At 66.9% G+C, this 41,008-nt stretch carries 38 protein-coding genes and 2 tRNA genes (1 of these 40 cut by a window edge); 30 read left to right on the plus strand and 10 right to left on the minus strand.

All coding sequences use genetic code 11. The features are described 5' to 3' along the window. A protein-coding gene (locus CVUC_RS18350; RefSeq protein WP_164468100.1) for a sensor histidine kinase crosses the window boundary here: on the plus strand, positions 1-1,045 show its 3' portion. The gene continues 314 nt to the left of window position 1, outside the view; 1,045 of the gene's 1,359 nt are visible here — the last part of the coding sequence; its start codon lies off the left edge, out of view; it ends in the stop codon at positions 1,043-1,045. A 230-nt stretch (positions 1,046-1,275) separates the two neighbouring features. Beyond that, positions 1,276-2,301, plus strand: coding sequence for a tRNA dihydrouridine(20/20a) synthase DusA (gene dusA / locus CVUC_RS18355; RefSeq protein WP_096032952.1), 1,026 nt, complete (start codon positions 1,276-1,278; stop codon positions 2,299-2,301). 4 nt (positions 2,302-2,305) lie between these two features. Here the strand turns inward: dusA and CVUC_RS18360 are convergent, their stop codons facing one another. Further along, a complete protein-coding gene (locus CVUC_RS18360) occupies positions 2,306-2,824 on the minus strand; it encodes a TIGR02281 family clan AA aspartic protease (RefSeq protein ID WP_010919184.1) in 519 nt (172 codons plus the stop codon). Positions 2,825-3,129: 305 nt separating this feature from the next. After that, entirely contained in the window at positions 3,130-3,354 is a 225-nt protein-coding gene (locus CVUC_RS18365) for a DUF1289 domain-containing protein (protein WP_010919185.1), read from the minus strand. Between the two features lie 86 nt (positions 3,355-3,440). Between CVUC_RS18365 and CVUC_RS18370 the strand changes: the two genes are divergently transcribed. The 4 genes from CVUC_RS18370 to CVUC_RS18385 all read left to right on the plus strand — a co-directional run bounded on the left by CVUC_RS18370 (position 3,441) and on the right by CVUC_RS18385 (position 7,455). Continuing rightward, positions 3,441-4,331 (plus strand): nicotinate-nucleotide--dimethylbenzimidazole phosphoribosyltransferase, encoded by an 891-nt coding sequence (locus CVUC_RS18370; RefSeq protein ID WP_096032953.1) that lies wholly within the window; start codon positions 3,441-3,443, stop codon positions 4,329-4,331. Positions 4,332-4,482: 151 nt separating this feature from the next. Continuing rightward, positions 4,483-5,697 carry an acyl-CoA dehydrogenase family protein gene (locus CVUC_RS18375; RefSeq protein WP_010919187.1) on the plus strand — a complete coding sequence of 405 codons (1,215 nt, stop codon included), beginning with the start codon at positions 4,483-4,485 and terminating at the stop codon, positions 5,695-5,697. 126 nt (positions 5,698-5,823) lie between these two features. Continuing rightward, on the plus strand, positions 5,824-6,963 hold the full coding sequence (locus tag CVUC_RS18380) for an acyl-CoA dehydrogenase family protein (protein WP_096032954.1): 1,140 nt from the start codon (positions 5,824-5,826) through the stop codon (positions 6,961-6,963). Positions 6,964-7,317: 354 nt separating this feature from the next. Beyond that, positions 7,318-7,455 carry a hypothetical protein gene (locus CVUC_RS18385; protein ID WP_024265696.1) on the plus strand — a complete coding sequence of 46 codons (138 nt, stop codon included), beginning with the start codon at positions 7,318-7,320 and terminating at the stop codon, positions 7,453-7,455. 75 nt (positions 7,456-7,530) lie between these two features. On the opposite strand, the gene CVUC_RS18390 is transcribed toward CVUC_RS18385, so the two are convergent. Both CVUC_RS18390 and CVUC_RS18395 read right to left on the minus strand, forming a co-directional pair. Beyond that, positions 7,531-7,839 carry a CC_3452 family protein gene (locus CVUC_RS18390; protein ID WP_096032955.1) on the minus strand — a complete coding sequence of 103 codons (309 nt, stop codon included), beginning with the start codon at positions 7,837-7,839 and terminating at the stop codon, positions 7,531-7,533. 101 nt (positions 7,840-7,940) lie between these two features. After that, the gene (locus CVUC_RS18395) at positions 7,941-8,549 is read right to left on the minus strand and encodes a TIGR00730 family Rossman fold protein (RefSeq protein WP_012640203.1); all 609 of its coding nucleotides are present in this window, start codon (positions 8,547-8,549) and stop codon (positions 7,941-7,943) included. A gap of 72 nt (positions 8,550-8,621) precedes the next feature. Between CVUC_RS18395 and CVUC_RS18400 the strand changes: the two genes are divergently transcribed. The 6 genes from CVUC_RS18400 to CVUC_RS18425 all read left to right on the plus strand — a co-directional run bounded on the left by CVUC_RS18400 (position 8,622) and on the right by CVUC_RS18425 (position 13,158). Continuing rightward, positions 8,622-9,428, plus strand: coding sequence for a hypothetical protein (locus CVUC_RS18400; protein ID WP_096032956.1), 807 nt, complete (start codon positions 8,622-8,624; stop codon positions 9,426-9,428). Continuing rightward, positions 9,356-11,287: an ABCB family ABC transporter ATP-binding protein/permease gene (locus CVUC_RS18405; RefSeq protein WP_096032957.1), complete on the plus strand. Its 1,932-nt coding sequence runs from the start codon at positions 9,356-9,358 to the stop codon at positions 11,285-11,287. The genes CVUC_RS18400 and CVUC_RS18405 overlap by 73 nt, the downstream gene beginning before the upstream one ends. 60 nt (positions 11,288-11,347) lie before the next feature. Next, positions 11,348-11,785, plus strand: coding sequence for a VOC family protein (locus CVUC_RS18410; protein ID WP_096032958.1), 438 nt, complete (start codon positions 11,348-11,350; stop codon positions 11,783-11,785). A 166-nt stretch (positions 11,786-11,951) separates the two neighbouring features. Further along, positions 11,952-12,656 (plus strand): glutathione S-transferase N-terminal domain-containing protein, encoded by a 705-nt coding sequence (locus CVUC_RS18415; protein WP_164468101.1) that lies wholly within the window; start codon positions 11,952-11,954, stop codon positions 12,654-12,656. Positions 12,657-12,873: 217 nt separating this feature from the next. After that, positions 12,874-12,948: transfer RNA gene (locus tag CVUC_RS18420), tRNA-Asn, on the plus strand. 135 nt (positions 12,949-13,083) lie between these two features. Then, positions 13,084-13,158, plus strand: a tRNA-Asn gene (locus CVUC_RS18425). 32 nt (positions 13,159-13,190) lie between these two features. On the opposite strand, the gene CVUC_RS18430 is transcribed toward CVUC_RS18425, so the two are convergent. Next, positions 13,191-13,337, minus strand: coding sequence for a hypothetical protein (locus CVUC_RS18430; RefSeq protein ID WP_101685860.1), 147 nt, complete (start codon positions 13,335-13,337; stop codon positions 13,191-13,193). Positions 13,338-13,633: 296 nt separating this feature from the next. Between CVUC_RS18430 and CVUC_RS18435 the strand changes: the two genes are divergently transcribed. From CVUC_RS18435 to CVUC_RS18460, 6 genes are all read left to right on the plus strand, one after another. Next, positions 13,634-14,206: a protein-L-isoaspartate O-methyltransferase family protein gene (locus CVUC_RS18435; protein ID WP_010919194.1), complete on the plus strand. Its 573-nt coding sequence runs from the start codon at positions 13,634-13,636 to the stop codon at positions 14,204-14,206. Positions 14,207-14,330: 124 nt separating this feature from the next. Beyond that, on the plus strand, positions 14,331-15,782 hold the full coding sequence (locus CVUC_RS18440; RefSeq protein ID WP_096032961.1) for a TolC family outer membrane protein: 1,452 nt from the start codon (positions 14,331-14,333) through the stop codon (positions 15,780-15,782). A 128-nt stretch (positions 15,783-15,910) separates the two neighbouring features. Next, positions 15,911-16,444, plus strand: a complete 534-nt coding sequence (gene popZ / locus CVUC_RS18445) for a pole-organizing protein PopZ (RefSeq protein ID WP_010919196.1) — start codon at positions 15,911-15,913, stop codon at positions 16,442-16,444. Between the two features lie 126 nt (positions 16,445-16,570). Then, positions 16,571-19,291: a valine--tRNA ligase gene (locus tag CVUC_RS18450; protein WP_096032962.1), complete on the plus strand. Its 2,721-nt coding sequence runs from the start codon at positions 16,571-16,573 to the stop codon at positions 19,289-19,291. Positions 19,292-19,510: 219 nt separating this feature from the next. Then, complete coding sequence (locus tag CVUC_RS18455; protein WP_096032963.1) at positions 19,511-21,262, plus strand: class I adenylate-forming enzyme family protein; 1,752 nt, start codon at positions 19,511-19,513, stop codon at positions 21,260-21,262. A 4-nt stretch (positions 21,263-21,266) separates the two neighbouring features. Then, positions 21,267-21,629 (plus strand): iron chaperone, encoded by a 363-nt coding sequence (locus tag CVUC_RS18460; RefSeq protein WP_012640208.1) that lies wholly within the window; start codon positions 21,267-21,269, stop codon positions 21,627-21,629. A gap of 92 nt (positions 21,630-21,721) precedes the next feature. On the opposite strand, the gene CVUC_RS18465 is transcribed toward CVUC_RS18460, so the two are convergent. Continuing rightward, positions 21,722-23,209 (minus strand): amidase, encoded by a 1,488-nt coding sequence (locus tag CVUC_RS18465; RefSeq protein ID WP_096032964.1) that lies wholly within the window; start codon positions 23,207-23,209, stop codon positions 21,722-21,724. Between the two features lie 120 nt (positions 23,210-23,329). On the opposite strand from CVUC_RS18465, the gene CVUC_RS18470 reads away from it, so the two are divergent. Next, complete coding sequence (locus tag CVUC_RS18470) at positions 23,330-24,061, plus strand: TlyA family RNA methyltransferase (protein WP_096032965.1); 732 nt, start codon at positions 23,330-23,332, stop codon at positions 24,059-24,061. Between the two features lie 68 nt (positions 24,062-24,129). Here CVUC_RS18470 and CVUC_RS18475 read toward each other — a convergent pair whose 3' ends face one another. Beyond that, a complete protein-coding gene (locus CVUC_RS18475; RefSeq protein WP_096032966.1) occupies positions 24,130-24,771 on the minus strand; it encodes a hypothetical protein in 642 nt (213 codons plus the stop codon). A 180-nt stretch (positions 24,772-24,951) separates the two neighbouring features. On the opposite strand from CVUC_RS18475, the gene CVUC_RS18480 reads away from it, so the two are divergent. From CVUC_RS18480 to CVUC_RS18510, 7 genes are all read left to right on the plus strand, one after another. Beyond that, complete coding sequence (locus tag CVUC_RS18480; RefSeq protein ID WP_096032967.1) at positions 24,952-26,199, plus strand: class I SAM-dependent RNA methyltransferase; 1,248 nt, start codon at positions 24,952-24,954, stop codon at positions 26,197-26,199. A gap of 6 nt (positions 26,200-26,205) precedes the next feature. Further along, the gene (locus tag CVUC_RS18485; protein WP_096032968.1) at positions 26,206-27,273 is read left to right on the plus strand and encodes a class I SAM-dependent methyltransferase; all 1,068 of its coding nucleotides are present in this window, start codon (positions 26,206-26,208) and stop codon (positions 27,271-27,273) included. Between the two features lie 48 nt (positions 27,274-27,321). Beyond that, on the plus strand, positions 27,322-28,335 hold the full coding sequence (locus tag CVUC_RS18490) for an acyltransferase family protein (RefSeq protein ID WP_096032969.1): 1,014 nt from the start codon (positions 27,322-27,324) through the stop codon (positions 28,333-28,335). Positions 28,336-28,410: 75 nt separating this feature from the next. Beyond that, positions 28,411-28,782 carry a YciI family protein gene (locus CVUC_RS18495; protein ID WP_096032970.1) on the plus strand — a complete coding sequence of 124 codons (372 nt, stop codon included), beginning with the start codon at positions 28,411-28,413 and terminating at the stop codon, positions 28,780-28,782. After that, positions 28,779-30,023: an RNA polymerase sigma factor gene (locus tag CVUC_RS18500; RefSeq protein ID WP_096032971.1), complete on the plus strand. Its 1,245-nt coding sequence runs from the start codon at positions 28,779-28,781 to the stop codon at positions 30,021-30,023. The genes CVUC_RS18495 and CVUC_RS18500 overlap by 4 nt, the downstream gene beginning before the upstream one ends. 64 nt (positions 30,024-30,087) lie before the next feature. Further along, a complete protein-coding gene (locus tag CVUC_RS18505; RefSeq protein ID WP_096032972.1) occupies positions 30,088-31,170 on the plus strand; it encodes a PA0069 family radical SAM protein in 1,083 nt (360 codons plus the stop codon). Positions 31,171-31,325: 155 nt separating this feature from the next. Next, positions 31,326-31,793, plus strand: a complete 468-nt coding sequence (locus CVUC_RS18510; RefSeq protein WP_096032973.1) for a cell wall biosynthesis glycosyltransferase — start codon at positions 31,326-31,328, stop codon at positions 31,791-31,793. 30 nt (positions 31,794-31,823) lie between these two features. Here the strand turns inward: CVUC_RS18510 and CVUC_RS18515 are convergent, their stop codons facing one another. Continuing rightward, a complete protein-coding gene (locus CVUC_RS18515; RefSeq protein ID WP_024265701.1) occupies positions 31,824-33,434 on the minus strand; it encodes a lytic transglycosylase domain-containing protein in 1,611 nt (536 codons plus the stop codon). A 51-nt stretch (positions 33,435-33,485) separates the two neighbouring features. After that, the gene (locus tag CVUC_RS18520) at positions 33,486-34,307 is read right to left on the minus strand and encodes a uracil-DNA glycosylase (RefSeq protein WP_096032974.1); all 822 of its coding nucleotides are present in this window, start codon (positions 34,305-34,307) and stop codon (positions 33,486-33,488) included. Between the two features lie 150 nt (positions 34,308-34,457). Between CVUC_RS18520 and CVUC_RS18525 the strand changes: the two genes are divergently transcribed. The 4 genes from CVUC_RS18525 to CVUC_RS18540 all read left to right on the plus strand — a co-directional run bounded on the left by CVUC_RS18525 (position 34,458) and on the right by CVUC_RS18540 (position 39,499). Beyond that, positions 34,458-36,134 carry an electron transfer flavoprotein-ubiquinone oxidoreductase gene (locus CVUC_RS18525; RefSeq protein ID WP_096032975.1) on the plus strand — a complete coding sequence of 559 codons (1,677 nt, stop codon included), beginning with the start codon at positions 34,458-34,460 and terminating at the stop codon, positions 36,132-36,134. A gap of 74 nt (positions 36,135-36,208) precedes the next feature. Continuing rightward, positions 36,209-37,939: a tetratricopeptide repeat protein gene (locus CVUC_RS18530; protein ID WP_096032976.1), complete on the plus strand. Its 1,731-nt coding sequence runs from the start codon at positions 36,209-36,211 to the stop codon at positions 37,937-37,939. A 41-nt stretch (positions 37,940-37,980) separates the two neighbouring features. Beyond that, positions 37,981-38,853 carry a 4-(cytidine 5'-diphospho)-2-C-methyl-D-erythritol kinase gene (locus CVUC_RS18535; protein WP_012640212.1) on the plus strand — a complete coding sequence of 291 codons (873 nt, stop codon included), beginning with the start codon at positions 37,981-37,983 and terminating at the stop codon, positions 38,851-38,853. A gap of 7 nt (positions 38,854-38,860) precedes the next feature. Continuing rightward, a complete protein-coding gene (locus CVUC_RS18540) occupies positions 38,861-39,499 on the plus strand; it encodes a peptidylprolyl isomerase (RefSeq protein ID WP_010919214.1) in 639 nt (212 codons plus the stop codon). Positions 39,500-39,576: 77 nt separating this feature from the next. On the opposite strand, the gene CVUC_RS18545 is transcribed toward CVUC_RS18540, so the two are convergent. Continuing rightward, positions 39,577-41,008: ammonium transporter (locus CVUC_RS18545; protein WP_101685859.1), on the minus strand; the 1,432-nt coding region annotated here is incomplete at its 5' end.

The following is a 41,008-nucleotide window of genomic DNA, read 5'->3' on the forward strand; positions in this document are numbered from 1 at the left end:
GCCGCAAATCGCGCCGGCTGAGGGCTGGTCCTCGCGCATCGCCGCCGGGCCGTTTGATGATCGCGTCCTCCTGGTCGAGCGCAGCGTGCGACCGGACCGCGACGGTCCGGCCGTGCTGATCCAGGTCGCCAGTGACGAAAAGGTGTTGCGCGCCGCCCGGCGCGAGTTCGGTCGCGAACTCGCCATTTTTCTGGGGGGGCTCTGGGCGGTCCTCTCGGGCGCCGCAGCCTTGCAGGTGGTGCTGGGCCTGTCGCCCCTGACCCGCGTGCGCGCGGATCTTACTCGCCTACGCAAAAGCCCTTCTGCCCGGATGTCGCTCGATCATCCGCGCGAGATCGCGCCGCTGGCCGAGGCGATCAACGCCTTGGCCGAAGCGCGGGAGGCTGATCTGGCCCGTGCACGCCGACGAGCCGGCGACCTGGCCCACAGTCTCAAAACGCCGCTCGCCGCTCTGTCGGCCCAGAGCCGCCGCGCGCGCGAAGACGGCGCGGCCGCAGCCGCTGATGGTCTGGACGCCGCCATCGCCGCGGTCGCCGCGGCGCTGGAGGCCGAGCTGGCCAGAGCTCGCGCCGCCGCCGCCCGAGAGGCCATCTTCGCCGCCGAGACCGCGCCTCTGGCCGTCGCAGAACGCCTCGTGGCCGTTCTGGAACGCACCGCCGATGGCGAGCGCTTGATCTTCGATATTGATGTTCCGGCCGATCTGAAGGCGCCGGCCTCTGAAGACGTGGTCACCGAAATGCTGGGGGCGCTCATCGAGAACGCCGCCCGTCATGCTCGCCGCCAAGTCAGGATTTCAGGCGCTGTGGTGGGGCAGGGCGCAGTCCTGACCGTCGAGGATGATGGACCAGGGCTGGACAAGGGCCGCGCGGAGGCGGCCCTCGCGCGCGGCGCCCGGTTGGACGAGGCCGGGCCAGGCCACGGTCTGGGGCTGGCCATCGTTCGCGATCTTGCAGAGGCTTCGGGCGCGGTGTTGAGCATGGACCGCGGGGATCTGGGCGGCCTTCGCGCGATGGTGTCGTGGACGGCGCCCGGAGCAGGGCCATGAGCGTCTGAGCTCAGAACCCGCCCATTGGTCGCATCGGCCCTTTGCGTCCTTGCGAAGGCCGAACGTCCCCCTTCTGCGACACAGCGGCTCGCGGCAATTTCCGGACTTTTGCTCTACAAGGGCGGCTGTGATCCGTGCAAAACCGGCGCGCGGAAGGGGGGCGGGTTGAAGCGCCGCCAGTCTGGCGCGCTTCCTCATGCTCCTAGTATCGCATAAAGCCTTGTCTCTCCGTGGGTAAAGTCCTGAAATATCAAGCTCATAGATTTTCCGTCGCCCCGATGATGGACTGGACCGACCGACACTGTCGGTCGCTGCACCGCGGGCTGTCGTCGCGGGCGCTGCTCTACACCGAGATGGTGACGAGCGGTGCGGTGGTGCATGGCGATCGAAACAAGCTGCTCGGCTATGACCCTGGCCAGCATCCGGTGGCGGTGCAATTGGGCGGGTCGGATCCTGCCGAACTGGCTCAGGCCGCGCGGATCGCCGAGGACTACGGCTATGACGAGGTGAACCTCAATGTCGGCTGCCCCTCGGATCGGGTGCAAAGCGGCCGCTTTGGCGCTTGCCTGATGCGCGAACCGGATCTGGTCGCTGAGTGTATGGCGGCGATCAAGAACGCCGTACGGGTTCCCGCCACGGTGAAGTGCCGGATCGGCGTGGATGACCAGGATCCCGAAGAGAGCCTCTTCACGCTGGTCGATCGCTCTGCGGCGGCGGGGATCGACACGTTTGTTGTTCATGCGCGCAAGGCCTGGCTGCAGGGCCTGTCGCCTAAGGAAAACCGAGACATTCCGCCCCTCGACTACGCGCTGGTTTACCGTCTGAAGCGCGAACGTCCCGCCTTGACCATTGCCATCAATGGCGGTGTGCCCAGCGTCGATGCGGCGCTGGAGCATCTGGCCAATGGCGTGGACGGCGTGATGCTGGGGCGGGCCGCCTATCATGAGGCGGGCTTGCTGGGAGAGGTCGACCGGCGCGTGTTCGGGCTGGATGTCGCGGACGTCGACAGCTTCGAGGCCGTCGAGCGCTATCGGCCCTATCTGGCGCGGGAACTGGCGGCCGGAACGCATCTGGCGGCAATGAGCCGGCACATGCTGGGCCTTTTCCACGGCCTGCCCGGCGCCCGGGCCTGGCGCCGTATCCTGACGGTCGAGGGCGTTAAGTCCGGCGCAGGGCTGGACGTAGTGGATCGGGCGCTCGACGCCGTTCGCGCCGCGCTGGCGTCTCGAGAAGAGCGGTCAGCCCCAGCGGCCTAGCAGGCTAAGGGTGCAGGATCAGCGAGGTCTGGGTGGCCTCGAAGCGCGACAGGCGGCCCAGATAGCTCATGCCCAGAAGTGAGTTTTCCAGGCCTTTCTCGATGACGAGGGCATCGACGTCGCGAACGCGCGCGCCGGCGATCGAGACGCTGGCCAGCTTCACGGCGGCGGCGCGCGTACGACCATCGGCCGTGATGACGTTGTAGTCATAGGTCAGGCGGCTGGTGTCGATGCCCAGGCGCTGGGCGTCAGCCAGGCTTAGCGAGACGGCGGTGGCGCCGGTGTCGACCAAGAAGCGAACGGCCTTGCCGTCGACATTGCCCTGGGCCCAGAAGTGGCCGTCGCTGTCCTTGCTCAGCTGGGCCGCGCCGCCTTCGGCTCCGCCGAGGGTGGCGGTCGCCGCAGAAGGCGCACGCAGTTCCGGATGGCGCAGATCGTCGAGCGAGACGACAGCCTTGGCGGCGCCGACCGCCGACAGGGCTCCCACCAATGCGATCGCCGCAAACCTCAACATAGAAGACACCCTGCCTTGTAGGCTTTGAGACCGCTTCTGCGATCGTTAGCCAGATGAATAGCAGCGATGCGTTTTTAATCTGTGAATCGGAACGTCAATTTCTGAATGTTGGTTACCAATATGGTAACAAGATTAGTATTGCGATCTATATTTGCTAAATTTGGACGGCATATTTTTGTCGGTGTTGGCTCGGCATGGCGCGACCTCGCGATTACTACTCCACGACGTTCAACGCGCACGCAGGGTCTCGCCAAGGGCGCCTGGCGCGCTACGGATCTCGCGGCGCTATTCGAGGTCTGATCACGGGAGTGACGTCAGCGCCCGGCTTGCGCAGCGGCCGTCAGCGCGATCATCGGGTCAGGGCGTTCTGGGAGGGCGGCCATGATGGCGGCGCGCTCATCGTCACTGAGCCGGGCCCAGGCCGCGATCTCCGGCAAGGTGCGGCGACAGCCCAGGCAGTAGCCCGAGGCGCCGTCGACCGCGCAAACCTTCACGCAAGGCGTCACGATGGGGCGAGGTGGCTGGGCGTTCGTCGTCATGGTCCAAACATCTCCGGTCCGTGTCAGGTGCGCAAGGGCTTGGGGCTGGGGCTTGCTTTGGGCGGCGAGCGGTTTAAGTCCGCTCCATGACCGATCAGACTGTCTCTCCCTTCGCCGATATCCGCCAACTCGCGAGCTCGCCGCCGCAGCCCGGGCCGACGCCCGCGCTGGAGCAGGGCGGGCGGCTCGCCGAGATCGCCGCCTGGCTGACCGCCTGGACCGGCAAGACGCCGCCGGCCGTCAATCGACCCGTCGTGGCCTTGTACGCCGGCGCGCGCCAGGGTGTGGGTCCGCGCGGGTGGGCGCGCGAGCGCCTGGAGGCGATCGCGGCCGGCGGCGCCACCGTCTCTCGCTTGGCCGGTGTCCAGGGCGCGGGTCTGGAGGCCTTCGACCTGGCGATCGATCGGCCTTCGCCGGACATGGTGAGCAAGGCCTCGATGAGCGAGAAGGAGGCGGCCGCCACCATGGCGTTCGGCATGGAGGCTCTGGCCAAGCAGCCTGATCTGCTGATCCCCGGCGTCATCGCTGCGGAGCCTGCACGCACCGCCGCCGCCGTCTGTCTGGCGCTGTTTGGCGGCGAGGCTTCCGACTGGTCAAGCGATCCTGAGCCGGTCGCGGCGGCGGTCGCCCGGGCGCGTGAAGAGGGCATGGGCGATGACCCGCTTGAGATCCTGCGTCAACTCGGTGGCCGTGAAACCGCCGCCGTGGCCGGCGCCATTCTGGCCGCGCGTGTGCAGAAGACGCCGGTGCTGCTGGACGGCTATGCCGCCTGCGCCGCCGCCGCGATTGTCCAGGCGGTCGAGCCCACCGCCATCGATCATTGCCTCGCCGCCCATGTCAGTCCGGCGAGGGGACATGCCAAGCTGCTGGAAAAGCTGGGAAAGCAGCCGCTCTTGAGCCTCGGTGTCGAGGATGAAGAGGGCGTTGGTGGCGTCTCGGCCCTGGCGCTGGTCAAGCTGGCCTGCGAGGTCCGATAGGCGGTTTCGCGGGGCCTCTAAGTGAACGCGGATAATATTCGCTTCCGTTGACGCTAACGTCATCTTTCCAAACGGCCGTTCGAGCCATATCATGCTCCCTGAAACGCAATAACGACCCCCATCCGAGGGGTCGATTGAACGGGAGCTCGCCATGAATCTCGACTTCTCGCCCGAGGACCTCGCCTTCCGCGACGAGGTCCGCGCCTTTATCGCCGAAAACTATCCGGCCGGGCTGCGCGACAAGCAGGAGGAGGGCGAGGAGATGGCCAAGGAGGATTTCCTCTCCTGGCACCGCGTTCTCGCCAACAAGGGCTGGGTGGCCCCCGCCTGGCCGACCCAGTACGGCGGACCGGGCTGGACCTCGGTGCAGCGCTATATCTGGTCGGAAGAAACCGCCCGCGCCGACTGCGTGCCGATCCTGCCGTTCGGCATCAACATGGTCGGCCCGGTGATCTACACCTTCGGCACGCCCGAGCAAAAGGAACGCTTCCTGCCGGGGACCCTGTCGGGCGACATCTGGTGGTCGCAGGGCTACAGCGAGCCGGGCGCGGGTTCCGACCTCGCCAGCCTGAAGACCAAGGCCGAGCGCTTCACCGGCGATGACGGCAAGGAATACTACCTGGTCAATGGTCAGAAGACCTGGACCACCATGGCCCAGCACGGCGACTGGATCTTCTGTCTGGTCCGCACCGACCCGAACGCCAAGATTCAGGAAGGCATCTCGTTCCTGCTGATCGACATGAAGTCGCCGGGCGTGACCGTGCGTCCGATCATCACCCTGGGCGGCGAGCACGAGGTCAACGAGGTCTGGTTCGAGAACGTCAAGGTGCCGGTCGAGAACCGCATCTACGACGAGAACAAGGGTTGGACCTGCGCCAAGTTCCTGCTGGCTCACGAGCGCTCGGGCATCGCCGGTGTGGCGCGCTCCAAGCGCGGCATCGAGCGGATCCGCCAGATCGCCTCGACCGAGCTGAGCGACGACGGCGACGCGCTGATCAAGGATCCGATGTTCAAGCGCAAGGTCGCCGAGCTCGAGATCGACCTGACGGCGCTGGAGTACACTGAACTGCGCACCCTGGCCGGCGAAGCCGCGGGCCGCGGGCCGGGTCCGGAGTCCAGCGTGCTCAAGATCAAGGGCACCGAGATCCAGCAACGCCTGACCGAGTTGGCGCTAGAGGCCGCTGGTCACTACGGCGCGCCTTACTTCCGGGGCTTCCCGAAGGACGGCGACAACGCCCATCCGATCGGTCCGGAGTTCGCGCACCGCGCCGCGCCGACCTATTTCAACGTCCGCAAGACGTCGATCTACGGCGGCTCGAACGAAATCCAGCGCAACATCATCGCCAAGATGGTGCTGGGCCTCTAACGCGGGCTGTCAGCCCGGGTGCGCCGGAGGCGTGACCCGGGACCACCCAATTCACCGACATTGACGATCCCGGCGCTCCGCTTTGCTGCGGCCGGGATGACAATCAAAAAGAACGGAAACCCAGGGATGGATTTCAACTTCACCGAAGAGCAGTCGATGGTCCGCGACTCCGTCGCGAGCTTCCTGCAGGACAAGTACGACTTCGACACCCGCCGCAAGATCGTCAGCTCGGACGCCGGTTGGCGCGCCGACTACTGGAAGGCCTTCGCCGAGGAGCTGGGCATTCTCGGCGCCTCGTTCAGCGAGGAGCTGGGCGGCCTGGGCGGCGGCGCCATCGACAATATGATCATCATGGAAGAGTTCGGTAAGGCGCTCGTGATCGAGCCCTATCTGGGCACCGTGGTGATCGGCGGCGGCTTCATGAAGCACTCGGGCTACGCCGGCGCGGCCTCGGTCATCGAGGGCATTGTCGGTGGCTCGACCACCATCGCCTTCGCCTATGCCGAACCCCAGGCCCGCTACACCTGGCAGGACCTGAAGACGACGGCCAAGAAGGACGGCTCGGGCTGGGTTCTCAACGGCCACAAGGCCGTCGTGGTCGGCGCGCCGTTCGCCACCCACCTGATCGTCACGGCTCGCACGGGCGGCGCCCAGCGCGACGCCGGCGGCGTCGGCGTGTTCATCATCGACAAGAGCCTGCCGGGCGTCGTGACGCGCGACTATCCGACGGTCGACGGCAACCGCGCCTCGGAAGTCTATTTCGAGAACGTCTCGATCCCGGCCGAGGCCCTGATCTCGGAAAGCGGTCTGGCCCTGGTCGAACAGGTCATGGACGAGGCCATCGCCGCCGTCGGCGCCGAGGCTGTGGGCGTGCTGCGCAAGCTGCACGACGGCACTCTGGACTACGCCAAGCAGCGCAAGCAGTTCGGCACCGCCATCGCCAACTTCCAGGTGCTGCAACACCGCATGGTCGACATGTTCATCGAGGTCGAGCAATCGGTGTCGATGACCTACATGGCGACGATCAAGGTTGGCGAGAGCGCCGCCGAACGCGCCAAGGCCGTCTCGGCCATGAAGGTGCGCATCGGTCGCGCCTGCAAGTTCGTGGGCCAAAGCGCCATCCAGATCCATGGCGGCATGGGCATGACCGACGAACTGGCGATCGGTCACTACTTCAAGCGCGCGACGATGATCGAAGGCCTGTTCGGCTCTGTTGATCATCATCTGAAGCGTTACGAATCCCTGTCGTTCGACGCGGCCGCCTAAGGGCGTCTACGGACCAACAGGTTCAAGTGTTGAAGCCGCCTGCGTCATGGCGACGCGGGCGGTTTTTTCATGCACCATGCTCCTGAACCATTCGCCTCAGGATCAGCTGACGCGGGTTTCATCGCCCGCCAAGCACGACAAGGCGTTCGCCCATATAGGCCGTCTACGGATTAAAAGCTGACGTCGTTTCAGGTGTCTGGCGGCGACTCGTCCGCATGCGGATATGATCTTTACACGGATGAAATACGGTTGCGGAGACGCTTATTGAGCGCATTCTTCCCAACGACGCGCTGACGACTAGGAGGGTGAGAGCCCCTGTAAGCCGCGCGCGTCTCCTGGTCCTCACGGCACTATCTGGGAGACGCCGCCATGAACGTATCGAAGATGAACCACGCGATGCTGTCGTTCGCCCTCTTGGGCGGCATGCTGGTCGGTGGTCGGCAGAGTTCGAAGCCGCCCAAATCCCCGTCGTCGAAGTCGGGGCGCAAATAGGCCGGCTTTCGCGATACGAAAAAGGCCTCCGCCGGGCAGGCGGAGGCCTTTGCATCGTCGCCTTCAGAGAGGGTCTCAGCCCTTCTTGGCGGCCGTGTTGCAGTCGGTCAGGGCGTCGCCTTCGATCGCTGCGCCGCGATAGGTGAACGCAGTCAGTTCGCCGACCTGGGCGGCCAGCTTGCGGCAGGCGCGGGCGGCGGGCAGCGAGCGGGCCTTGGTGGTGGTGCAGACATCGCCCGTGCAGCGCCAAGCCGAACCGTCGTGGATGAACGACTCGCTCGTGGCCGGGGTCTTCAGCTTGAGTGATGCGCTTTCGGTGTCGGCGGCGAACGCCGGCGTGACGAGCGCGCAGGCCAACAGGCCCGCGAAAATAGCGGTACGCATTCCTACAGTCTCCTATCCCCGCGCCGGATGGGAGTTCCGGCGCATGAGCGCGCGATCGGGAACGTCGCGCACCTTTCGGCATAGTTCGTTTTCTTTGAAAACTAAGTCAAGCGCCGAAGCGTGTCTGGCGCGCCCGATTGGTAGATTTCTGCATCCCAGGCCAGAAGGGCGGGGGTGACGTCCTCGGCCCGCTCAACCGCGCGCCAGGCGTTCGCCAGATCGGGTGGGGTGAGCCCTTGATCAATCGTGTGACGGATCAGGACGAACAGCGGATCCCAGAAACCGCCGGGGTTATGGAACACAATCGGCTTCTGGTGAAGATCTAAACGGCGCCAAGATAGCAGTTCGACGATTTCTTCCAGGGTGCCGATGCCGCCGGGCAGCACCACGAAGGCGTCAGATCGCTCGAACATCATCATCTTGCGTTCGTGCATGTTGTCGACGACGACGGTCTCTACGTCGTCGAAAGGCTGTTCGCGGCCGCGCAGGAAGCTTGGAATGATCCCCAGCACCGCGCCGCCGGCCGTGTGAGCACCTCGGGCGGTGGCCCCCATCAGGCCGACGCCGCCGCCGCCATAGACGAGCTTCAGGCCTGCCTTGGCGAAGCTTTCGCCGATACTGAAGGCGGCAGCGATGTAGCTAGGATCGGCGTCGTTCGATGAGCCGCAATAGACGCACACGGCGCTCAGGCGCCTGGACTCGTCGGACATCGTCGTCCACTCCACACAAGACAATGGCGCGCGGGGATCGCGCGCCACCGGTTCGTTCCTATTTGAGGCCGCATGATCAGGATTCGCTCCCGGGGTTTCAAGCCGTCGATCCTTGTCGTCGCTGCGGCGACGCTGCTGGCGGCTTGCGACCCGGGCGGACAGGGCGACCCGAAGCGCACGGAGAAGATCGATAGCGCCGAAGCCGGCTATCTTCCGCCTCCAGCGCTGGAAAGCGTGCAGCGCGCGGGCGGCCGCGTGACCTTGGTGGGCGCTGCGCTGCCAGAGGCTGATATCCGGTTGGGCTCTCCGGACGGTGAGGTCGTGCTGGGCAAGGCGGACCCCGAGGGGCGGTGGAGCGTGGCTGTTCCCATCCAGCCTGGCGTTCGATTGTTCGGCCTTTCCATGACCCGTGATGGCCGGACCGTGCAGGCGGAAGGCTACGTCATGGTCTCGGAAGAGGGGCAGGTGGCCTTGTTGCGGGCTGGCGCGGGCGCATGGCGCCTCGCTCCCGCGTCCAGCGCGCCCCGGATCTTGGCGGTCGATATCGACAGGGCCGGCGGCGCGGTGGTGTCGGGAGTCGCTGCGCCGGGCGCGGGCCTCAATGTCCGGATTGACCGGGTCGTCAGCGGCGGGGGGCGCGCCGATGACAAAGGCCGCTTCTTCATCGCGATGAAGGATCCGATGTCCCGCGGCCCTCACGACATCCAGATCGGTGGCGAAGGGGGCGAGGATCAGGTGACGATCGCGGCCACGCCGCCCTTGGCCTTGAACTCTGGTCCCGTGCGCGCCGAGCGCGTTCCGACCGGTTGGCGCATCGACTGGGTGACGCCAGGCGGCGGCGTACAGACCACCTTGCTGATCCGAAGGGATGGGCGATGAGAGGGCTGGGCGGCCCGCCGTCTCCTGGACGCGAGGCGGTCGCCGGCGCGATCGCGAAGGCCGACCAGCCGATCCGCTTCTGGAAGGCGATGAGCGACCTGCTCCAACTGGTGCTGCGATCCCAGGCGCCGGGTTTGCGCTGGCGCCTGACCGTCGCCTTGCTTCTGACGCTTACCGGCAAGGTGCTCGGCGTCCTGGCGCCGTTGATGCTGGGGCAGGCGGTGAACCAGCTCTCCGTCGGTCAGGGCGTTGCGGTGACGGTCACCCTGGCGTTCGCGAGTCTGGCGATCGGCTGGGCGCTGGTGCGATTTATCTCGGCGGCGGCGCCCCAGGCGCGAGACACGATCTTCACGCCGGTCGCCCAGGCGGCCCAGACCCGCGCGGCGGTCGAGACCTTCGCGCACGCCCTGTCGCTGTCGATCGATTTTCATCAGTCCAAGCGGACCGGCTCGCTCTCGCGGGTTATCGATCGTGGCGCGCGGTCGATGGATTTTCTGCTGCGGGGTCTGGTGTTCAACCTCGCCCCCACAGGGATCGAGCTGATCCTCGCCGCCGTGGTGCTGGCCAAGGCCTACGACTGGCGGTTCGCCGCTGTGGCCTTGGTGACGGTCGCGATCTACGGCTACGTCACCTTCGCCATCTCGGACTGGCGGATCGGCCACCGTCGGGCGCTCAATGAAGCCGACGCCGAGGCGGCCGGCCGCGCGGTCGATGCGCTTCTGAACTACGAGACCGTGAAATCGTTCGGTGGGGAGGCGAGGGCGGTCGCCAGTTACGAGCGCGCGCTGGACACCTATGGACGCGCCAATATCAAGGCGACCCAGTCGCTCAATCTCCTGAATCTCGTTCAGTCGGGCGTGATGAGTGTGGGCTTGGGCGTGATGGCGGTGCTGGCCGGATCCGAGGCCGCGCACGGGCGCATGGGGCCCGGCGACGTCACGGCGGCCGTACTGATCCTGATCAACCTCTACGCGCCGCTGAACATCCTGGGCTTCGCCTACCGCGAAATTCGCCAGTCGCTGATCGACATGGAGGCGATGCTGGACCTGCGTCGGCAGGCCGCCGACGTGGCCGACGCTCCGGACGCCCAGGACCTGCCGCCGTGCGCCGACCATAGAGGCGGGGCGGTGGCGTTCGAAGCGGTCTCTTTCCGTCACGGCGCGCGGTCCGAGGGGCTGAGCGAGGTGTCGCTGACCGTCGCGCCGGGCTCGACTGTGGCCATCGTGGGCCCGTCGGGCGCGGGCAAGACCACCCTGGTGCGGCTGGCCCTGCGGATGATCGATCCTCAGTCGGGGCGGGTGACGCTGGACGGCTATGACCTGAAGGCTCTGAAGCAGAGCTCGCTTCGCCGGGCCGTCGCCCTGGTGCCGCAGGACGTGGCCCTCTTCAACGACACCCTGGCGGCCAACATCGCCTTCGCACGGCCCGAGGTGGGTGAAACCGAGGTCTGGGCGGCCGCCGAGGCGGCGGAACTGGGTGACTTTATTCGAAGCCTACCCGAAGGCATGGCGACAAAGGTCGGAGAGCGCGGTCTGAAGCTGTCGGGTGGCGAGCGTCAGCGTGTCGGGATCGCGCGCGCTCTGCTGGCGGAGCCGCGAGTGCTGATCCTGGACGAAGCGACCAGCGCGCTCGACAGCCGTACCGAAGCCGCCATCCAGGCGACCTTGCGCAAGGCGAGGGCGGGGCGGACGACCCTGGTCGTCGCGCATCGGCTGTCGACCATCGCCGACGCTGACGAGATCGTCGTGCTGCGCCGGGGCAAGATCGTTGAGCGCGGTCGCCATGAGGCCTTGTTGGCGGCCGGCGGCGAATACGCCGCGCTCTGGCGTCGTCAGACGCGGGACCGCGAGACGGTTTAGGGTTTGCCCCACGCGGGGCTATGCCTATATCGGCGTGAGCCGCCTTCCAGGAGATCCGCCATGCGTTACCTGCACACGATGATCCGCGTCCGCGATCTCGACGCCTCGCTGCGGTTCTACTGCGAGGGGCTTGGGCTGCAGGAGATGTATCGCACGGAGAACGAGAAGGGCCGCTTCACCCTGGTCTTTCTCGCCGCTCCGGAGGACGTGGAGCTCGCCAAGGCGCGTAAGGCTCCCCTGGTTGAACTCACCTACAACTGGGACGACGAGGAATACGGCGGCGGTCGTAATTTTGGCCACCTGGCCTATCGGGTCGACGACATCTACGAGACCTGCCAGCGGCTGATGGACATGGGAGTGACCATCAACCGTCCCCCGCGCGATGGTCACATGGCGTTTGTGCGCTCACCCGACAATATCTCGATTGAGCTTCTGCAGGACGGCGACCTGCCGCCAGCCGAACCGTGGGTTTCGATGCCGAACGTCGGGGCCTGGTAGGTCCGCGCACGCGCGGGCGGCCGGATCTTCTGGGTGTCGATCTGGCCGTCCGCTGATCTACGCCGGCGCGGCCTGTTGGTTCTCCCCGTCTAGGGGCGCTCTGGAAAAGCGGCTGGCGGGTCGCCAGATGGGAGCGACGCGTCCGCGTTCTCCACGAGGTCCCTTCATGCCCGATCTGTCAGTCTTCCCGATCACCCAGCGCTGGCCCGCAGAACGACCCGACCAGATCCAGCTCTATTCGCTGCCGACACCCAACGGCGTGAAGGCCTCCATCATGCTGGAGGAGACGGGGCTGCCCTACGAGCCGCACCTGATCGATATCGGCAAGAACGAGACCTGGGGCGTCGAGTATTTGTCGCTCAACCCGAATGGCAAGATCCCCGCGATCATCGATCCCAATGGTCCAGAGGGAAAGCCGATCGCGCTGTTCGAGAGCGGAGCCATCCTAGTCTACCTCGCGGAGAAGACCGGCAAGTTCCTGCCTTCGGGACCAGCCGCGCGCTATGAGACCCTGCAGTGGGTATTCTTCCAGATGGCCGCCATCGGTCCGATGTTCGGGCAACTGGGCTTCTTCCATAAGTTCGCTGGCCGCGAGTACGAGGATAAGCGGCCGCTGGAGCGTTATGTCGCCGAGTCGAAGCGGTTACTGGGCGTGCTGGAGGGCAGGCTGGCTGAACGCGCCTGGATCATGGGCGATGACTATACGATCGCCGACATCGCCACCCTCGGCTGGGTCCGAAATCTGGTTGGCTTCTACGAGGCGGGCGACCTCGTCGGTTACGGCGGTCTGAAGCACGTTCCGCGTTGGCTGGAAGCGGGCCTGGAGCGCCCAGCCGTCCAGCGCGGCCTGCAGATTCCCGTCCGGCTCTGAGGGCGTTCGCCGTGCCTGCGACCTTTTGGTCCTGGCGTTAAGAATTAGGGGATCGTTAACCATAACGGGCGGATTTTCATCGTGTCTTCTTTGAAGGCACCCACCATCACTGACTTCCACAGCCCGGCCGCAAAGCCGGGCTGCTTTTTTTGGAACAAGGCGCTTGCATCGGCGCAATGGGGCGGCTATCACGCGGCCTCTTCTGAGAGCGACCTGTTCCGCGGTAGCTCAGTGGTAGAGCAGCCGGCTGTTAACCGGCTGGTCGTAGGTTCGAATCCTACCCGCGGAGCCACTCTCACCTTCCTGAAATCGTCGACTTATCGATCGCCTGACAGGGCGTGCGAAATCGCGTGCGTGGGCGCATTTTGTCGTCTTGCGTCGACTCGTCGAGGCGGCTATCACGCCCGCTCTTTCGAGAGCGACCTGTTCCGCGGTAGCTCAGTGGTAGAGCAGCCGGCTGTTAACCGGCTGGTCGTAGGTTCGAATCCTACCCGCGGAGCCACTCGCCCGAACTCGCCGTACGCGGCGCGGAATTCATCGCATTCGTTGTTGCCGTCTCTCACGCCGCTTGCGACGCCATCGGCCGTAAGCGCGCCTTAGCTTTTCGTCGATCCACGGCAGGAAGTAGATCAGCACAAGAGCGACCAGCGCGAGGGCGATCACCATCGGCGCACCATGCATGGCAGAACCCCAATTCATCGTGCTACGAGCGACTTCCCCCGTCATCGATCTTGTCGACGATGAACCCTTTATCCAACCTCGCGTAGCGCTGATCAACCAAGCTTCGGTGACAAGATGGGCGGAGCGAGATCTCGCGCCCTAGAATCGACCTCTACGTGTCTTCGCTTCGCGCGCTGTGATGCATTTCCAGTCTCGAGTACGCGGGCTTCGCAGCGATGAGCCCGGGGATCGCATTGCGTTTAGATGATGGGCGGACCTATAAGCCTGCTCGAAAGTCTAGTCCTTCGAGGGATTCCATGAGCACCGACTTCGCCGCCGCGCGGCTGAACATGGTCGAGAGCCAGATTCGCACCGCCGACGTGACCGATCTGCCGCTGCAGGACGCGCTGCGCGTCGTGGCGCGCGAGAGCGTCGTGCCGGCCTCGAAGGCCTATCTGGCCTATGCCGACGCCGACATCGAGTACGCCCCCGGTCGCTGGCTTCTGCGCCCGCGTGAGGTCGGCAAGCTGCTGCAAGCGCTGAAGCCGCGCGAAGGCGAGACCGTCCTGGCCATCGCTGCGCCCTATGCGGCCGCCGTCCTGGAAAAGATGGGTCTTTCGGTCACGCGCCACGATGGCGAGGACCTGAAGACGGTCCCCGCCGGCGCTTACGATGTCATCGTATGCGAAGGCGCCGTCGCCGTCGCGCCCAAGAGCTGGCAGGACGCCTTGGCTCATGGCGGTCGCCTGGGCGTTGTCGAGCGTACGGGTCCTGTGGGGCGCGCCGCGATTTATCTGCGCGCCGAGGACGGCGTCGGCCGTCGCGCCGCGTTCGACGCTTCGCCGCCGCTGCTCGCCGGCTTCGAGGCTGAGACGGGCTTCAGCTTCTGACGATCTGGGCCCGATGGACCGTCGCAACGTTTGCGTGAAAAAAGCTTAACTGGCGACGACTGGCGGAGCGACTTACACGCGATCATATTGTGGCCGGCGCGAGCTTCGCGTGATTGGGGATAGAATGTTGATGTCGAACCGTCGACGGGCCGGGTTGCTGGCCGCCGCTTGCAGCGCTGGTCTTCTGGCCGGGTCCTTCTCCATCGCGAACGCCGAGACTCTCGCCGATGCGATCGCGCTCGCCTATCAGACCAATCCGACGCTGCAGCAACAGCGCGCCAGCGCCCGCATCACCGACGAAGGCGTGGTGCAAGCCAAGACCGGCTTCCGCCCGACCGTGGGCGCCACCGCCGATATCACGGGGGCGAACACCAATCCGGCCAGCGCCGGCGCGGATGTGAAGCTCTCTGGCAGCAGCGCGGCGCTTTCGATCATCCAGCCGCTCTACACCGGCGGTCGCGCCAGCGCGGGCGTCAGCGCCGCTGAAGCCGACGTGCTGTCTGCGCGGGAAGGTCTTCGCGCGGTCGAGCAGGGGGTGCTGGTCAGCGTCGTCCAGGCCTATGTCGACGTGCGCCGCGACCAGGAACGCCTGCGCATCGCCAAGGAAAACGTCGCGGTTCTGCAGCGCCAGCTCGAAGAATCGAACGCTCGCTTCGACGTGGGTGAGATCACCCGGACGGACGTCGCCCAGTCTCAGGCGCGCTTGGCTTCGGCCAAGGCCAGCCTGTCGGGCGCCCAGGCCCAGTTGGAAGTCAGCCGCGCCTCCTACGCTGCGGTGGTCGGTCAAACGCCCGGCGAACTGGCTCCCGAGCCGAGCTTGGCCGGACTGCTGCCCGCCAGCGTCGACCAGGCTTTCGAGGCCGCCCAGACGAACAATCCTGGCGTGACCTCGGCGAAGTTCAATGAAGAGGCGGCCGCCGCGCGTGTCGCCGTCGCCAAGGCGGGCTATCGACCGACGGTCTCGGCGCGCGCTTCGCTGGGTTACGATGCGACGCGTCGTTCTGGCGTCGGCAGCCAGTTTGACGACTATTCGCGCACCGTTTCGGGCGCGATCACGGCCTCGATCCCGCTTTTCGCCGGCGGCTTGACCACGTCGCAGGTCCGGGCGGCCAATGAACGTGAGAACGCTGCGCGCAGCGCCGTCGAAGGCGCCAAGCGCACCGCGATCCAGCAAGTCTCGAACGCGTGGAGCAATCTGCTGGCGTCGCGCGCCGGTCTGGTCGCCAACGAGGAGCAGGTTCGAGCGACCCGCATCGCTTTCGAAGGCGTGCGTCAGGAGCAACAGGTCGGCCTGCGGACGACGCTGGACGTTCTGAACGCCCAGCTGGAGCTGTCCAACGCCGAACTGGCGCTGGTTTCGGCCCGTCGCGACGAATACCTGGCTTCCGCCGTGGTCTTGCAGGCCATGGGCCAACTGGAGGTGACCAAGCTCGCCTCCAACACCGCCGCCTATGACCCGAAAACCTCCTACAACCGCGTGACGCGCGGCGTGGGCTGGGTGCCGTGGGAGCCGGTGGTGCAGGCGATCGACAGCGTCGGCGCGGCTTCCACCAAGCCCCCGAGCGGCTCGAAGTAGGTTTGATCCGCGTCGATTCCGCCCAGGCGCGGACTTGCGCTTGCTTAACACGCGTAAGTCTGCACCATCGCGGCTAAGCGCGCCCCAAGGCGCGCAAGGATTCGTACCTCTTTACGACGGCCCCGCACATGTCCGATCAGTCTCAAGAACCTACAATGGAGGAAATCCTCGCCTCCATTCGACGCATCATCTCGGAGGATGACGCGCCGGCGGAGCCTGCGGCCGAAGCGGCGCCCCCGCCGCCGCCGGAACCCGAACCTGAACCGGTGTCGTTCGACGACGAGGTTCTGGAATTGACGGATCCGATCGCGCCCGAGCCCGAGCTGCCGCCGCTGGAGACTGTCGGCGACATCGACGTCTATTCGCCGCCGGAACCTGAGTCGGAACCGGCCTACACGCCGCCGCCGGCGGCTCCGGTGTTTGATCGCGACGAAGTCGCCGAGCAGCTGGTCGGCGTTTCGGCCGCTTCGGCCGCGGCGAGCGCCTTCGGCAGCCTGAGCTCGGCCCTGCTGATGCCCAAGGACGGTCGGACGCTGGAAGACGTCGTACGCGAGCTGCTGCGCCCGCTGCTCAAGGAGTGGCTGGACCAGAACCTGCCGCGCATCGTCGAGACCAAGGTTGAGGAAGAAGTGCAGCGTATCTCTCGGGGACGCGGCGCCTAAAACTTCCGAACCGTCGGAAAATCGAGGCGGTCGCTGCGGCGGCCGCCTTTTTCGTTGCCCAATCCTTCAGAAAACCTAGGCCCGCCGGTTTCCCGGGCGGGCCGCAGATGGCATATCCGCTCCGCCATGCTCGAAAAAACCTTCGATCCCCAATCCGTCGAACCCCGCCTGTACGCCGCCTGGGAGGCCTCCGGGGCCTTCAAGCCCGCCGAGGATCCGAACGCCGAGCCGTTCGTCATCGTGATCCCGCCGCCGAACGTGACGGGCAGCCTTCACATCGGCCACGCGCTGAACAACACGCTGCAGGACGTGCTGACCCGCTTCCACCGCATGCGCGGCAAGGCCGCCCTGTGGCTGCCGGGCACCGACCACGCGGGCATCGCCACCCAGATGGTCGTCGAGCGCCAGCTGGCCGCCGCCGGCAATATCGGCCGCCGCGACATGGGCCGCGAAGCCTTCGTCGACAAGGTCTGGGAATGGAAGGCCGAGAGCGGCGGCGCGATCACCAACCAGCTGCGCCGCCTGGGCGCCAGCTGCGACTGGTCGCGCGAGCGCTTCACCCTGGACGAGGGCCTCTCGGCCGCTGTCCGCAAGGTGTTCGTCCAACTCTACAAGCAGAACCTGCTTTATCGCGACAAGCGCCTAGTCAACTGGGACCCGCAGTTCCAGACCGCCATCTCCGACCTTGAGGTCGAGCAGAAGGAGGTCGACGGCGCCTATTGGCACTTCGCCTATCCGCTGGCCGACGGCGTGACCTACCAGCACCCGATCGCCTTCGACGAGGACGGCAAGGCCACCGAGTTCGAGACCCGCGACTACATCGTTGTGGCCACGACGCGTCCGGAGACGATGCTGGGCGACACCGGCGTCGCGGTCCATCCCGACGACGAGCGCTACAAGGGCCTGGTCGGCAAGTTCGTGACCCTGCCGATCGTCGGCCGGCGCATCCCGATCGTCGCCGACGACTACGCCGACCCGACCAAAGGCTCGGGCGCGGTGAAGATCACGCCCGCGCACGACTTCAACGACTTCGGCGTCGGCAAGCGCGCGGGCCTGGAGGCCATCAACATCCTGACGGTCGAGGCCAAGCTGAACGACAGCGTTCCGGCCGAGTATGTCGGCATGGACCGCTTCGTCGCGCGCAAGGCCATCGTCGCCCGCGCCGAGGAAGAGGGCTGGCTGAAGGAGATCGAGAAGACCAAGCACATGGTCCCGCACGGCGACCGTTCGGGCGTGGTCATCGAGCCCTTCCTGACCGACCAGTGGTACGTCGACGCCAAGACCCTGGCCCAGCCGGCCCTGAAGGCCGTCGAGACCGGCGAGACGGTCTTCGAGCCCAAGCACTGGGAAAAGACCTACTTCGAATGGCTGCGTAACATCGAGCCCTGGTGCGTCTCGCGCCAGCTCTGGTGGGGCCACCGGATTCCGGCGTGGTTCGGTCCTGAAGGCTCGATCTTCGTCGAAGAGAGCGAGGAGGCCGCTTACGCCGCCGCCCGCGCTCAGTTCGGCGCTGACGTCCAGCTGACCCAGGACGAAGACGTCCTCGACACCTGGTTCAGCTCGGCCCTGTGGCCGTTCTCGACCCTGGGCTGGCCTGAGAAGACCTCGGACCTGGAACGCTTCTACCCGACCAGCACCCTGGTCACGGGCTTTGACATCATCTTCTTCTGGGTCGCCCGGATGATGATGATGGGCATCCATTTCATGGGTGAGGCCCCGTTCAAGCAGGTCTTCATCAACGCCCTCGTCCGTGACGAGAAGGGCGCCAAGATGAGCAAGTCCAAGGGCAACGTGATGGATCCGCTGATCCTGATCGATGAACTGGGCTGCGACGCGGTGCGCTTCACCCTGACGGCGATGTCGGGTCAGGCGCGCGACATCAAGCTCTCCAAGCAGCGCATCGAGGGCTATCGCAACTTCGGCACCAAGCTGTGGAACGCCTCGCGCTTTGCTCAGATGAACGAGTGCGTCCGCGTCGAGGGCTTCGATCCCGCGACGGTGGAGCAGCCGATCAACAAGTGGATCCGCGGCGAGACGGTGAAGACCGTCGCCGAGGCGACCAAGGCCCTGGAGGCTCCGTCGTTCGACGAGGCGGCCGGGGCGTTGTACCGCTTCGTCTGGAACGTCTTCTGCGACTGGTACTTGGAGCTGGCCAAGCCGATCCTGAACGGCGATGACGCCGCCGCCAAGGCCGAGACCCGCGCCACCGCGGCCTGGGCGCTGGACGTGATCCTCAAGCTCCTGCACCCGGTGATGCCGTTCATCACCGAGGAGTTGTGGGAAAAGACCGCCGAGTTCGGTCCGGCGCGCGAGACCATGTTGATCTCGGCGAAGTGGCCCGAGCTTCCCGCCGACTGGATCGACGCCGAGGCCGAGGCCGAGATCGGCTGGCTGGTCGAGACCGTGGGCGAGATCCGCTCGATCCGCGCCGAGATGAACGTGCCGCCGTCGGCCAAGCCGGGCTTGACCATCGTCGGGGCCGGTCCTGAGACCAAGGCGCGTCTGGCCCGTCACCGCGATCTGCTTCTGACCCTGGCGCGCCTGGACGCTGTTCGCGAGGCCGATGCTGCGCCGGCCGGCTCCGCGCCGGTGGTGATGGGCGAGGCGACCGGCGCCCTGGGCGTGGCCGAGTTCATCGACGTCGCCGCCGAGAAGGCGCGCCTGACCAAGGACATCGCCGGCCACGCCGGCGAGATCGAGAAGGTCAACAAGAAGCTCGGCAATCCCGACTTCCTGGCGCGCGCCAAGGAAGAGGTGGTCGAGGAGAACCGCGAGCGTCTGGCTGAGGCGGAAGCCGCCAAGGCCAAGCTTGAAGCGGCTTTGAGCCGCCTGGAATCGGTCGGCTAACCGGGCGCTCGATCAAGGAGTCAGGGCGGCGTCTCATCTGAGGCACCGCCCTTTTTCTTGGCGCCCTGAAGCGGGGCGGCGACCGCAGTTTGTGCTTCTAACTTATCAATGTTCTCCTAGGGTCAAACGGACGTTTGCATCGCGCCTGCGGCTGTGCTCTCTGGTCCCTGAACGCGCTCAGCAAACAAGGCGCGACACGATACCGGGAGAGTAAGCATCATGACCCAGGCCGCCCCCGCGTCCGTTCCGTGGCCCGCCATGTCCGTCCAGCAGGCCTATGCGCTGATCACACAGCCTGGAACCCCGGGCGAGATGGAAGAGGTCGAGATCCGGGGCGTGAAGACCCGCACCTGGAAGAACGCGCCGCCGACCCTGCGCGAGACCCTGCTGATGGGCCGCTCCCACGGCGACAAGATATTCCTGGTTCACGAGGACGAGCGGGTCAACTTCGAGGCCTTCTATCGCGCCGTCACACATATGGCGGCGGAACTGGAATCGTTCGGCGTCCAGAAGGGCGATCGCGTCGCCATCGTCATGCGCAACCTGCCGGAATGGCCGGTGGCCTTCTACGGCGCACTCTCGCTCGGCGCGATCGTCACGCCGCTGAACGCCTGGTGGACGGGGCCGGAGCTGGAGTACGGCCTGATCGATTCCGGCGCCAAGGTCGCGATCGTCGATGTCGAGCGCTACGAGCGCATGGGCGAGCACCTGCATAACTGTCCAGACCTCAAGCGCGTCTATGTCAGCCGCGCGAAGGAGGAGATCACCCATCCGTACGTGATCCCGCTGGAGTCCAAGATCGGCGGCGCGAACGACTGGGCCAAGCTCGACGAGAAGCCGCTGCCGACTGTGGCGATCACGGCCGATGACGACGCCACGATCTTCTACACCTCGGGCACCACGGGTAAGCCGAAGGGCGCGATCGCGACCCACCGCAACATCAACAGCAACATCTTCGCCGCCGCCGCCGCCGGGGCGCGCGCCTTCCTGCGCCGGGGCGAGGCGCCGCCCCAGCCCGATCCGAGCGCGCCGCAGAAGGGCGCCTTGCTGTCGGTGCCGTTCTTCCACGCGACGGGCTGCTTCGCGGTGCTGAACCCGTCGCTGTTCGCCGGCGCCAAGCTGGCCATGATGCGCAAGTGGGATCCCGAGCGCGCCATGCAGGTGATTCAGGACGAGAAGCTGACCCAGATGGGCGGCGTGCCGACCATCGCCTGGCAGATCATCGAGCATCCCAATCGCGCCAACTACGATCTCTCCTCGATCGAAGCCGTCGCCTATGGCGGCGCGCCGTCGGCGCCGGAGCTGGTCCGCAAGATCAAGGAGATCTGGCCCAAGTCCTCGCCGGGCAATGGCTGGGGCATGACCGAAACTTCGGCGACGGCGACCAGCAACTCGGCCGAGGACTATGAAAACCGTCCTGACAGCTGTGGTCCCGCCGTGCCGGTCACCGATCTGAAGATCATGACGGTCGAGGCGCCGTATCGCGAGCTGCCGATCGGCGAGGTCGGCGAGCTGTGGTGCAAGGGGCCGCAGGTCGTGCGGGGCTATTGGAACAAGCCGGAAGCCACCGCCCAGACCTTCGTCGACGGCTGGGTGCGGACGGGCGATCTGGCCCGCCTGGACGCCGAAGGCTTCTGCTTCATCATCGACCGCGCCAAGGACATGCTGATCCGCGGCGGCGAGAACATCTACTGCATCGAGGTCGAGAACTGCCTCTACGACCACCCGGCGGTCATGGACGCCGCCCTGGTCGGCGTTCCGCACAAGACTCTGGGCGAAGAGCCTGCCGCCGTCGTCACCCTGAAGCCGGGTGCGGAAGCCACGGAGGCCGAACTTCGCGCCTTCGTCGCCGATCGCCTGGCGGCCTTCAAGGTGCCGGTGAAAGTGGTGTTCTGGCCCGAGACCTTGCCGCGCAACGCCAATGGCAAGATTATGAAGAACGAACTCAAGAAGGTGTTCGTGGAGGGGTAGGGCGATGGTCCAGTCCAGGGCGGCGAACGTCGACGACTTCATGCAAGAGGTCGCGCCCGAACGCCGCCCGGCTCTGGACCGCTTGCGCGCCCTGTGCCTTGAGCGCTTCGGCGCCGACAGCGAGGTGATGGCCTTCGGCATGCCGGCCTACGGCGATCCGAAGTCCCCCCTGGTGGCCTTCAACAGCCAAAAGCAGCACATCGCCATCTATCCCGGCCGAGCGGCCCTCGACGCCTTCGCCGAACGCTTGGCCGGCGTCGATCGGGGCGGGGGCTGCGTACGCTGGAAAAAGCCCGACAAGATCGATTTCGACCTTCTGGCGGACATTCTGGATCATGTCCGTGACACGGGGCGGGGCGGCTGCTGAGCGGGCTTTCGGCGCCACGGGAAAGACAAAAGGAGCGCCCGGCTATCGCTGGGCGCTCCTTCTTTGTGTCCGTCGATGATCTCTGACCCGGCTTAAGCGCTCACCGGCGGCTTGCGGTGCGCCCAGGGCGCGGCGGCCTCCAGCTGATAGGCTAGGGCGAACAGGGTCGCCTCATCGCCTGCGCGACCGGCGAACTGCACGCCGACCGGCAGGCCATCGGCCGTCCAGTGCAGCGGCACGCTCATGGCCGGGGCGCCGGCCACGTTCTGCACCGGGGTGTAGCCGACATAGGCCAACAGGCGCGCCTGCAGTTCCTCGAACGGCACCCAGCCGGCCACATAGCCCAGCTCCACCGGCGGCTTGCCCAGCACCGGCGACAGGATGACGTCGTACTTGGTCAGCCAGGTGTCATAGGCCTTGATGGTGGCGTTCAGGCGCTCCATGGCCGCCTGCAGCGCGCCTTGCGGCAGGGTGTTGACCAATTCGGCCATGCCCAGGCTGAAGGGTTCCAGCACATTGGCGTCGGGCTTGCGGCCCATGGCCTTGCCGATGCCCGCCACCAGCTCGGCCGCGCCGCTGGCCCACAGCACGGTGAAGTCCTGGCCGAACTGATTGCCGTCCATGGGCCAGTTGGTCGGCTCGACCCGGTGGCCCAGATCCTTCAGCAGCTTGGCGGCGTTATTGACGGCGGCCTGCACCTCAGGATGCGGCGTCAGGCCGGTGCCGGTGTTCATCACCAGGCCGACCTTGAGCTTCCGCTTCAGCGGGGCGGTGACCACGCCGACCGGTTTGAACGCCGCGCCCGCGTCCGTGCGCTCCGAGGCGGCGAACAGGGCGGCCGAGTCGCGCACGCTGTGGGAGACACAGTGCGACACCGAGAGGTCGATACCGCGGCTGGTCGGACGGTTGGGGATCATCCGCCCGCGCGAGGGCTTCATACCGAACAGACCGCAGTTGGCGGCGGGGATGCGGATCGAGCCGCCGCCGTCGCTGGCGTGAGCGATCGTCACCATGCCCGAGGCCGTTGCGGCTGCGGCGCCGCCGGAAGAGCCGCCGGACGAGTGTTTGACGTTCCAGGGGTTGCGGGTGGGCAGGAAGCCCATCGGCTCGGTCGTCGGCAGGAAGCCGTACTCCGGCGTCGACGACTTGCCGATTGTGACGAAGCCGGCGGCGTCGAACGCATCGACATAGGGCGTCTGTTCGGTGTCGGGCTTGGCGCCCAAGGTTGCCCGGGTGCCGTAGCGGGTGCGTATGCCCTTGTAGGGGTCCAGATCCTTGACCAGGAAGGGCACCCCGGCGAAGGGGCCCGTCAGTTGGCCGCTCTTGGCCTTGGCGAGCGCCCTTTCAAAGTCTGAGTCGACGACGGCCTGGACGTGCGGTTGCAGGGTCTCGACCTTGCGGATGGCGTCCTCGACAGCCTCGGCGGCGCTGATCTCCTTGCGGCGAATGCGGCCGGCGATCTCGGTCGCGTCCGGAGTCCAGGGCGCGGGGGCGGCGGACGACTTGGGCTTGGCGAAGGCCGAAGGCGCGGCGGCGATGGCGGCGGAGGCGGCCATCAGGCCACGGCGGCTGAAACGCATGGATTTCCTCCCAACAGGACCGACGTCTTCGCGCCGGTGATCGCCGTTCAGTTGACCCCGAAGAGACCTGCGCCGCAAGCCTGTGCTAGAGCCCTGCTTCGAGTTTTCGGGGAAGAGGCCTTGGCCAGGAAGCGTATCGACCAGCTGCTTGTCGACCGGGGCGTCTTCGACAGCCGCGCCAAGGCGCGCGCGGCGATCGAGGCGGGTCGTGTGTCGGTGGCGGGACGGGTTGTCGCCAAGCCGTCAGAGCAGGTCGATGAGGACGCCGAGATCGCCGCCGAGGCCGCCCATCCCTGGGTGGGGCGTGGCGCGCTGAAGCTGGTCCATGCGCTTGATACATGGCCCATTGCTGTCGAGGGGCGGGTCGCCATTGACGTCGGCGCTTCGACGGGAGGCTTTACCGAGGTGCTCTTGTCGCGGGGAGCCGCATTCGTGTTCGCGGTCGATGTCGGACGCGATCAACTGCACCCCAGTCTCAGGGCCAGTGACAGGGTGGCGGATCTTTCGGGAGTGGACGCGCGGAGTCTCGATGACGATCGGATCGCCCAACCGCCGGGCTTGATCGTCAGCGACGTCAGCTTCATCTCGCTCACCAAGGCTCTGCCGGCGGCGCTCCATCTGGCGACTCGGGGCGCTGAATTGGTTGCGCTTATCAAGCCGCAGTTCGAGGCGGGGCGCGAACATGTCGGCAAGGGCGGACTGGTGAAGGATCCTGACGTGATCGCGCGTGTAGAACGGGAGATCGTCGCGTTCCTGGAGGCCGCTGGTTGGTCGGTGCGCGGCCTCGCTGAAAGTCCGATCACAGGCGGGGAAGGGCAGATCGAACGGCTGGTCTGGGCGACCAAGCTTTAGGTCGGCCTGAAACGAAATCGGCCGCCCAAGAAGGGCGGCCGATCGTCTTCCACAAGCGGTCGTCGATATCAGTCGACGACCTGATACTTGCCATTGGAGTCCGGGCAGACGCGCACGAAGCGCTTCTGGACGCGGCCGTCCGGCAGATAGATCGGGCTCTCGGCCAGGGTGCAGCCATTGGCGTCGGCGCGCGAGCGGTTGTCGACCTGATAGCCGTCATAGCGCTCGTAGCTGCGCTCATAGCTACGGTCGTAATAGGCGTCGCGAGCGGCGTCCCGGCGCGCGTCGTCATAGCCGCCCGAACGATAGGTCTGGCTTTCATAGTAGCCGTTGTGGGCCGTCCGCGGTTGCGGGGTGCGGCCCGGCGCGCAGGCGGCCGAGTTCTTGCCGATGCTGGAGCCGATGACCGCGCCGAGCAGGCCGCCCAGCACCGCGCCCTCGGTCTTGGCGCCACGGGCGGCCACGCCGCTGCCGATCGCCGCACCGATCCCTGCGCCGGCCAGGCCACCGCCTGTGCCGCGCTGGGTCGTCGAGCGCTGGCAGGGGTCGTAGTAGTACCCTTGGCGGTCATAGGCGCCGCCATAGCTTTGCGAGCCGTAAGCCTGGGCCGAGGCCAGGGTCGGAGTCAGCACACCGCAGACAAGGGCGGCGGTCACGCCCAGAACGGTCTTCATCTTGGAGGTCCTGTTCTTGTTCGCGATCATGGTCATGAGAGAACCTGTCTTTCTTAAGGCCGCCGCTGAACGACGTGCGCCTTGGCTCATCCGTTGACGCCCTTTGTGACGCAGCCAACATGAACGGAGCCTGACAGGCTTCTGCGGTTTGACGCTTGCATGCAAAAAACCGCAGGAGCGCGCGCCGCGGCCGGGGTTTTGGGGTATGGACGGCGCATGCAAGATTTGACGATCAACGCCATCGGCGCCCAGGGCGACGGCCTCGCGCGCACCGCCGACGGCAAGCCGGCCTTTGTTCCCCTGACCCTGCCGGGCGAGGTGGTCCGCGCAAAAATGGACGGCGCGCGCGGCGAGGTCGTCGAGATCCTGGCGCCGAGTCCGGAACGGGTCGCGCCGGCATGCCGCCACTACGGAGTCTGCGGTGGTTGCGCGCTTCAGCACTGGGCCGCTGAGCCCTATCGCGCCTGGAAGGCCGAACAGGTTCGGCTGCAGCTGTCGATGGAGGGCCTTGAGACCGAAATCCTCCCGACCTTCGCGGCGCCGCCGGCGTCGCGGCGTCGCGTGGCGCTGCATGCTCGCAAAGGGGGCAAGGGGCAGGGGGCGCGCCTCGGTTTCAAGGAGCGGCGCTCGTGGAACCTCGTGTCGATCGAAGAGTGTCCCGTCACCGATCCGCGCCTAGTGGCCGCGCTGCCGGCCCTGGCGCGTTTGGCTGAACCCTTCCTGGAGCATCCGAAGTCGGCGCCGACCCTCCATGTCACGCTCACCGCCACGGGCCTCGATATCGACATCACCGGCGTGGAGCGGAAAAGTGGCGGGCTGTCGGCCGACGCCCGCATGCGCGCGGCGATGGCGGCGGGCGAAGGCGATTTTGCCCGTGTCACTCTGGCGGGCGAGACGATCTATGGCGCGCGGCAGCCCTTGGTGAAGCTTGGGCAGGCTGTGGTCGCCCTGCCGCCCGGAAGCTTTTTGCAGGCCGTGCCCGCCGCCGAGAAGGCGATGGTCGAGCTGGCGGTGGCCGAGGCCCAGGGCGCGAGCCGCGTTGCGGATCTCTACTGCGGCGTCGGCACCTTCACCTTCCCGCTGGCCGAGGTGGCCCAGGTCTACGCCGCGGAGATGAGCGCGCCGGCCGTCACAGCCTTGAAGGCCGCGATCGGCGGGGCGCCGGGGCTCAAGCCGATCACCGCCGAGGCGCGGGATCTCGTGCGGCGTCCAGTGCTCAGCACCGAGCTGGCCAAGACCGACGTCGTGGTCATCGATCCGCCGCGCGCCGGCGCCGCCGAGCAAACGGTCGAGATCGCCAAGTCCAAGGTCGCCAAGGTGGTCGGAGTGTCGTGCAACCCGCAGACCTTCGCCAAGGACGCGCGGGTGCTGGTCGACGCCGGCTTCAAGCTTGTGAGGGTGACGCCGGTGGACCAGTTCGTCTGGTCGCCGCATATTGAGCTGGTCGGAGTCTTCACCCGGTAGGGGGCGATGGATCAGTCCACCCGCGCACGCACGCGCACGGCCTTTGCGATAGACGCGGTCGGCCAGGGCGCCAAGGCGGCGGTCAAGGCCGTGTGGTGGACGGCGACGGGCGGTCTGGCGCGCTCGCTGACGCGGCCTACTGAAGGGCCGCAAGCGCGGCGGTTCACGCCGGCTGCGCCGCCGCCTGTGCCCGGCAGCCTGCGCCGCGCCTATCTGGAAGCCTTTGAGAAGGACGCCCGCGACGTGGCCGCCGGGCTCTATCCGGCGATCGAGGACGGACCGATCCGTCCTTCCGCCGCGCTGCGCGAGGCGGTGGATTTTCTGGTCGACGCCTTCGAAGTGGACCAGCGTCGCCGCCGAGGCGACGGCGCGGAGGTGCGTAACGCGGCGGATCCCTCTGTCTATCCAAACTATTATCGCCAGAACTTCCATTACCAGTCGGGAGGCTGGTTCACCGCCGAGAGCGCCGGGCGCTACGACGCACAGGTCGAGGCGTTGTTCTCAGGCACGGCGGGGGCCATGCGCCGGCGGGGCCTTTCGCTGCTGGCGCGACACTGGCGCGGGCGCGATCATCGCGACGCCAAGATCCTGGATGTGGCCTGCGGTTCCGGCGCTTTTCTCAAGGATTTGAGCGCCGCCTTCCCGCGCGCGGCGCTGGCGGGGCTCGACCTTTCCGAGGCTTACCTTGCCAAGGCGCGCAAGCGGACGGCGGTCGGCGGCGTCAAGGCCAAGGCCGAGACGCTGCCGTTCGGCGACGCCACCCTGGACGCTGTGACGTGCGTCTATCTGTTCCACGAGCTGCCGCCGCGGGTTCGTCCCGTCGTGGCCGCCAGTCTGGCGCGGGTGCTCAAGCCCGGCGGCGTGCTGGTGCTGGTCGACTCGGTGCAGCCCGCCGACACACCCGACCTCGCGCGGCTGCTGGAGGCGTTCCCCGTCTACTTCCACGAGCCCTATTACAGCAGCTACGCCGAGACCAATCTGGAAGCGCTCTTCGCCGAGGCTGGTTTGCGGCTGCTCGACCAGGATTGCGCCTTCCTCACCAAGGCCATGCTGTTTGTGAAGCCGGGTGGCTGAGTTGCCATCGGCGCTGCGGCCCGGCTAAGCAGGGGCGGGCGCGAGGGATTGGGTTTGCAAGGTCACCAGGCGGGGCGACGGTACGAGGCCCTGGACGGCTTGCGCGGCATCGCCGCCATAGGGGTCTTGCTCTACCATGTCGGCAGTTGGACGGGCCGTCCCTGGCTGGTTCCGCACGGCTACCTGGCCGTCGACTTCTTCTTCTGCCTGTCCGGCTTCGTCCTGGCCCACGCCTATGGCCGACGCGACATCACCTGGCTGGGCTTCATGCGCCAGCGCCTGGTGCGCCTGTGGCCGCTGATCGTCCTGACCATGCTGGGCGGGGCCGCCGTGATCATCCAGAATCGCGAGGCCGTACCCGGTTGGCTGGCCTTGGGTCTGCTGATGATCCCGCGGGTCTGGATCGACGAGAACGGCTTCTCGCCGCTCTTTCCTTTGAATCCGCCGGCTTGGTCGCTGTTCTTCGAGCTGGCGGTCGGCGCGGCGTGGTTCCCGCTGCGCCGGTTGGGTGTGCTGGGACATGTCCTGCTGGTCGTGCTCCTGCTGCCGGTAATGCTCTATGTCGCCCACGGCATGGGCGGCGTCCTGACGGGCTGGGATCGCGGCACCTTCGTCATCAGTTTTCTGCGCACCATCTTCGCGTTCCTGCTGGGCTGGGGCTGCTATCGCATCCAGGCCTTCGTCACCTGGACAGCGCCGGTCTGGGCGCTGGCGCTCCTTCTCGGCGCGGTGGTCTGCGCGCCCTGGACGCCGCTGAACTGGCTCTACGACTTCGCCTGCGTCAGCGTCGTCTTTCCGCTGATGGTTCTGGCTGGTCGTCGCGATCCCGATGGCCTCGCGGCCCAGGTCTGCCGGGCGGCGGGCGCGATCTCCTATCCGCTCTATGCGCTGCACTGGCTCGGCTGGGAGCTGTTGCTGCGGGCGTACCGCGCCCTGGGCGGCGAAGGCTATCCCGCCGGCTTCGCGATCACGGGGGTGCTGCTGATCGTCCTCGGGTCATGGGTGGTGCTTAAGGTCTATGACGAGCCCGTCCGTCGTCGCCTTCGCGCCCTCGGGACCTGAACCCAAAAATCTTCCTGCCCGCTGTCTGAAGACGCCATAGTCCGTCGTCCTTGTGACGGGAGAAGAGGACCGCCCATGCTCTACGCCATTCTTTGCTACAACCACGAAGACGTCGTCTGCGCCTGGTCCAAGGAAGAGGACGCGGCGGTGATGGAGAAGCTGGGCGTGGTCCAACAGCGCTTGGCCGAGGAGGGGCGCCTGGGGCCCGTCGCGCGCCTAATGCCGACCACGGCGGCGACCACCCTGCGCAAGGATCGCGAACCGCCCCTGGTGCTGGACGGTCCCTTCGCCGAGACCAAAGAGCAGCTGCTCGGCTTCTACGTCATCGACTGCGAGTCCCTCGATGGCGCGCTGCAGGTCGCCCAGGATCTCGGCAAGGCCAATCCCGGCGGCTCCTACGAGATCCGTCCGATCGCCATGTTCCAGCCAGGTCCCGCAGGCGCGTGACCGACTTCGGCTGGATCGAGGGCGCGATCGCCGCCGCTCGCCCCCAGGCGATGGCGGCGCTGCTTAGCTATTTCCGCGACATGGACGCGGCCGAAGAGGCCTTTCAGGACGCCTGCCTGCGCGCCCTGAAGGCTTGGCCCAAGAACGGCCCGCCCCGCGATCCGACCGCTTGGCTGATCATGGTCGGTCGAAACGCCGCCATCGACGCGGTCCGCAAGACCAGCCGCAACGCGCCCTTGCCGCCCGAGGAGCTGCTCTCCGATCTGGAGGACGCCGAGGCCGAGGCCGCCGAGCGCTTGGATAGTTCGCACTATCGCGACGATGTCCTGCGCCTGTTGTTCATCTGTTGCCATCCGGACCTTCCGGCCACCCAGCAGATCGCGCTGGCGCTGCGGATCGTCTCGGGCCTGTCGGTGCGCGAGATCGCCCGGGCCTTCCTGGTCAGTGAAGCGGCGATGGAGCAACGCATCACGCGCGCCAAGGCCCGGATTGGCGTCGGTGGCGCACCGTTCGAAGCGCCGGGGCCTATCGAGCGCGCCGAGCGGTTCGCGGCGGTGGCGGCGATGATCTATCTGGTCTTCAACGAGGGCTACTCTGCCAGCGGCAAGGCCTTGGAGGCCAAGGGCGGTCTTTGCGACGAGGCCATCCGCTTGGCGCGCCTGCTGCTGCGACTGTTTCCATCCGAGCCCGAGATGATGGGCCTGACCGCGCTGCTTCTGTTGCAGCATTCGCGATCGGACGCCCGCTTCGGTGACGACAGCACGGCGATCCTGCTCGACGACCAGGATCGAAGTCTCTGGAGCCGCAGGATGATCGATGAGGGTTTGGCCCTGATCGATAAGGCCATGCTCAAGAAAGCCCCGGGACCCTATCAGGTGCAGGCGGCGATCGCCGCGCTGCATGCCCGCGCGGCGCGGGCTGAGGACACCGACTGGGCGGGCGTCGATCGCCTCTACGCCACCCTGGAGATCATGCAGCCGTCGCCCGTCGTTACGCTGAACCGGGCGGTGGCGACGGCGAAGGTGCGGGGCCCCGACGCCGCTCTGGAAATGATCGAGCCCTTGGGCGCGCGGCTCGACGCCTATTTTCACTATCACGGCGCCCGCGGAGCTTTCCTGATGCAAGCGGGGCGCACGGTCGAGGCGCGTAAGGCCTTCGACCGCGCGATTGCGCTGGCCGGCACGGCGGCGCAGGCGGCGAACATCCGCCAGTATCTGGACACGATGGCGACCAGGGTCTGAACACGAGGGCGCTGCTGTTGAATATGTTCTTGTTATGTTCGCATCAATCGCGCATTCTCTCGCCATGGCTGAGGCAGCGAAACTTGGGCCCGCCGCGCGAGGGCGAGGCGCGAAATCGAACCGGACGGGACGCTTCGAGTCTCTGGTTCGAGACGTGTTCGATGATGGGTGGGGCGAGGACGCGGAGCCCGCACAGATTCTAACTCAGCTTCAGCCCATGAAGTCGCGGACGATCATCGCCCGCAACCAGAGCCCTGATGTCGGCTTCGATCGCTCCATCAACCCCTATCGCGGGTGTAGCCATGGCTGCATCTATTGCTACGCGCGGCCGGCGCACGCCTATCTGGGCCTGTCTCCGGGCCTGGATTTCGAGAGCAAGATCTTCTTCAAGCCCCAAGCGGGCGAACTGCTGGCCAAGGAGCTGTCCAAGCCCGGTTACAAGCCCGCGACGATCCATATCGGCGGCGACACCGACCCCTATCAGCCCGATGAAAAGCAGTTGCGGGTGACCCGCCAGGTCATTGAGACCCTGGAGCGCTACAACCACCCGTTCACGATCATCACCAAGTCGGCGCTGATCCTGCGGGACCTGGATGTGCTGAGCCGCATGGCCGCGCGGGGCCTGACGCGGGTGGCGATCTCGATCACGACCCTGGATCGCCGCCTGGCGCGCAGCATGGAGCCTCGCGCGGCCACGCCCGGCAAACGCATCGAGGCGGTGCGCAGGCTCACCGAGGCGGGCGTCCCCGTCACCGTCATGTTCGCTCCGGCGATCCCTGGGCTCAACGATCATGAGGTCGAGGCGGTTCTCGAGGCCGCCGCCAAGGCCGGGGCGCGCGGTGCGGGCTATGTGGCGCTGCGGCTACCGCGCGAGATCGCCCAGCTCTTCGAGGAATGGCTCGAAGCCGACTATCCCGACCGCGCGCGCAAGGTGATGTCCCTGGTCCGCCAGATCCGGTCGGGCGAGGTCTATCGCGCGGCCTGGGGGGATCGGATGGTGGGCGATGGTCCTGTCGCCGAGGTGCTGCGGCAGCGGTTTCATCTTGCCGTCAAACGCTACGGCCTGGACCATCCCTGGACGGCCCTCGATATCAGCCAGTTTCAACCGCCGCGTCCGGTCAGCCCGCAGATGGATCTCTTTGGCTAGAGCATTTTTCGAGCGAAGTGGTTCCGGTTCGCGTGAAGAAAAATGCGCCAAGGCAAAAGATTAGAGCTCACGGCCTGACGCAGTCAGGTCGTGAAATGCTCTAGCCGGCCTTCCGACGCTCTTGACCGCGCGGCCTGGTCTGGCGAAGCAGGGGTATGATCTCTGTCGTTCTCATCGCTTCAGAAGACTTGCCTGGCCTCGCCGCCCAGATGGCCATGCTGGTGCCCGCTGCGGTCGACGGGCTGGTCAAGGAGGTTGTTCTGGTCGCGGGCGACGAGCCAGGGGTTGCGGTCTTGGCCGAGGACAGCGGCGCGCGGCTGGTGCGCGTCGAGGGCGATACTGCGGACCGTCTGGCGGCGGCGGTGGCGGCGGCGCGGGGCGACTGGATCCTGACGCTGCGCGCAGCGCCCGTGCTGCGCGAAGGCTGGCGCGAGCCGGTGGAGCGACATCTGGCCGGCGGCGCTGGCGGAGCGGCGTCTCTGGTCGCACCGAGCGGACTGCTCGGGCGGTTGGCGTCCAAGATGCACGGCGTCTTGCTGCGACGTCTGGATTGGCCCGCCGCTGGGACGCTTGACGAGAAGGCGCTGGCCAAAGCCCTCAAGGCCAAGGCGATCCGCTACTGATCCATCGGGCAGGGCCGCTCGTCGGAGCCTCTAGGGCAGCTGCGCCATCAACTGGTCGATGGTGGTCGGCATCTGAACCTGCGGATCCAGACGGAAGTCTACGGTCCGCGCGCCGCTGGCCACCGCATCCAGCGTCTTGTTCTCCGCGCCCATAAGCTGGCGATAGGTCCAATAGCTGGCCATCACCTTCTCGACGTAGTTGCGGGTTTCCTTGAAGGGCAGGCTCTCAATCAGCAGCAAGCTGTCGCAGTCGGCGCCCAACTGGGCGAGGGTGCGGTTCAGAGTGGCCGGGCCGCCGTTGTAGGCCGCCACGGCGCGCAGGACGTCCGGGCTCTTGAGGCCACGGTCCATCAGCCAGGTAAAGTAGTCCTGGCCTGCCCGCAGGTTGAAAGCCGGATCGAACAGCGGCGTGTTGTCGGTGCGCAGCTTGTCATCGCCGACCACGTCGGCGGCCGAGGTCGGGCGCACCTGCATCAAGCCCACCGCGCCGGCATTGGAGACGGCGAGGGGATCGAAACGGCTCTCCTGACGGACCAGGGCGTAGACCATCGCCTTGTCGATCGTGAACCCGCCAATCGGGTCCAGGGGCGGCAGCGGATAGTCCTCGCCGCCCACGCGCCGAACCGGGCGTCCCGCATTCAGCGGCGCCTTGGCGTTCAGCGCCAGGGCCAAGGTGGTCCAGTCGGCGCGTAGCGACTCTGTTTCGGCGAGCGAAAGCCCGGCGCGGAGTTCCTCGCCGGCTTCGCGCCAGCGGCCGATCTGGGCCAGGGCGGCGGCGCGGCGGGCGCGAGGATCGGCGGTGACCAGGGCGTTCAGCGACTCGGTGTCGGGCCCGACATAGGCGGCCCGCGAGATCAGCGTGGCGATCGCATCTTCCTGTGGCTCGGTCACAGGCACGCCGGCCAGGTTCAACTGCCGTGCGGCGATCATGCCATAGAAGGTGTGGGGCGCGTGCGCGGCCTTGAGCAGGAGGTCTCGCGCCTGACCGCCGTCACCCTGCCGGCTGGCGGCGCGCGCGGCCCAGAATGCGCCGGCGGCGCGCAGCCACTCGTCTTCATGGGCGTCGTCGGCCACTTGTTCGAAGAAGCGCTGAGCCTGCGCTGCGTCGCCCAGTCGGTAGGCCGAAAGCCCGGCGATCCAACGCTCGCCGCCGGCGATGGCCAAGGCCAGGGCCTCTTTCACATCGCCGGAGTAGTAGGCCTCCCGCGCGGCGCGACCCTTGTCCGCTGGCGGGGGACCGCTTTCGTCCGCGACGAACAGGGTAGGGACCGGCGGCGCAGCCGCGCGCTTGCTGTTGGGCTTGCGCTTCAGCGCGAGACTGTAGACGCGGTCGGCGCCGGCCTCTTCACCATGGCTGTCCAGCCAGCGGGTCAACTCGGCGTAGGAGGCCGAATAGCGGGTCGGATGCATGATCTTGGCGAAGACGAGCCGTCCGGCCAGGCTGCGGTCGCGGGTATTGGCGAAGGCCGCCTCGGCCGAGTCAAAGTCGCCCCGGTCAGTTGCGGTGAAAGCCGCGCGATAATAGCGGACGTCATCGGGCGACAGGGGCTCAAGCCCGCTGGCGTGAGCTGCCAAGGCGGTGGCGGACAACACGAAGGCCGAAAAAACGGCCAGAAGGCGAGCCCACAGCTGCAAAAGCAATACGCGCTCCCCCACAGGCGCGCGTCTCCGTTCCGACTGGTTGCTGAAACCTTAGTGCGGGCGGTCGGGCCGATCAAGCCGCTCGGTCAGGGTCAGCAGGTCCTGCCAGGCCTTCTTCTTCTGCGCCGGCGTGCGCAGAAGGAAAGCGGGGTGCAGCGTCGGCATGGCCGGAAGCTCCAGCGACTGGTCTTCGGACACCCACTCGAACCAGCGCCCGCGCATGGTCAGGATGCCTTCATCGCGCTTGAGCATGGCCTTGGCGGAGGCGCCGCCCGCCAGCAGCAACATCCTGGGCTTCACCAGCGCGATGGCCCGCTCGACGAACGGCGCGCAGGTGGCCTGCTCCTGCGGAGTCGGCGTTCGGTTGCCGGGCGGACGCCAGAACACAGTGTTGGTGATGAACGCCCGCCCTTCGAGACCGGCGGCCTTGAGCATGCGATCGAGCAACTTGCCCGCGCGCCCGACAAACGGTTGTCCCTGGGCGTCCTCGTCGGCGCCGGGACCTTCGCCGATGATCATCAGTGGGGCGTCGCCGACCCCGCGTGAAAACACGGCCTGCTTGGCGCCCTGGTGCTTGAGCGGGCAGCCCTCGAAGGCGGCGATGGCGGCGGCCAGGCTCTCAAGGTCGTTGCAAGCGGCGGCTGCGGCCTTGGCGGCGGCGACGGCCGAGGCGATGTCGGGCGAGCGGACCACGGCCATGCCAGGCCGAGCGACCGGAGGCGGCGGCGGGGGAGGCAGGCTCTTGGCGCGCAGCATCGCCGCGCCTTCCGCCAGGCGATCGATCGGGGCTTCCGCGTACAGGGCCTCGACGCCCGCGTCGGCCCAGAAGGCCAGCAGGCTTTCGACGGCGCGTTGATCGACGGCGAAGCTCATGCGACCGTCTTAACTCGGATTGTCGCCGGTCTCCACGCTGCGCTGCAGCAAAAAATCCGGCTAGGTGCTTGACCACCCCCGCGTCACGTTCGGATAAGCTGTGATTCAAACAGTCATAAGAGCGGCCGTAGGGCCTCACCGGGAGATCCCATGAGCGAAGACCTCGAACGCGAGTCGATGGAATACGACGTCGTCATCGTCGGCGGCGGTCCCGCAGGCCTCTCGGCGGCGATCCGTCTCAAGCAGATGGCCGCCAAGGCCGGAACCGAGATTTCGGTGGCCTTGCTCGAAAAGGGCTCGGAAGTCGGCGCGCATATCCTTTCGGGCGCGGTGATCGACCCCAAGGGCCTGGCCGAACTCTTCCCCAACTGGAAGGAAGAGGGCGCGCCGCTGGAGACGCCGGTCACCAAGGACCGCTTCAAGCTGCTGGGCCCGCAAGGCGAACTCAGCCTGCCGATGTTCGCCATGCCGCCGTTCATGCACAACCACGGCTGCTACATCGCTTCGCTGGCCAATCTGACGCGCTGGCTGGCGGGCAAGGCCGAGGAGCTGGGCGTCGAAATCTATCCGGGCTTCGCCGCCTCGGACCTCGTCTGGAACGACGACGGCTCGGTCAAGGGCGTGGTGGTCGGCGTGGTCGGCATCGCCAAGGACGGCGAGAAGAAGCCGGACTATCAGCCCGGCATGGAGCTGCACGGCAAGTATGTCTTCATCGCCGAGGGCGTGCGCGGCTCGCTGGCCAAGCAACTGATCGCCAAGTTCAAGCTGGATGAAGGCAAGTCGCCGCAGAAGTACGGCATCGGCATCAAGGAGCTGTGGCAAGTTCCGCCCGAGCAGCACCAGCCGGGCCTGGCCGAGCACACCACCGGCTGGCCGCTGGATGACCAGACCGGCGGCGGCAGCTTCATGTACCACTTCGGGGACAACTACGTGGCCATCGGCTACGTCGTGCACCTGAACTACAAGAACCCCTGGCTGTCGCCGTTCGACGAGTTCCAGCGCTTCAAGCAGCATCCGACGGTCCGCCCGCATCTGGAAGGTGGCAAGCGCATCGCCTATGGCGCGCGGGCTATCACCGAGGGCGGCTATCAGTCGGTGCCGAAGCTGACCTTCCCGGGCGGCGCTCTGATCGGCTGCTCGGCGGGCTTTGTGAACGTGCCGCGCATCAAGGGCAGCCACAACGCCGTGAAAACCGGAATTCTGGCCGCCGACGCTGCTTTCGAGGCGGTGCAGGCCGGCCGCGCCAGCGACGAGCTGACCGCCTACCAGACGTCCTACGACAAGTCGTGGGTGGCCAAGGAGCTGAAGATCGTCCGCAACGCCAAGCCGTTGCTGGGCAAGTTCGGCACGGCGCTTGGCGGCGCGCTCGGCATGGCCGACATGTGGGTCAATCACCTCACGGGCGGCGCTTTGGGTCTGTTCGGCACGCTCAAGCATGACAAGACCGACGCGGCGTCGACCGGTCTCGCCAAGGACTACAAGCCCATCGTCTATCCCAAGCCCGACGGCGTGATCAGCTTCGACAAGCTGAGCTCGGTGTTCCTGTCGGCCACCAACCACGAGGAAGACCAGCCGGCCCACCTGCGCCTGAAGGATCCTTCGGTGCCGATCCAGGTGAACCTGCCCAAGTACGGCGAGCCGGCGCGTCTCTACTGCCCGGCCGGTGTCTATGAAGTGCTCTACAATGAGCAGGGCGGTGATCCGCGCTTCCAGATCAATGCGCAGAACTGCGTCCACTGCAAAACCTGCGACATCAAGGACCCGTCGCAGAATATCGTCTGGACCACGCCGGAAGGCGGTGGTGGCCCGAACTATCCGAACATGTGACGAAGCAGCCTCCCGCCCCTCAGGTCGGGAGGCTTTTTCTTGCGGACCGCCTCGAAACCTCCGAGGGTGGCGGCATGACGCGTCTCAAAGTTCTGCTCGCTTGCGTATCCGTCTCGGCCCTGGCCGCCTGCGCCTCCGGGCCCGCGCAGGTGTCGATGCGCGGCCCTGTCGGCCAGAACTACTCGCTCTTCGACACGCGGACGTCCTACGGCCAGTTCCTGGCGGGGCAGGCGGCGTTGCGCGACGGCAATTCCAAGGAGGCGGCGACCTACTTCGGGACGGCGGCGGTGCTGGGCGAGGATCCCGGCGTGATCGCCGAGCGGTCGTTCACCGCACTCCTTCTGTCTGGCGAGATCAGCCGCGCCGCAGCGGCCGCCCCGACCGAGGCGGGTGGGACCGAGGCTATCCGGCGCCTGGGCGTCCTGACCCGCGTGGTCGAAGCGCTGGCCCTCGGCAAGGGCAAGGAGGCGCAAGGCCTGCTGAAGTCCGATCCCCCTGGCTTCCCGCATCAACAGGCCGTTGCTCTGCTCGGCCCCTGGGCAGCCGCCGCCGCAGGCGACAAGGAAGGCGCAATCGTCCAGCCGGTGCTGCGTAACGACAAGCTTGTGCAGTACTTCGGTCAGCAGGGTCAGGCGCGGCTGTTCGAACGCGCCAAGCGCTATGATGAGGCCGAGACCGACTACAAGGCCCTGACCTCCAACGCCGCAACGGCCAGCATCTTCACGTTGGACTACGGCGCGTTTCTCGAGCGCCGCAAGCGTTATGACGATGCGCTGGCGCTCTATGACGCCGCGCTTCGCGCCGCCCCGAACGATACAGGTCTGCTGCGCGCACGCGCGCGCGCTGCAGCCCGAAGCGCCCCGCCGCCCGCCCCGACCCTGCGCCAGGGCGCGGCGGAGGGCCTGATCGCGTGCGCGGCCACCTTCGCCGGAGAGCGGCAGAACCAGTTTGCGTTGGCCTATCTGCGCTTGGCTTTGCGTCTGGATCCTGGCCGCGACGAGGCCTGGATCCTGGTCGGCGACCTTCTGAACCAGGGCGATGATCACCAGGCCGCCATCGAAGCCTACGGGCGCGTGCCGGCGGGAGCGCCGCTTTACGCCTCGGCGCAGAGCAAGATCGCCTGGGCTTGGAGCGCGCTGGGCGACAAGACCAAGGCGCTGGATGTGGCCCGCGCGGCGCTGACGGCGGCGCCCAACGATCGCGACGCGGCGGTGGCCTTGGCCGATCTGCTGCGCGCCAGCAGCCGCTGGGACGAGTCGGTGGCGGTGCTGGATCTGCTCCTCGCCCGCGAGGCCGAGGCCCCCGATTGGCGGCTGCTCTACATGCGCGCGATCGCTCTGGAGCAAGGCGGGCGTTGGCCCGAGGCGGAAAAGGATCTGCAGACCGCGCTGAAGGTCAATCCTGACGAGCCGGATCTGCTGAACTTCCTGGGTTATTCCTGGATCGACCGCAATGAGCGTCTCCCCGAGGCCTTGGCCATGGTCGAGAAGGCGGTTGCGGCGCGGCCGCAGTCGGGCGCCATGATGGACTCCCTGGGCTGGGCCTATTTCCGGCTCGGCGACTACAAGACTGCGATCGAGAAGCTGGAAGCTGCGGTCGAGCTTGAGCCTGGAGACCCCGACATCAATGGCCACCTGGGCGACGCCTACTGGAAGGCTGGTCGCACCATCGAGGCGCGGTTCCAGTGGCAGCGTGTGCTGAGCCTGGAGCCGACCGACAAGCAGAAGGCCGACTCCGAGGACAAGCTGAAGAACGGCCTGGGCCTCTCGACGCCGGCGACCAAGTCGACGATCGCCCACAACTGAGCTATCGGCTTGGGCCTGTCCTAGCCTTGAGTCACGAGATCATGCGGCTGTCAGCGTTCGCCCCGGCCAAGGTCAATCTGTTCCTGCACGTGGGCGGGCCGGACGGCGAGGGCTATCACCCCATCTCCAGCCTGATGGTGTTCGCCGATGTCGGCGACCGGGTGAACCTCCAGCCCGCCGACGCGCCGGCGTTCGAGACGTCCGGGCCGTTCGGGGATCAGATTCCCGCCGGCGGCGACAATCTGGTGGTCCGCGCAGGCCAGGCTTTCCACAGGCGGCTCGGCGGTCCGGTTCCGCCTTATCGGCTGATCCTGGAGAAGCACTTGCCGATCGCTGCGGGCCTGGGCGGGGGCTCCAGCGACGCGGGTGCGGCGCTCAAGCTGTTGCGTGACGCCCTGGCCCCGGCGCTTTCCGATGACGATCTGGAGGCGCTGGCTGCGAGCCTTGGCGCGGACGGCGCGGCCTGTCTGCGCGCGCGCGCCCTTATCGCAGAAGGGCGAGGCGAGCGGCTGTCGCCGGCGCCGCGGTTGCCCGAGTTGAACGCAGTGCTGGTCAATCCCGGCGCGCCGTCGCCGACCGGCGCGGTCTATCGCGCCTATGACGCGGGCGTGCACCCAGACGGCGCCGCCATGCCCCCCATGCCCGACCATCTGGAGAGCGCTGAGGAGGCCGCCGCCTGGTTGGCCTTTGCGACACGCAACGACCTGGAGGCGCCGGCCGTGAGGCTTGAGCCGCACATCGGCGAGGTGCTGGACGTGCTGCGGGGCGAGCCGGAAAGTCTGCTGGTCCGCATGTCGGGTTCGGGTGCGACCTGTTTCGCGCTCTGCGCCAGCGATATCGAGGCCGAAGGTCTGGCCGAGCGCCTGGAGACGATGCGTCCGGACTGGTGGGTGCGGCGCTGCCGCCTGAGCTGAGGAGACGATGATGAAGCGCCGTGACGTCCTGGCCGCCTTCGGCGTTTTCGCGGTCCCGCCGGGTCTGGCCTCGGCGCAGATTTTGAGCCTGCCCGCGACACCGATCGTGCCGGGCGCGGGCGATGTTCTGGTCCGCCTCGACACCGGTCTTGGTCCGATCATCATCGCGCTGAAGGCAAGACAGGCGCCGCTGACCGTGGCGAACTTCCTGCGCTATGTGGACGAGAAGCGCTATGACGGTTCGAGCTTCTGGCGCGCAGCCAAGGCGCCCAGCGCGGTGGATTACGGGTTGATCCAAGGTGGCCTGCAGGGGGATCCGAAGAGGCTGCTGCCGCCCATCGCGCATGAGCCGACGACCCAGACGGGGCTCCGGCATGTCGACGGGACGTTGTCGCTGGCGCGCAAGGCGCCGGGCACCGGCGATAGCGACTTCTTCATCTGCGTGGGTGACGCGCCCTATCTCGACGCCAACCCGGCCGGGGAGGGGGACAATCTCGGTTTCGCGGCCTTTGGGCAGGTGGTGCAGGGCATGGAGATCGTCCGCAAGATCCTGAACCTGCCGACGCCGGGCAAGGCGATCAATCCGGTCATGGAGGGTCAGATGCTCGATCCGGTCGTGCCGATCGTGACGGCGCGACGGATCTAGGCAGTCGGCATGGCCAAAAAGAGAAAGGGCGCGGAGGTTTCCCTCCGCGCCCTTCGACTTTGAGCCTGGCCCCAGCCTTAGCTGTGGTAGGCGCGTTCGCCGTGTTCGGAGATATCCAGACCGTCTTCTTCGGCTTCCGGCGCAGCCCGCAGGCCGATCACCAGCTTGATGATGAAGAAGACGATGGCCGTGGCGATGGCCGACCACAGGATGGTCACGCCCACAGCCTTCAGCTGCGCCATCAGTTGCACGCCCATGTCGTACACGGCGGTGTCGCAGGTCGACAGGTCGCCGTCCTTGCCGCAGCTCGTGTAGTCGACGACGCCGGCGCCGCCCCAGGCGGGGTTGACCACCAGGCCGGTGCCGATGGCGCCGACGATGCCGCCGATGCCGTGGATGCCGAAGGCGTCCAGGCTGTCGTCGTACTTCAGGGCGTTCTTCACGACCGAGCAGAAGATGATGCAGATCGGCGAGACGACGAGGCCCAGGATCAGCGCGCCCATCGGGCCGGCGAAGCCGGCGGCCGGGGTCACGGCGACGAGGCCGGCCACGATGCCCGAAGCCAGGCCCAGGGCCGACGGCTTCTTGCGGGTGACCCACTCAACGAGGATCCACGACAGACCCGCGCCGGCGGTGGCGATGAAGGTGTTGACCATGGCCAGCGAGGCGTAGCCGTTCGACTCCAGGTTCGAGCCGGCGTTGAAGCCGAACCAGCCCACCCACAGCAGGCCAGCGCCCACCAGGGTCAGGGTCAGCGAGTGCGGGGGCATCGGCTCCTTGCCGTAGCCTTGGCGCTTGCCGAGGATCAGGGCGCCGACCAGCGCGGCGATACCGGCGTTGATGTGCACCACGGTGCCGCCGGCGAAGTCCAGGGCGCCGAAGCCCCAGAGCAGGCCCGACTTGACCGTATCTTCAGGCGCCAGGGCGATGGCGTTCGGGCCCGGCCACCACCAGACCATGTGCGCGATCGGATAGTACGACAGCAGCGGCCACAGGATGGCGAAGGCGACGATGGCGGCGAACTTCATGCGCTCGACCAGCGAACCGACCACGAGGGCGGCGGTGATCGCCGCGAAGGTCGACTGGAAGGCGATGAAGGTCAGTTCCGGGATTACCACGCCCGTGGAGAAGGTCGCCACGTTGCTGGCAGGGGTCACGCCGTTCAGGAACACGCGACCCAGACCCCCGACGAACTTGTCCCAGCTGCCGCCGTCCGTGAAGGCGAAGCTGTAGCCCCAGAGCATCCAGGCGACGAAGCCGATCAGGGCGACGGTCGAGACCTGCATCATCACCGACAGCATGTTCTTGGCGCGGACGAGGCCGCCGTAGAACAGCGCCAGACCCGGCAGGATCATCAGCAGGACGAGCAGGGCCGAGGTGAGCATCCAGGCGTTGTCGCCCTTGTCCATCTTGTCTTCGATGGTCGGAGCGGCGGCCGGCGCAGGCGCGGCTTCAGCAGGGGCGGCGGCGGCCGGAGCCGGCGCGGCCTCGGCGGGCGCGGCGGCGGCC

The sequence above is a fragment of the Caulobacter vibrioides genome (assembly GCF_002858865.1).
GTDB lineage: Bacteria > Pseudomonadota > Alphaproteobacteria > Caulobacterales > Caulobacteraceae > Caulobacter > Caulobacter vibrioides.

Excerpts from the sequence above, each read along its gene's own strand:
- CVUC_RS18365 (WP_010919185.1), bottom strand. The coding sequence starts at position 3,354 with ATGACGACGAACGCCCAGCCACCTCGCCCCATCGTGACGCCTTGCGTG.
- CVUC_RS18370 (WP_096032953.1), top strand. The coding sequence starts at position 3,441 with ATGACCGATCAGACTGTCTCTCCCTTCGCCGATATCCGCCAACTCGCG.
- CVUC_RS18375 (WP_010919187.1), top strand. The coding sequence starts at position 4,483 with ATGAATCTCGACTTCTCGCCCGAGGACCTCGCCTTCCGCGACGAGGTC.
- CVUC_RS18380 (WP_096032954.1), top strand. The coding sequence starts at position 5,824 with ATGGATTTCAACTTCACCGAAGAGCAGTCGATGGTCCGCGACTCCGTC.
- CVUC_RS18390 (WP_096032955.1), bottom strand. The coding sequence starts at position 7,839 with ATGCGTACCGCTATTTTCGCGGGCCTGTTGGCCTGCGCGCTCGTCACG.
- CVUC_RS18395 (WP_012640203.1), bottom strand. The coding sequence starts at position 8,549 with ATGTCCGACGAGTCCAGGCGCCTGAGCGCCGTGTGCGTCTATTGCGGC.
- CVUC_RS18400 (WP_096032956.1), top strand. The coding sequence starts at position 8,622 with ATGATCAGGATTCGCTCCCGGGGTTTCAAGCCGTCGATCCTTGTCGTC.
- CVUC_RS18410 (WP_096032958.1), top strand. The coding sequence starts at position 11,348 with ATGCGTTACCTGCACACGATGATCCGCGTCCGCGATCTCGACGCCTCG.
- CVUC_RS18415 (WP_164468101.1), top strand. The coding sequence starts at position 11,952 with ATGCCCGATCTGTCAGTCTTCCCGATCACCCAGCGCTGGCCCGCAGAA.
- CVUC_RS18430 (WP_101685860.1), bottom strand. The coding sequence starts at position 13,337 with ATGCATGGTGCGCCGATGGTGATCGCCCTCGCGCTGGTCGCTCTTGTG.
- CVUC_RS18435 (WP_010919194.1), top strand. The coding sequence starts at position 13,634 with ATGAGCACCGACTTCGCCGCCGCGCGGCTGAACATGGTCGAGAGCCAG.
- CVUC_RS18440 (WP_096032961.1), top strand. The coding sequence starts at position 14,331 with ATGTTGATGTCGAACCGTCGACGGGCCGGGTTGCTGGCCGCCGCTTGC.
- popZ (WP_010919196.1), top strand. The coding sequence starts at position 15,911 with ATGTCCGATCAGTCTCAAGAACCTACAATGGAGGAAATCCTCGCCTCC.
- CVUC_RS18450 (WP_096032962.1), top strand. The coding sequence starts at position 16,571 with ATGCTCGAAAAAACCTTCGATCCCCAATCCGTCGAACCCCGCCTGTAC.
- CVUC_RS18455 (WP_096032963.1), top strand. The coding sequence starts at position 19,511 with ATGACCCAGGCCGCCCCCGCGTCCGTTCCGTGGCCCGCCATGTCCGTC.
- CVUC_RS18460 (WP_012640208.1), top strand. The coding sequence starts at position 21,267 with ATGGTCCAGTCCAGGGCGGCGAACGTCGACGACTTCATGCAAGAGGTC.
- CVUC_RS18465 (WP_096032964.1), bottom strand. The coding sequence starts at position 23,209 with ATGCGTTTCAGCCGCCGTGGCCTGATGGCCGCCTCCGCCGCCATCGCC.
- CVUC_RS18475 (WP_096032966.1), bottom strand. The coding sequence starts at position 24,771 with ATGACCATGATCGCGAACAAGAACAGGACCTCCAAGATGAAGACCGTT.
- CVUC_RS18480 (WP_096032967.1), top strand. The coding sequence starts at position 24,952 with ATGCAAGATTTGACGATCAACGCCATCGGCGCCCAGGGCGACGGCCTC.
- CVUC_RS18485 (WP_096032968.1), top strand. The coding sequence starts at position 26,206 with ATGGATCAGTCCACCCGCGCACGCACGCGCACGGCCTTTGCGATAGAC.
- CVUC_RS18495 (WP_096032970.1), top strand. The coding sequence starts at position 28,411 with ATGCTCTACGCCATTCTTTGCTACAACCACGAAGACGTCGTCTGCGCC.
- CVUC_RS18505 (WP_096032972.1), top strand. The coding sequence starts at position 30,088 with ATGGCTGAGGCAGCGAAACTTGGGCCCGCCGCGCGAGGGCGAGGCGCG.
- CVUC_RS18510 (WP_096032973.1), top strand. The coding sequence starts at position 31,326 with ATGATCTCTGTCGTTCTCATCGCTTCAGAAGACTTGCCTGGCCTCGCC.
- CVUC_RS18520 (WP_096032974.1), bottom strand. The coding sequence starts at position 34,307 with ATGAGCTTCGCCGTCGATCAACGCGCCGTCGAAAGCCTGCTGGCCTTC.
- CVUC_RS18525 (WP_096032975.1), top strand. The coding sequence starts at position 34,458 with ATGAGCGAAGACCTCGAACGCGAGTCGATGGAATACGACGTCGTCATC.
- CVUC_RS18530 (WP_096032976.1), top strand. The coding sequence starts at position 36,209 with ATGACGCGTCTCAAAGTTCTGCTCGCTTGCGTATCCGTCTCGGCCCTG.
- CVUC_RS18535 (WP_012640212.1), top strand. The coding sequence starts at position 37,981 with ATGCGGCTGTCAGCGTTCGCCCCGGCCAAGGTCAATCTGTTCCTGCAC.
- CVUC_RS18540 (WP_010919214.1), top strand. The coding sequence starts at position 38,861 with ATGATGAAGCGCCGTGACGTCCTGGCCGCCTTCGGCGTTTTCGCGGTC.